52 protein-coding genes, 4 pseudogenes and 1 other annotated feature (2 of these 57 only partly in view) are annotated in these 57,019 nt (G+C 59.2%); of the genes and pseudogenes, 18 read left to right on the top strand and 38 right to left on the bottom strand.

Features of this window, described 5'->3' with window-relative positions:
• The 13 genes from HOY44_RS20820 to HOY44_RS20760 form a co-directional block, all read right to left on the bottom strand.
• A protein-coding gene (locus HOY44_RS20820) for a VOC family protein (protein ID WP_088626321.1) crosses the window boundary here: on the bottom strand, positions 1 to 825 show its 5' portion. It extends 30 nt beyond the left edge of the window; 825 of the gene's 855 nt are visible here — the first part of the coding sequence; its start codon is at positions 823 to 825; its stop codon lies beyond the left edge, outside the window.
• Complete coding sequence (locus HOY44_RS20815; RefSeq protein ID WP_287437538.1) at positions 822 to 1,712, bottom strand: VOC family protein; 891 nt, start codon at positions 1,710 to 1,712, stop codon at positions 822 to 824. Before HOY44_RS20815 ends, HOY44_RS20820 begins: the two co-directional genes overlap by 4 nt.
• Positions 1,709 to 2,527 (bottom strand): ABC transporter ATP-binding protein, encoded by an 819-nt coding sequence (locus HOY44_RS20810; RefSeq protein ID WP_172720981.1) that lies wholly within the window; start codon positions 2,525 to 2,527, stop codon positions 1,709 to 1,711. The genes HOY44_RS20815 and HOY44_RS20810 overlap by 4 nt, the downstream gene beginning before the upstream one ends.
• Positions 2,520 to 3,320 (bottom strand): ABC transporter ATP-binding protein, encoded by an 801-nt coding sequence (locus HOY44_RS20805; protein ID WP_287437534.1) that lies wholly within the window; start codon positions 3,318 to 3,320, stop codon positions 2,520 to 2,522. The genes HOY44_RS20810 and HOY44_RS20805 overlap by 8 nt, the downstream gene beginning before the upstream one ends.
• Positions 3,317 to 4,297: a branched-chain amino acid ABC transporter permease gene (locus HOY44_RS20800; RefSeq protein ID WP_287437532.1), complete on the bottom strand. Its 981-nt coding sequence runs from the start codon at positions 4,295 to 4,297 to the stop codon at positions 3,317 to 3,319. Before HOY44_RS20800 ends, HOY44_RS20805 begins: the two co-directional genes overlap by 4 nt.
• A 67-nt stretch (positions 4,298 to 4,364) precedes the next feature.
• Positions 4,365 to 5,237, bottom strand: a complete 873-nt coding sequence (locus HOY44_RS20795; protein ID WP_287437530.1) for a branched-chain amino acid ABC transporter permease — start codon at positions 5,235 to 5,237, stop codon at positions 4,365 to 4,367.
• A 25-nt stretch (positions 5,238 to 5,262) separates the two neighbouring features.
• On the bottom strand, positions 5,263 to 6,432 hold the full coding sequence (locus HOY44_RS20790) for an ABC transporter substrate-binding protein (RefSeq protein ID WP_287437516.1): 1,170 nt from the start codon (positions 6,430 to 6,432) through the stop codon (positions 5,263 to 5,265).
• A gap of 33 nt (positions 6,433 to 6,465) precedes the next feature.
• Entirely contained in the window at positions 6,466 to 7,161 is a 696-nt protein-coding gene (locus HOY44_RS20785; RefSeq protein WP_287437514.1) for a TetR/AcrR family transcriptional regulator, read from the bottom strand.
• A complete protein-coding gene (locus HOY44_RS20780; RefSeq protein WP_088626329.1) occupies positions 7,151 to 7,477 on the bottom strand; it encodes a non-heme iron oxygenase ferredoxin subunit in 327 nt (108 codons plus the stop codon). The genes HOY44_RS20785 and HOY44_RS20780 overlap by 11 nt, the downstream gene beginning before the upstream one ends.
• Positions 7,474 to 8,241 carry an SDR family NAD(P)-dependent oxidoreductase gene (locus tag HOY44_RS20775; protein ID WP_121067000.1) on the bottom strand — a complete coding sequence of 256 codons (768 nt, stop codon included), beginning with the start codon at positions 8,239 to 8,241 and terminating at the stop codon, positions 7,474 to 7,476. The genes HOY44_RS20780 and HOY44_RS20775 overlap by 4 nt, the downstream gene beginning before the upstream one ends.
• 62 nt (positions 8,242 to 8,303) lie before the next feature.
• Positions 8,304 to 8,819 carry an aromatic-ring-hydroxylating dioxygenase subunit beta gene (locus HOY44_RS20770; RefSeq protein WP_287437510.1) on the bottom strand — a complete coding sequence of 172 codons (516 nt, stop codon included), beginning with the start codon at positions 8,817 to 8,819 and terminating at the stop codon, positions 8,304 to 8,306.
• Positions 8,816 to 10,102 (bottom strand): aromatic ring-hydroxylating oxygenase subunit alpha, encoded by a 1,287-nt coding sequence (locus HOY44_RS20765; protein WP_088626332.1) that lies wholly within the window; start codon positions 10,100 to 10,102, stop codon positions 8,816 to 8,818. Before HOY44_RS20765 ends, HOY44_RS20770 begins: the two co-directional genes overlap by 4 nt.
• A gap of 30 nt (positions 10,103 to 10,132) precedes the next feature.
• Complete coding sequence (locus tag HOY44_RS20760) at positions 10,133 to 11,335, bottom strand: NAD(P)/FAD-dependent oxidoreductase (protein WP_287437506.1); 1,203 nt, start codon at positions 11,333 to 11,335, stop codon at positions 10,133 to 10,135.
• A 168-nt stretch (positions 11,336 to 11,503) separates the two neighbouring features.
• Here HOY44_RS20760 and HOY44_RS20755 point away from each other — a divergent pair, with 168 nt between their 5' ends.
• The 3 genes and pseudogenes from HOY44_RS20755 to HOY44_RS20745 all read left to right on the top strand — a co-directional run.
• Positions 11,504 to 12,022 carry a hypothetical protein gene (locus HOY44_RS20755; RefSeq protein ID WP_133119827.1) on the top strand — a complete coding sequence of 173 codons (519 nt, stop codon included), beginning with the start codon at positions 11,504 to 11,506 and terminating at the stop codon, positions 12,020 to 12,022.
• Positions 12,023 to 12,476: 454 nt separating this feature from the next.
• Positions 12,477 to 12,863, top strand: coding sequence for a hypothetical protein (locus HOY44_RS20750; RefSeq protein ID WP_287437504.1), 387 nt, complete (start codon positions 12,477 to 12,479; stop codon positions 12,861 to 12,863).
• Between the two features lie 244 nt (positions 12,864 to 13,107).
• Positions 13,108 to 13,919: pseudogene (locus tag HOY44_RS20745) on the top strand (IS3 family transposase); the annotation flags it as partial.
• Positions 13,920 to 14,155: 236 nt separating this feature from the next.
• Here HOY44_RS20745 and HOY44_RS20740 read toward each other — a convergent pair.
• Positions 14,156 to 15,412, bottom strand: coding sequence for an IS110 family RNA-guided transposase (locus tag HOY44_RS20740; RefSeq protein WP_287437502.1), 1,257 nt, complete (start codon positions 15,410 to 15,412; stop codon positions 14,156 to 14,158).
• A gap of 137 nt (positions 15,413 to 15,549) precedes the next feature.
• Between HOY44_RS20740 and HOY44_RS20735 the strand changes: the two are divergent.
• Positions 15,550 to 15,765 (top strand): annotated as a pseudogene (locus tag HOY44_RS20735) (integrase core domain-containing protein); the annotation flags it as partial.
• A 42-nt stretch (positions 15,766 to 15,807) separates the two neighbouring features.
• On the opposite strand, the pseudogene HOY44_RS20730 reads toward HOY44_RS20735, so the two are convergent.
• Positions 15,808 to 16,974, bottom strand: a pseudogene (locus HOY44_RS20730) (IS3 family transposase).
• Positions 16,631 to 16,747: a sequence feature (AL1L pseudoknot), on the bottom strand. Its footprint overlaps the pseudogene before it by 117 nt.
• A gap of 114 nt (positions 16,975 to 17,088) precedes the next feature.
• Between HOY44_RS20730 and HOY44_RS20725 the strand changes: the two are divergent.
• Positions 17,089 to 18,396 (top strand): annotated as a pseudogene (locus HOY44_RS20725) (IS4 family transposase); the annotation flags it as partial.
• A gap of 108 nt (positions 18,397 to 18,504) precedes the next feature.
• Positions 18,505 to 19,662 carry an acyl-CoA dehydrogenase family protein gene (locus tag HOY44_RS20720; protein ID WP_287437500.1) on the top strand — a complete coding sequence of 386 codons (1,158 nt, stop codon included), beginning with the start codon at positions 18,505 to 18,507 and terminating at the stop codon, positions 19,660 to 19,662.
• Between the two features lie 21 nt (positions 19,663 to 19,683).
• Here HOY44_RS20720 and HOY44_RS20715 read toward each other — a convergent pair whose 3' ends face one another.
• Positions 19,684 to 20,850 carry a CaiB/BaiF CoA transferase family protein gene (locus tag HOY44_RS20715; RefSeq protein WP_287437498.1) on the bottom strand — a complete coding sequence of 389 codons (1,167 nt, stop codon included), beginning with the start codon at positions 20,848 to 20,850 and terminating at the stop codon, positions 19,684 to 19,686.
• Between the two features lie 33 nt (positions 20,851 to 20,883).
• Entirely contained in the window at positions 20,884 to 22,029 is a 1,146-nt protein-coding gene (locus HOY44_RS20710; protein ID WP_138424285.1) for a CaiB/BaiF CoA transferase family protein, read from the bottom strand.
• Between the two features lie 104 nt (positions 22,030 to 22,133).
• Between HOY44_RS20710 and HOY44_RS20705 the strand changes: the two genes are divergently transcribed.
• The 10 genes from HOY44_RS20705 (at position 22,134) to HOY44_RS20660 (ending at position 31,244) form a co-directional block, all read left to right on the top strand.
• Complete coding sequence (locus tag HOY44_RS20705; protein ID WP_100160982.1) at positions 22,134 to 22,511, top strand: Zn-ribbon domain-containing OB-fold protein; 378 nt, start codon at positions 22,134 to 22,136, stop codon at positions 22,509 to 22,511.
• Between the two features lie 3 nt (positions 22,512 to 22,514).
• Positions 22,515 to 23,666, top strand: a complete 1,152-nt coding sequence (locus HOY44_RS20700) for an acetyl-CoA acetyltransferase (RefSeq protein WP_287437495.1) — start codon at positions 22,515 to 22,517, stop codon at positions 23,664 to 23,666.
• Between the two features lie 23 nt (positions 23,667 to 23,689).
• On the top strand, positions 23,690 to 24,547 hold the full coding sequence (locus HOY44_RS20695; protein ID WP_171043050.1) for a MaoC/PaaZ C-terminal domain-containing protein: 858 nt from the start codon (positions 23,690 to 23,692) through the stop codon (positions 24,545 to 24,547).
• 10 nt (positions 24,548 to 24,557) lie between these two features.
• Positions 24,558 to 25,694, top strand: coding sequence for a CaiB/BaiF CoA transferase family protein (locus HOY44_RS20690; protein ID WP_138424337.1), 1,137 nt, complete (start codon positions 24,558 to 24,560; stop codon positions 25,692 to 25,694).
• A 63-nt stretch (positions 25,695 to 25,757) separates the two neighbouring features.
• Positions 25,758 to 26,477 (top strand): transglutaminase-like domain-containing protein, encoded by a 720-nt coding sequence (locus HOY44_RS20685; RefSeq protein WP_287437490.1) that lies wholly within the window; start codon positions 25,758 to 25,760, stop codon positions 26,475 to 26,477.
• Positions 26,474 to 26,923 (top strand): MaoC family dehydratase, encoded by a 450-nt coding sequence (locus tag HOY44_RS20680; protein WP_138424283.1) that lies wholly within the window; start codon positions 26,474 to 26,476, stop codon positions 26,921 to 26,923. The genes HOY44_RS20685 and HOY44_RS20680 overlap by 4 nt, the downstream gene beginning before the upstream one ends.
• The gene (locus HOY44_RS20675) at positions 26,910 to 28,034 is read left to right on the top strand and encodes an acyl-CoA dehydrogenase family protein (RefSeq protein ID WP_138424282.1); all 1,125 of its coding nucleotides are present in this window, start codon (positions 26,910 to 26,912) and stop codon (positions 28,032 to 28,034) included. The genes HOY44_RS20680 and HOY44_RS20675 overlap by 14 nt, the downstream gene beginning before the upstream one ends.
• Positions 28,031 to 29,182 carry an acyl-CoA dehydrogenase family protein gene (locus HOY44_RS20670; RefSeq protein ID WP_287437487.1) on the top strand — a complete coding sequence of 384 codons (1,152 nt, stop codon included), beginning with the start codon at positions 28,031 to 28,033 and terminating at the stop codon, positions 29,180 to 29,182. Before HOY44_RS20675 ends, HOY44_RS20670 begins: the two co-directional genes overlap by 4 nt.
• Positions 29,183 to 29,210: 28 nt before the next feature.
• Positions 29,211 to 30,020 (top strand): enoyl-CoA hydratase/isomerase family protein, encoded by an 810-nt coding sequence (locus tag HOY44_RS20665; protein WP_028095226.1) that lies wholly within the window; start codon positions 29,211 to 29,213, stop codon positions 30,018 to 30,020.
• A 27-nt stretch (positions 30,021 to 30,047) separates the two neighbouring features.
• Positions 30,048 to 31,244: a phenylacetate--CoA ligase family protein gene (locus HOY44_RS20660; protein ID WP_235889212.1), complete on the top strand. Its 1,197-nt coding sequence runs from the start codon at positions 30,048 to 30,050 to the stop codon at positions 31,242 to 31,244.
• A 225-nt stretch (positions 31,245 to 31,469) separates the two neighbouring features.
• On the opposite strand, the gene HOY44_RS20655 is transcribed toward HOY44_RS20660, so the two are convergent.
• Positions 31,470 to 32,447 carry an FAD-binding oxidoreductase gene (locus HOY44_RS20655; RefSeq protein ID WP_171043049.1) on the bottom strand — a complete coding sequence of 326 codons (978 nt, stop codon included), beginning with the start codon at positions 32,445 to 32,447 and terminating at the stop codon, positions 31,470 to 31,472.
• Between HOY44_RS20655 and HOY44_RS20650 the strand changes: the two genes are divergently transcribed.
• Positions 32,398 to 33,054 (top strand): SDR family NAD(P)-dependent oxidoreductase, encoded by a 657-nt coding sequence (locus HOY44_RS20650; protein WP_287437482.1) that lies wholly within the window; start codon positions 32,398 to 32,400, stop codon positions 33,052 to 33,054. The two genes, HOY44_RS20655 and HOY44_RS20650, sit on opposite strands and share 50 nt — an antisense overlap.
• Before the next feature lie 10 nt (positions 33,055 to 33,064).
• Here HOY44_RS20650 and HOY44_RS20645 read toward each other — a convergent pair whose 3' ends face one another.
• From HOY44_RS20645 to HOY44_RS20635, 3 genes are read right to left on the bottom strand one after another with little or no spacing between them, the layout of a single operon-like run.
• Positions 33,065 to 34,231, bottom strand: a complete 1,167-nt coding sequence (locus HOY44_RS20645; protein ID WP_036051588.1) for an acyl-CoA dehydrogenase family protein — start codon at positions 34,229 to 34,231, stop codon at positions 33,065 to 33,067.
• Positions 34,232 to 34,247: 16 nt separating this feature from the next.
• Complete coding sequence (locus HOY44_RS20640; protein WP_287437475.1) at positions 34,248 to 35,486, bottom strand: thiolase family protein; 1,239 nt, start codon at positions 35,484 to 35,486, stop codon at positions 34,248 to 34,250.
• A gap of 16 nt (positions 35,487 to 35,502) precedes the next feature.
• The gene (locus HOY44_RS20635) at positions 35,503 to 36,291 is read right to left on the bottom strand and encodes an enoyl-CoA hydratase/isomerase family protein (protein WP_028288592.1); all 789 of its coding nucleotides are present in this window, start codon (positions 36,289 to 36,291) and stop codon (positions 35,503 to 35,505) included.
• 41 nt (positions 36,292 to 36,332) lie between these two features.
• On the opposite strand from HOY44_RS20635, the gene HOY44_RS20630 reads away from it, so the two are divergent.
• On the top strand, positions 36,333 to 37,508 hold the full coding sequence (locus HOY44_RS20630) for a CaiB/BaiF CoA transferase family protein (protein ID WP_287437472.1): 1,176 nt from the start codon (positions 36,333 to 36,335) through the stop codon (positions 37,506 to 37,508).
• Positions 37,509 to 37,533: 25 nt separating this feature from the next.
• Here HOY44_RS20630 and HOY44_RS20625 read toward each other — a convergent pair whose 3' ends face one another.
• The 17 genes from HOY44_RS20625 to HOY44_RS20545 all read right to left on the bottom strand — a co-directional run.
• On the bottom strand, positions 37,534 to 38,322 hold the full coding sequence (locus HOY44_RS20625; protein ID WP_138424276.1) for an SDR family NAD(P)-dependent oxidoreductase: 789 nt from the start codon (positions 38,320 to 38,322) through the stop codon (positions 37,534 to 37,536).
• A gap of 12 nt (positions 38,323 to 38,334) precedes the next feature.
• Complete coding sequence (locus tag HOY44_RS20620) at positions 38,335 to 39,126, bottom strand: ABC transporter ATP-binding protein (RefSeq protein ID WP_027264388.1); 792 nt, start codon at positions 39,124 to 39,126, stop codon at positions 38,335 to 38,337.
• 61 nt (positions 39,127 to 39,187) lie between these two features.
• Entirely contained in the window at positions 39,188 to 40,426 is a 1,239-nt protein-coding gene (locus tag HOY44_RS20615; RefSeq protein ID WP_138424275.1) for an ABC transporter substrate-binding protein, read from the bottom strand.
• A gap of 34 nt (positions 40,427 to 40,460) precedes the next feature.
• A complete protein-coding gene (locus HOY44_RS20610) occupies positions 40,461 to 41,513 on the bottom strand; it encodes a branched-chain amino acid ABC transporter permease (RefSeq protein WP_027264390.1) in 1,053 nt (350 codons plus the stop codon).
• Positions 41,514 to 41,516: 3 nt separating this feature from the next.
• Complete coding sequence (locus HOY44_RS20605) at positions 41,517 to 42,401, bottom strand: branched-chain amino acid ABC transporter permease (protein WP_028288586.1); 885 nt, start codon at positions 42,399 to 42,401, stop codon at positions 41,517 to 41,519.
• A 15-nt stretch (positions 42,402 to 42,416) separates the two neighbouring features.
• A complete protein-coding gene (locus HOY44_RS20600; protein WP_235889210.1) occupies positions 42,417 to 44,414 on the bottom strand; it encodes an AMP-binding protein in 1,998 nt (665 codons plus the stop codon).
• A 4-nt stretch (positions 44,415 to 44,418) separates the two neighbouring features.
• Positions 44,419 to 45,198, bottom strand: a complete 780-nt coding sequence (locus tag HOY44_RS20595; RefSeq protein ID WP_028288584.1) for an ABC transporter ATP-binding protein — start codon at positions 45,196 to 45,198, stop codon at positions 44,419 to 44,421.
• Between the two features lie 211 nt (positions 45,199 to 45,409).
• Positions 45,410 to 46,249 (bottom strand): HTD2 family dehydratase, encoded by an 840-nt coding sequence (locus HOY44_RS20590; RefSeq protein WP_100160971.1) that lies wholly within the window; start codon positions 46,247 to 46,249, stop codon positions 45,410 to 45,412.
• A gap of 11 nt (positions 46,250 to 46,260) precedes the next feature.
• Entirely contained in the window at positions 46,261 to 47,424 is a 1,164-nt protein-coding gene (locus HOY44_RS20585) for an acyl-CoA dehydrogenase family protein (protein ID WP_138424273.1), read from the bottom strand.
• 3 nt (positions 47,425 to 47,427) lie between these two features.
• A complete protein-coding gene (locus HOY44_RS20580) occupies positions 47,428 to 48,222 on the bottom strand; it encodes a citryl-CoA lyase (RefSeq protein WP_100160969.1) in 795 nt (264 codons plus the stop codon).
• The gene (locus HOY44_RS20575; protein ID WP_028288580.1) at positions 48,222 to 49,136 is read right to left on the bottom strand and encodes an SDR family NAD(P)-dependent oxidoreductase; all 915 of its coding nucleotides are present in this window, start codon (positions 49,134 to 49,136) and stop codon (positions 48,222 to 48,224) included. The genes HOY44_RS20580 and HOY44_RS20575 overlap by 1 nt, the downstream gene beginning before the upstream one ends.
• A gap of 12 nt (positions 49,137 to 49,148) precedes the next feature.
• Positions 49,149 to 50,108, bottom strand: coding sequence for a hydroxymethylglutaryl-CoA lyase (locus HOY44_RS20570; RefSeq protein WP_027264398.1), 960 nt, complete (start codon positions 50,106 to 50,108; stop codon positions 49,149 to 49,151).
• Between the two features lie 4 nt (positions 50,109 to 50,112).
• Positions 50,113 to 52,119 (bottom strand): acetyl/propionyl/methylcrotonyl-CoA carboxylase subunit alpha, encoded by a 2,007-nt coding sequence (locus tag HOY44_RS20565; RefSeq protein ID WP_287437462.1) that lies wholly within the window; start codon positions 52,117 to 52,119, stop codon positions 50,113 to 50,115.
• Between the two features lie 10 nt (positions 52,120 to 52,129).
• Positions 52,130 to 53,737 carry an acyl-CoA carboxylase subunit beta gene (locus HOY44_RS20560; RefSeq protein ID WP_100160966.1) on the bottom strand — a complete coding sequence of 536 codons (1,608 nt, stop codon included), beginning with the start codon at positions 53,735 to 53,737 and terminating at the stop codon, positions 52,130 to 52,132.
• A complete protein-coding gene (locus tag HOY44_RS20555) occupies positions 53,734 to 55,125 on the bottom strand; it encodes a phenylacetate--CoA ligase family protein (RefSeq protein ID WP_287437457.1) in 1,392 nt (463 codons plus the stop codon). The genes HOY44_RS20560 and HOY44_RS20555 overlap by 4 nt, the downstream gene beginning before the upstream one ends.
• A gap of 27 nt (positions 55,126 to 55,152) precedes the next feature.
• The gene (locus HOY44_RS20550; protein ID WP_027264402.1) at positions 55,153 to 56,313 is read right to left on the bottom strand and encodes an acyl-CoA dehydrogenase family protein; all 1,161 of its coding nucleotides are present in this window, start codon (positions 56,311 to 56,313) and stop codon (positions 55,153 to 55,155) included.
• A 9-nt stretch (positions 56,314 to 56,322) separates the two neighbouring features.
• A protein-coding gene (locus tag HOY44_RS20545) for an enoyl-CoA hydratase/isomerase family protein (protein WP_100160964.1) crosses the window boundary here: on the bottom strand, positions 56,323 to 57,019 show its 3' portion. Its footprint extends 83 nt past the window's final position; only the last 697 of its 780 coding nucleotides appear in the window; its start codon lies beyond the right edge, outside the window — the gene reads right to left on this strand; it ends in the stop codon at positions 56,323 to 56,325.

The following is a 57,019-nucleotide window of genomic DNA, read 5'->3' as shown; positions in this document are numbered from 1 at the left end:
CGCGCCCCACATGCAAAGGCTGAAAGGTTCGAAACCGAACTGGCGTTCCCTATACGTTTCTTCGTCCACCTTGTTGACACCAACAGAGTATTCGAATGTCATCCCGTCAGGGCCCTGGAAATAAACAAACCGGGCACCGGACGTCGGGTGACGTCCCGGACCGAAGGTAATCGGAACGTTATGTTGTTTCAGCAGATTGTACGAACGCATGATGTCATCGGTCGATTCAACCTGGTGGTTGATATGCTGGAGTCCGCCGCGCCCTGCCGGGACAAGAGCGAGCGTATGATGAATCTCATTCACGCGCAAAAGCGGAACGTCTCCGATACGATCACTGACGCGGGCGTTGCAAACCTGGGTCCAGAATGCTTCATCCCGCTTGCAGTCCTGGCTGAAAATGCCGACATGGCTGAAGCCGGAGATTCCGGCGTCCCGGCTCGGAAAATGACGCTTGCCCATAATCTCTGGCTGAACTACCAGCTCGATTTTCAGGCCACTGGGCTCTCGGAAAGCAACGAAATCTCTTACATGACGAGAATCGCATTCGTCGCGGGTGCCCCTATGCAGATCGTGTCCAAGATCTTCGAGAGTCGCAGCCGCGATTTCAAGTGTCTGACTATCGCGGACTTCGAAACCGACGACGTGGTCGTTGGGGTCCCCTTCGTGGTAGTATAGGGTATGTCCCCGTTCATCTGATCTGAGGTGTCGCGAATTGCGGCTGCTTTCGGAAACCTCCAGGCCCAGAATTCTCGTTGCGAAGTCGGTGCTGGTTTGAATATCTTTTGTACCCATCCGAACATAGCATACATCAAGCAGTTCAATCATCTTGTGCCCACCTTTCTGTTATCTTGGGTTTCCCAATCGGCTCCCCAGCGTTCGGGAAGCAGACCATCGGAGTTCCACATGCAAAACGAGTCGCGCGCGTTTCTGAATTGTCGCGCGGTCCAGTCAGGCTCAACAGTTTTCATTCCGGTGCCGTAAGACACGATCAGGTCCTCGGGCCCCTGAAAGTACAGAAAAACTTCGCCACTTGCGGGATCGCGCCCGGGACCATCGAGGATTCGCACCTGTTGATTGGCAAGCAAATACTTGCTGCGCATGATATCGTTCAGGTCGCCTACCTCGAAATTGACGGATAGCAGCCCACTCCGCTGGCTTGGGTAGTAAGCGATGCGGTGGTGTCGTTCATCAAAACCCAGCTGACCGCTTTCTCCGGCAAAGTCCCGCACCCTGGCGCCGAAAACCTCGGTCCAGATCGCCATGTCGCGCTCGGGGTCAGGGCTGCGCAGATCAACCGACGAAATCGCTTTGATGCCGGCATCGCGGGCGGGGAAAAACCGCTGGCTCTTGTTTTCGTGGCGCACAACGATCTCGAACCGGTTGCCGGCGAAATCTTCAAAGGCCACCGCATCGCGGTAGAGCTTTCCGGCACAAACCTCTGCGGACAGCCGCGCGGGCTCAAGTCCGCAGGCGGTGAGCTTCCCTGTGATGTCGTCAAGATCGGTCTGGTAACGGACACTGAGCCCGACAACCGGCTTGCTGGTCGCGCCGGTGGCGTCGCATTCTACTGAATATGATCGCTCGTCGGATCGGAATCGGGCGATGTCGTCACTGCCGTCCGCAGACTGAAGCCCGACCGCGCCTCCAAGGAACCGATGGAAAGCATCCAATTTTTTTGCCGGGTACCGAACAAAACGAAGCTCTTCAATCATACCGGGGTCACCCTTTCTTCCTGCGGTGCGGCCACATCCGCGCCTGCTAGCGTCAGTTGAGTCGTGCCAAGGTAGGCCCGAACCACTTCAGGGTTATCCAGCACCTCATCAGGAGGTCCGTCTCCGATCGACCGACCGTAATCCAACACATGGATACGGTCCGCAATCGCCGCGACCATTTCCATGTCGTGTTCAATCCAGAGCATTGGAATTCCCAGCTGCTTCTTTGCGGCGTCGATATGGTAGGCAAGTTCTTCGCGTTCTTCCTGGGTCAGTCCCGCGGAAGGTTCGTCCATCAAAAGAACTTTCGGTTCGGCCACCAGCGCCCGCCCAAAGCCGATGATCTTCTGAATTCCAAAAGGCAGACCGCCGACAGGCAAATGCGCCAGATGGGTCAGCGACAACATCTCAAGCACGACGTTGACCACAGCGAGATGCTCGGCCTCTTCGCGCCGTGCCGACGGCAGTCGTAACCATTGTTCCGCAAGTGTCGCCTTGAGATGGTTGTGCCGGGCCACAAGCAAGTTCTCACGTACATTCATCCGGGGGATCAGTTCGGCATGTTGAAAGGTGCGCCCGATTCCCATTTCCGCAATGGCACTGGGTTTCTTGCCGATTAGGGACGTGCCGAGAAAGTCGATCTGACCCGAGGGGCGATAGATCCCGCTGATGCAGTTAAAGATACTGGTCTTGCCTGCCCCGTTTGGTCCGATCAGCGCCAGCAATTCACCCGACCGAACACCCAGCGAAACTCGGTTAAGGACGACCAGACCGCCAAAATGAAGTTCTACATCCTTGAGTTCAAGGTCATACATTTGCTCGCTCCTCGCGTCGGCGCCGCGCATTAGCCAGATAGTCGGCGCGGCCCGCGCTTCCGGTCCCAAGGTACAGTTCCAGGATTTTCTGATTGGTCCGCAGGTCTTGGGTTGCACCTTCAAGCTCGACTTTGCCGTTCTCCAGAACGAAGCCGTAGCTAGCCAACGCAAAAGCCACCGCGGCGCTTTGCTCGACCAAGAGTATGGATAGTTCGGTCCGGGCGTGAATGTCGCGCAGCCGCTCGATGATCTCGTCGACGATCACCGGAGCCAGCCCCAGCGACAGCTCGTCGATCAGCAACAGGCTCGGCTTGCAGACAAGCGCGCTGCCAATCGCCAGCATCTGACGCTCACCCCCTGACAGCAAGCCAGCCGGTTTGTTCCTGAGTTTTGCCAATCTGGGAAAATAGACAAAGATTTCGTCTTCGATCTGCCGCCAGTTGCTGCCTTCGGCCCGCGTGGCCGAGACGACTTCCAGGTTCTCGGCAACGGTCAGGTTGGTAAAAACTTTGTCCCGCTCGGGCACCAGAACGATACCCTTGTGGATCGTTTTCGGAAGCTGAAGCCCGGTGATGTCTTCACCGAAATACCGCACGTTGCCGGCGGTCACCCGTGCATTGTCCAACCCGATGAACCCCGAGATCGCCCTGAGCGTGGTCGATTTTCCAGCACCGTTGGCCCCCAAGAGCGCGGCAATCTGACCTTTCTCAACCCGCAGGTTGACACCGTGCAATGCCCGGATCGAACGTTGATAGGTGACTTCAAGGTCCGTGACTTCCAGAATGTCTGTCATTGCGTGTCCTCCCGTTTCGATGGCGATGCGAATTGACTGACAATGCGTTTCCAGATGCCGATCAGGCCGTTGGGTTCGAAGACTAGAAACAGGATCATCAGAAGACCGAAGGCTGCATGCGAGGCCGATGAAACCGTCGTGATGTCGAGTCCTACATGGGGCACCGCTTCCATTAGCCATTCCACGCAATAAGGAACCAGTGTGACGAAAACGGCGCCCAGCAGTGCTCCCGGCAAGCTGCCCATCCCGCCAATGATGATCATCGCGATATACTGGATGCTCAGGAACAAGGTAAAGGCTTCGACCGCCACGAAGTTCTGATAATATGCGAACAATGCGCCCGAGAAAGAGGCGATTCCCGATGTGATGACGAAGGCCAGCAGCTTGTAGTTGGCGACCTGCACACCAAGAGCTTCGGCCGCCGTTTCATTCGCATGAAGGGCTTCCCAAGCGCGGCCCGTTTTGGAATTCAGTAGGTTTCGGCACCCCCAATAGGTACCCGCGGCCAGCGCCAGAAGTACGTAGTACCAAGCATATCCATCATAAATCTCGTACCCGAAGATCACTGGTGGATCGAGATAGATGCCAGTCGAAGCGCCGCTAGCGAATTCGTACTCGCCTCCGAGGTAGATAACGAGAAAATGCAGCGCCAAAGTGCTCATCGCCAAATAGATGCCACGCAGCCGTAAGGACGGCAGGCCGAAGATTAGGCCGATCACCGCGCCCGCCACGACCGAAGCCGGAAGGGTTATCCAGATACCCGCACCCGTTTCCTTGTAAAGGATCCCGGTGGTAAACGCGCCAGCCGCCATCAGGCCGCTGTGACCCAGAGAGATCTGTCCCGCAAAACCGGTCAGAACCATGAGCGCCAGCGCTCCGATGCCCGCGATAAAGATCTGCGACGCGATGTCGAGATGAAAAGGCGTGGCCGAGGTTGGCAAAAGAACAAGCAGAACGATCAAACCGATCCAGGCCACCTGATTCTTGCTTAGTCGCTTTCTACTTTCTGTGGCAGGGGCCGTTTTTCCGATGCCGGTTTCTATATTAGACACGATTGAGTTCCTCCTTGGTGCCATACAGGCCCCAGGGCCGGACGATCAGAATTGCGATCAGTACAAGGAACGGCACGACATCGGACAGAAGCGGATTAACGTAATGGATCAGAAGAACCTCCAGGGCAGCGATGACACCTGCGCCGATCAAGGCACCGGGCAGGCTGTCCAACCCGCCAACAAGTGCCGCCGGAAAGGCTTTGAGCCCGATCACCGCCATGTTCACGTCGATACGGGAATCGAGGGTGACAAGTATTCCCGCCAGCGACCCCGAAAAGGTCGACAGGGTCCAAGCCAAGGCATAGACGGTATGTAGGTTGATCCCGCGTTGCGCCGCCAGCAACGCATTCTGTCCAGAAGCTCGCATCCGCATGCCCCAGCGTGACATGTGAAGAAATGCCAGAAGCCCTAGGTAGACCAGGAACGTGCAAACAACGAGCCACAGCGCGGCGGTGGAAACCCGGACCGAGTCGGTAAGCGCGATCGAGGCATTGTCGAAGCTGATCATTGCCGCAGCGTTCAGTTGTTGTGGTCCCCAGATCAGGACCATTGCGCCGCGCAAAAGAATGCCTAACGCTACGGTTGTCAGAACGGCGGCCAACACCGGTTGTCCCGTCATCTTGCGCATCAACAGCAGGTAGACGGACAACCCGACGACGATCGAAAACATCGCGGTGATGGCAATCGCAGCGAGAGGATCCGAGGCTATACCTGCCGATGTGGCAACCAACAGGTAAGCTCCCAGGATCATGAGTTCGCCATGTGCCAGATTCAGGACACGGCTGACTTTGTACACCAAGACATAGCCGCTCGCGACAAGAGCGTACAACGACGTCAAAACAACGATATTTGCTAGAATTTGCATGATAAGCTCCCGTCGCGCTCAGGCCTCATTCGACCTCGTAGGCCTTCCAGTCCCGTGCGATCTCCATCGCGCCCTTTTCGTCGCTCCAGCGGTAGGCGCGGTAATAGATAGTTTCGCGGAAATGATTGTTGTCGGTCCACTTGATCGGGCCGCCGCGCAATCCCTTCGTATCGATCTCGATGTTGCTCATGACGGCATTGATCGCCTCGGCGCTTGTGTCTTCGCCAAGCTCTTCAAGGACACCTTCGACGACGATTCCACCGACCCATCCGTCAAGAATGGCCTCTGGATTTAGGCTGGAACCGGCTTCCGTCACCGCGTCGACAAGGGTTCGCGTGGCTTCACTATTTTCGAACAGCATCACGTTGCTGCCCACGGCGATTAGGCCCGGATCTTTTATTTTCAACATCTCAAGTTCCGCCTCGGCGAGGTGACCGACGTAGGCGTTCCCTTCCCAACCCTGCTTGCGCAGCGCATCGACGAAACGGATTTGCACAGACCACGGCGCCCAGGAAAGAACGGCCTCGGCTTCGTTTTGAGTAAGTTTCGTCGCGAAGGATGTGTAGTCAGCTGTGCCGGGCGGCGCGATTTCAACGCCGGCCGATTTCATGCCAGCTTCCAAGACCATCCGCTCAGCTTCTTCCATCCCCGCCCGCGAGATTGGAATGCCCATGGCGGAAAACCCGATGGTGATGTCGCCGCTCTCTCGTTCGCGCAGGTAGTCGACCATCGCGATGCTATCATGCACCGCGGAAAAACCGGTCGAACAGTACAAAAGCGGCTTGGCCGGCGGCATCGTCTCAGCGGGGCAGACCGAACCGGCGAACAATACCGGCACTTCTCGGCGAGTTGCCTGGCTTATGATTGGGGCAAAAGTTGCCGATGTGCTGACCGAGATGATCATCTGCACATCATCCTGGGTTAGGAACCTTTTGGCGTTGCTAGCCGCCCTAGATGCATCCCCCTGATCGTCATAAATCACCAGCGACACGGTTCTTCCATTAACGCCACCGGCGTCGTTCAGCCGGTCGATATAGAGCTTCAATCCTTCGGCCGGCGCGGCGTATGTGCCGGCGGCCCCCCCGCTCAAAGCGGCGCTCATCCCAATCACGACCTCGTCGTCCGCAGCCAACGCTGGTCCTGCGGCAAATGTGGCCGCCACGGCCAAATTCTTGGCAATCTGCTTCATTTTCATTTCTTTATCCTCCGGTTTGTGAATAAGCTTTTTTCAGAGCCGTTGCAGCTTTGCCTGATCAACGGGCCAATCGATGTTTTCGCGTTTCAACGCATCGACCATCATGGTTTTCCAGATGGCGGTGACTTCGGCATATTTTTCGGCATTGCTGTCCCAGAGCGTCCGCATTGCGTAACCCCGGACCATATTGAAGGTCATGTAGACCAGGTTCTCGGCTAAAGGCGGCGGCATGTATTTGGACATGACTTTGACCCATGCGGCCTCGATCGGCAGACGCGCTTTCTGCGACGCCTCCAGAATCTCGGTCTTCAGATCGGGATCCGTGTTCGCGGACAGAACAATGTCCAGAACGCTGAAGAAATGCTCCCCCAGAAAGAAGCTTTCTGCATCCCTAAGCATCTCGTCGAAAATTTTGCTCTGGTCGGTCGCTGCTTCAGCGCCCTCGACGCTTTTGTCGACGGCAATTTGGTAGAGGTGCTCGTGAACTGCCAGGATCAAATCCCGTTTGTGACGGTAATGATGCAGCAGTGCGCCCCTCGATACCCCGGCGTTTTGCACCACCGCTTCGGTGCTGAACCCGGAAAACCCACGTTCGCGCAACACTTCGATTGAGGCCGATATGAGGCGTGATCGCATTTCTAGGCTGCGTTCGTCTTGCGACCGTGAGGCATTGACCACATCGGCGTCCGCCTTGTCGCTCTGTTTGTTGGAGGAAATTTTAGTATTCAATGGATACCTTTCCATCCGCGACGAAAACAGCGTAGGTTTTCAACGGAATTTCGCAGGGCATCAGTCCGGGTTCGCCCGTGGTCACGTCGAAGGTTCCGAAGTGCCACGAGCATTCGACAAACTTTCCGCACAATTCGCCTTCTTCGGACAGCGAAGCCTCGCCATGCGAGCATTGGTCCTGAGTGGCAAAGAAGTTGCCATCGACATTGTAGACGGCGATGACGTCTCCATTCGGCAGGGTCTCGGCACGTATTTCGCCTTCCGGCAAATCTTCGGCGGGGAAAAGAGCCAAGATCCTTTTTGTATCTTCACTCATAGCATCGTGCTCCCGCCATTTACCGAAATCACCTGTCCGGTCACGAAACTCGCTTCGTCCGAGGCCAGGTAACTTACCATCGAAGCGACTTCGCTCATTTCCGCCGGTCGCCCCATCGGGATCACACTGAGAAATTTCTCTGCCAATTTAGGATCGCGTTCGGTAATCTCGGCCATTTGCGGTGTGTTGGTCGCGCAAGGGGCCACTGTATTCACGGTAATCCCGTCAAGGGCGTACTCCCGGGCCAATCCGGTGGTCATGCCGTGCATGCCGCCCTTGGCCGCATTATAGGCGGCATGATCCCACAGACCGTTTCGCACGGAATCCGCACCAACGTTCACGATCCGCCCGCCACGCTGTTCGCGCATGACAGGCAACGCGTGCCAGCAGCACCAGACCGCCGTCCAAAGATTTCGGTCAATGGTTTCACGAAGGGTGTCGGGCGTATGTTCGGCAAATGCTCTGATGATCCCGCCACCTGCATTATTGACCAGAATGTCGAGCCGTCCGTATGCGCCAATGGCCGCATCGACAGCCGTCTTCGCAACGGATTCGTCCGCGAGGTTTCCGGGAACGACCACTGGGGGCTTTCCTTGAAAATGTCGCGCTGCCATTTCCTCGGCCGCCACGGTCGCTTCGGTCTCGTCGAAATTGGCGATCACCAGCCGCGCCCCGTCTGCCATCAGACGTTCAGCGATAACCAGACCAATTCCGCGCCCCGCTCCCGTTATCAGGGCAACCTTGCCTGACAGTTTTCCGCTCATAGTCGGTCCCCTCACTCTTCGTCGATCGCGCCCCTGCAAGACCGGGGCGCGATCCGTCCGTGTTACAAAATTATGCTGATCCGGCCCTGATTACGCAGGCCGTTGGTATCAAGAACAACACGCTTGGACCTGATCCGGGTTTTGCCGTCCGAAACCTCCAGACCGTACAGGAGCTTGCCAAAGAAGATGTTGCTGAAGTCATCCTTGGTTCGATAGGTCGAAAAATTACACGCGACTTCAACCTGACCGTCATCTTGCGAAAGGATACGAACATTCGACACCTGATGGCGGGTTTTTGAATGCGGATACTCCGCATGGGCGGTCCGCTTCATCAATCGCTTGACCCGTTCGCCCAACCGGTACCTGTCATCCGCGATGTAAAACAGGTTGTTGTCGGGTGACGCATCGGCGGGAATGTCCGTCGGCGGAATCTGATAGGTCGCATCGTCGGTGAACAGATCCAGCCATTCCGGCAGCCGCCATTCGTCAAGAAGCTCCGCTTCGGCGTATAGAAAATCCTCTACTTCTGACCGCGTGAGCGTCCCGGCGTCAGATCCCTTTTCTGTTGCAGCGATCATGTCCGCTCTCCCCGGATTTGTTCAGGGCCGGTAAGGCGGCGGCTCCATTCACGCCAGAACGCACGCATCTGCTCTTCGTCGTCCATCGCCGGCTGTTCCAAGCCCATGCCCTTTGATATGTCGTTCCACCGCACTTCCTGACTATTACGATAGCCCAGCTGGCAATGTTCCAGAGCCTCTACGTCATCCGGAGTGGCAAAGCCGCCGGGCCCGAGGAACTCCAGAAAGTTCGACAGGCGGAACTTGCGAGCCGCCGCGCTCTCTTCCTGCGGTCCGGCCGCCCAGGCATTGACGTGAAGCAGGTTTGGCGATTGCGGGAAGAAGGTGCGGATCGTCAGCGACATGATGTCGTTTATGATCAGGTTAGGGAAAATCAGCAGGTTGCGGTTCTTGTAAGCGATCCGGTCTGCTTTCTCCTTGCCGTATAGTTTTTCGTTCCGGGCGTTAAGAGCGTCGATCTCTTTCTTCCCTTCATCGCCCCAGAGTGACACCCATTGACCGGCAGGCCGTCCCCAGGGGGCGCTATATTCGATCACGCCGTGGCCATTGCCTAGATCCTTTCCAACACCGCTCAACGCGACATTGGTCAGGCCGCCTTCCATCGACTTGAGGTAGTCCAGATAAGTCGCATGGGTGCTCGTCGCGTGATAGCCGTCGATGCTGTTTTCTACCAGAAGCTTCCAGTTCGCGTTCATCGCGTATTCCTGGGTGCCGCCAATGACCTCCATGCCGTCAACCGACTGATCGAAGATCACATCCAGATATTCCTTGGCATTGCCAAGGTAATCAACAAGCGGGATTGCTTCAGGGTCGTAGCACAAGAAATACAGCCCGCGATAACTTTCCAGCCGGGGCACCTGACGCATGTTGGAATCAGGGTCGTTCTTGAAGTCGTGCCCATAGCTTTCTTCGCCCGGCTGATTTCTCAGCGCGCCGTCCTGGCCGAAGACCCAGCCATGATAGAAACACTGAAAGGACTTGGCGTTGCCTTTGCGTTCACGGCAGACTTGGGAACCCCGGTGGGGACAGGAATTGAACAGCGCCCGGATGTTGCCCTGGCGGTCCTTGTTGAACAGAATGCTGCGGCCGCCGACCACTCGGGTCACAAAGTCACCCGGTTTCTTTAGTTCCGATTCGTGGCCGAGATAAAGCCAGCAAGTGGAAAAGATACGCTCGCGCTCTTTTACGAACACATCCGGGTCAGTAAAGTTGTTTCTGGAAACCTTGAAGAGATGCCGATCGTTGTCGATCATCACCAAGGGATCGTTTCCGTTGGGCTTCATTGCGTCTTATCCTCCTCCGGTTGATGGGTTTCAGGCGGGAATTGCCTGTCTGAGTTTGTAAGCGGGGTCCTCGATGGCGGCCCGCTCCAGCCGGATGCCGTTTCCGACCAGTTTACGTATTGCGGCCATGTCCTTGGGAACATTGATTGTGGTGCCCCCGACGATTTCACCGCCCCGCAAGGCGATGACGGCGAAGCGACCGCTGGCAGGATCACCGCGCAAGACGGTCTCTTCACCGATGCTGTCGCCCGCCACCTGAATGTTCATGCTATACTGATCGGACCAAAACCACGGCGCAGCCTTTGCCGGCTGCGCCGTGCCTGTTATGGACGCCGCGGCGATGGCGGCCTGCTGGTTGGCATTCGCCCAGGTCTCGATCCGCATCCAGCGATTGTGACACCGGCTGAACTGTTCGGTCGCATCCCCGACCGCCAGCACACCGCTGCTTTCGGTGACGGCCCTGTCGTCGACCCGAAGCCCCTGCGCGCCCTCTGGCAAACCGATCATGGCGGCAATCCCGCGCGGCGGCTCCACCCCGATGCCGACTACTACAAGATCGGCGCTTTCCACCGATCCATCGCTCAGCGTGGTGTCGCACCCCGACGCCGAGACCGGCCTTACATCATACCGGAAACGAACGCCGTTCCCGGCGTGTAGCCGTTCCAGATGTTCGGACGCCTCCGCGGGCAGTCCCCGTTCAAATAGACGTGAGCCGGCCTCGACCACAGTCACGTCGCAGGTCCCCGCTGCCGCTGCGGCAACTTCCAGTCCGATGATCCCGCCGCCCACGATCAAGATCTTTCCACCCATAGCCATCCGTTCGCGGATGGCAGCAGCGTCCTCGATCGTGCGCAGGACATGGATCGGCACGGTCAACCCGGCAAGCTGATCACATTGCCGGGCGCTGGTACCCGTCGCCAAAACCAGATGATCATAGGAAAGCTCCTCGCCCCCGGCGAGCGCCACGACCCGAGCGTTGGGATCGGCGTCGACGACGGGGCTGCCCAGCCGCAAATCTATTTCGGCGGCGCTCCAGTCGCTCTGCGCCTTCATGAAACGAGTCGACCAAGCCGGATCTGTCAGCATTTCCTTGGATAGCTGGGGTCGCTCATAGGGCAGATGCGGCTCCGCCCCGACCAGAACGACCGAACCGGAGAATCCCGCCGAACGGAGTTCCAGCGCGACTCGGGCCCCGGCCTGACCGGCGCCAACGACAACGACTCGTTCGGTCATGGGCGGCCAACGAACCTGCAGGCCACGCCCGGAGCATTTCTGTAATTGTCGGTCTGCATTCTCTCCCCCCTTCTCCGGCCACCTCCCGGCCGGTCAACTTTCTTGCCAAGAATTTACAAACAGGTTAGACTGTTTGTCAATGCACGAAAATCAGGGAGGCGCACAGTTATGTCGCAAAAAGCAGAAGATAGTGATAAAATACAGGTTGTTAGCGGGTATCAAAGCTGCAGTCTTGGCATGCTTCCACCGCGGATGCCGGATCGCGCAGATCCGCAGGTTCCCCATGATGCATCCCTCGGCAAAGTCCGCTATGGCCGGATCGGGAGCGTCTATTTCTATGACCAAAATTTCGACGCCGCTGTCGGGATGGTTGAGATTGAACTCAGCATTCAATGCCTTTCCGAGGGGCATTGCCGCGTCGAGGCATTTGGTATCGGCGATGGCTTTCAATCCTGCTCGGCCAATGGTCAGGACGCACCATTGATCATTCAGTTGTGCCGCAGGGACGGAACGGTGGTCGCCGAATCGAAATGGTCTTATTCGCGTATTCTTTGCGGGCATGTCGAGGCGCTGACACACAAAGAAGACATCCTGCTCGCCAGCGAGGAATTCGAATCAATTGAACTGGGAGTGATTCCCTCGACAAAAGGGACTGTATGCACTTGCGCAATGCCGCTCGGCACCTAGGTGTTGGATCCCATCGGGTTGCTCAACGCCGAGCGCGGGGGAAAGGCCTTAAAGGGCCGAGTGTGGCCTTGCGGTGTTGAGCCAGTCAAGACAGTAGTGCAGGTCGGCGTTTCGCGCTGCCGATGTCGAACGGCCTGACCCAAGGGGTTCATCGCAGCATCTGGTGGATCGGATTTAGGATAAATGATTTGGTTCTGCAGTCCAGATTTTGCTGATGTATTCGTAGGGCGGCGTTAGGCATTTCAGCGTCTTGAGGCGGCGCGCGAAGTTGTAAGCGTCCAGGGCGTCACTGAGGTGGCTACGAAGCTGATCGTGGCTCTCGTCATGATACCGTGTGACCGTGGCGTCCAAAATGTGCGGTTCAAACCTTCGACCTGGCCGTTCGTCGGGCAATGGTCCCTCGGAACATTGCCTGACCCTCCTCACTCCACGGGTGGTTGGGTTTCGCTAGTCGATGCTTGATATCATTTGCCTCGCAGATCAGATCAAACCGCATCTTGCGGAACGTCACGCTGTCACGGCTCCGAGCCTGTTCAGCGAACTGGATGCCGTTATCCGTCGGGTTGGTGTGGATCTTGTACGGAACGGATTCGAGAGGGTGTTCAAGAAACTCGCAATCCGACTTGCGATTGACATGCGCGACCAGTTGCGCGAAAGCAAACTTGCTAATTCGGTTAGTGGCCTCAAAGAGATAAAGCTTTCCTTACGCTGTCTTGACTTCGGCGATGTCGATAGGAAAATAGCCAATCGGGTCGCGTTTGAAATTCTGCCGCTTCGGCTCTTCACCTTCGGCCTCTGGCAAACGGGATCTCCCATGCCGCCGCAGACAACGATGCAATGAAGATCGCGTCAGGTGCGGGATTGAGGGCTGCAAACTGGTCGAAAATCCAGGCCACCTCTTGCAATGCCTTACGACTATTTACTCTATCTGAGCAGACGATCCTCACCGGCTTGAAGTTGATCCGCCCCCACTGAAGTGGTCCGCCGTTATGTTTAGGAAAACGGAGGATGGTCTTGACCCCTGAAACTGGTCCGAACTGAGTGCGAAATTTTGGGTACATTTCTGGCAAGAGAGGAGTGTACTGATGCCGAAGAAACGATTCAGCGACGAACAGATTGCCTTTGCCTTGAGGCAGGCGGAAACGGGAACGACGGTCGGCGAGATTTGCCGAAAGATGGGGATTTCGGAAGCGACGTTCTATCGCTGGAAGAAGGTCTATGCCGGGATGGGCGTATCCGAGATCCGGCGACTGAAGCAGCTCGAAGACGAGAACGGGAAGCTGAAACGTCTGGTCGCGTGTCTGACGTTGGACAAGACCATGCTTCAGGATGCACTGCGAAAAAAGTGGTGAAGCCTGTCCGTCGCCGTGCAGTCATCCGGCACTATCAGGATGTGTTTGAGGTGTCGGAACGCCGGACCTGCCGGGCCATGGGCTTCGGACGGGCTTCCCACAGATACCAATCCAGGCGGGATCCTGAAGTAGAACTTCGTATGAGGCTGAAAGAATTGGCTGAGAGCCGGGTGCGGTATGGATATCGCCGTTTGCACATTCTGCTGCAGCGCGAGGGTTGGCACGTGAACCACAAGCGCCTGTACCGGCTATACTGCGAAGAAGGCCTGTCGATAAGGACCCGCAGCCCGAAGCGGCGTCGCGCCTGCCGGTATCGATCCGGTCGATCGGAGGCCGACGGCATGAACGACGTCTGGGCCATGGACTTCATGTCGGACCGCTTGTTCGACAAGAAACCGTTCCGGATCCTGACGATCGTGGACTGCTTCACGAGAGAGGCTCTCGCGACCGCTGCGAGGGCGAACTTCCGCGCCTACCAGGTCATCGACGAACTGGATCGATTGGCGCGGACCAGAGGCAAGCCTCGAAGCATTCGAGTCGACAACGTCCTATATCGGGAAAATTTTGCTGCTTAGGTCAGCAGGTCATGGGGCATCCGGTGTCTCGGATGCCCTGGTATGATTGCCCAAGCGGTCTCCGCCGTCAAGAAGCGGTCTCTCCCATAGCAAACACAGGGTACGCGCGTTGGCGGCCCTCACCGTCCTTAAGACGAGATCCAAAATCCCAAGCGGAAGACCTGAACATTATCTACGAGGTCAGCTAACTGCCTCCACGGCTCTTGTCAGACAAGGGTCCTTCCGCCTGGGCTCACCCCCTCGAAGAAGGGGCGATAGGGTTCGCCGTGTTTGACCACGGCGTTTACGGTGCGCGCCATCTTGGCGGCGATCGCGGTGTAGGCTTTGCGACGCAGATGGGCATTGTGTCGATCCCGCGAGATGTAGCGTTCGAACTTGTCGCGGAAGCTGTTCGTGCGTTTGAGCACAGCAACCTGGCCTGCCATCCAGAGAGTTCTGCGAAGCCGTGCATTGCCATACTTCGAGATGCGGCTCTGACCGCGGAACATGCCGGACTGCGCAGTCGCCAGGTCCATGCCGCAGAACTTCAGGAACTGGCGGTGATGGCGGAAACGGCGCAGATCGCCAGCTTCGGCCAGGATGGTCAGGGCGTTGATCGGGCCGATCCCGGGGATCGTGGTCAGCAACTGGTAGTCGGGATGATCAGAAAGTAGCTCGATGGCCCGCGCCTCGATCTCGTTGCGCTGGCGAACCAGGCTTCGGCCTTCGGCCAGCACAAGGCGAAACATGCGAACGGCGTCGGACTCCGGGTGAACGGGCAGACCCACCGAGCCAACCGCCGTTGCGTAAATATCTGAAAGCAGGCGTTCTTTTGAGACCTTCCGACCGACCACCTGCCACGCATCTGCAACGAAGGCCTCACGGCTCCTGGCCGTGATCATATGCGGCGTCGGGTACTTCTCGAGGAATGCCAAAAACCAGTCAGTACGCGAACTGCGGTGAAAGCGCTCCGCCTCGAGAAAGTACAGCGGCAGGTAATGCGTCAGGATGCGGTGCCAGAGCTCAGTCTTCGAGCGCGAAACGATCTCGTGGGTCTTTGACAGTTCCTGGATGTCCGCTATGCCAGTCACCAGTGGATCGTGGAAAAACTGCACGGCGCCGATCTCCGTCATATGCAGGATGACTTGGGCGTCCTTCGGATCGTTCTTGTCCCAGCTGTTGTGCAGTGCCTCCCGCGTCCGCGCCAGACCTACTGAGGAGACCAGCTTCAGGTCAAAACCGGCCTGGCCGAGGTGGTGCGCAAGTGGCCGATGGTAGTTGCCAGTCGCCTCAAAGCCGATCCTTACCGGCAGGTCGTAGCTGGCAAGAGCGGCGGCCAGTCGCTGGAAATCCTCCAGAGTGTTTGTGATCGTAAGGCGGCGACGGCGCTTCTTACCTGGAATGCCAATCAGCACCTCATGGCGGTATTTGGAAATGTCGATGGCGGCCAACAGGGTCGGCGCGATAAAATGAGTGGCGGTCATAGCCGGTCTCCTCAGCGGTGTGGTTCATGCAAAACCACTGTTGAGACCTGCGACCCGGTTATGGCCACCCGCTGCGCTATCTGAGGGCTGCGCGCGTGGCCATAACCTTAAACAAGCGCTTCTTCCCGAGGTGCTACGGCCCGGAATTTGCCGGTCGGCTGCTCGACCAATGGGCCTACTTGAACAAGGTGGAATTGGACTTCTCCCGGCCCGGAAAACCAACGGACAACGCCTATATCGAAGCATTCAACGGTCGGCTTCGCCAAGAGTGCTTGAACGCATCATGGTTCCTGTCGATGGACGATGCCCGAACCCGGATCAACAACTGGAGAACTGACTACAACGAAACCAGGCGGTGAACCGCCCCGGGTTTCCCGGAGGCTGATTACTCCGTCTCACGCGACGTTATCGAACTCGTTTTGCTGTTCATAGAACTTCTCCTCGGCCTCTGCTGGCGGGATGTTTCCGATGGGTTGCAGCAGGCGTCGGTTGTTGAACCAATCGACCCATTTCAGGGTTTCCCATTCGACGGCATCAGCGCTTTCCACGGTCCCAACCGGTGAATGACTTCCGCCTTGAACAGCCCAATGATCGTCTCGGCCAGGGCGTTGTCATAGCTGTCACCCACACTGCCGACCGAGGGTTCGATCCCGGCTTCAGCCAAGCGCTCGGTATAGCGGATCGACACATACTGGCTACCGCGGTCACTGTGATGGATCAGATCGCCGCTTGGACGCCGCTCGTAAAGCGCCTGCTCCAGTGCATCCAGCACGAACTGGGTTTGCGGGGACCTTGACGCCCGCCAGCCGACGATCCGATTGGCGAAGGTGTCGATCACGAAGGCCACATAGACGAAGCCTTGCCAGGTCGAGACGTAAGTGAAGTCACTGACCCAGAGTGTGTTCGGCGCCGGTGCCCGGAACTGTCGGTTCACCTTGTCGCGCGGGCATGGCAACGCCTTGTCCGGTCGCGTCGTTTTCTGGGCCTTGCCGCGAACAACGCCCTGTATGCCAAGCTGCCGCATCAGCCGTTCTACCGTGCAGCGGGCCACGTCGAAGCCTTCTCGGCGCATCTGAAGCCAGACCTTGCGCACCCCGTAGACCTTGAAGTTCTGATCCCAGACGCGTTGCACCTCTTGCCGTAAGGCGGCATCCCGCTTGGCGCGATCCGACGCCCGATCCGGGTTTCGGGCAATGGCCAGATGCTCGTAGAAGGTCGAGGGGCGATCGGCAGAACACGGCAGATCGGCTCGACCCCATACTCGGCCCGATGATCTTCGATGAAACCGATCATCGTTTCAGTGGGCGGTCGAGCTCCGCCTGGGCAAAATACGCGCTGGCCTTCTTAAGGATTTCGTTGGCCTGCCGAAGCTCCCGAACCTCGCGTTCCAGATCCTTGATCCGGGCCCGCTCCTCAGATGTCACGCCATCCCGGTGACCAGCGTCGGTTTCTTCCTGCTGAACCCAACGCTTCAACGTATCCCGGCCGCAACCGATTTTCGGTGCAATGGCCTTGATCGCCGCCGACTGGCTGTCGTAGCTGCCTTGATTGTCGAATACCATCCGCACGGCCCTTGCTCGTGTCTCAGGTGAATAGCGGTTCGCTCTGTTGTCTTTTCCATGGCTCCAATCCTTCCTTGATCTGGAGCCTCCGGAAAACCCGGAGCGGTTCAGCCAGGGGAATCGCTGCCCACGGCGTTCCAGGACTGGTCGAACACCAAGGCGACTTACCGGTTCTTCTCCAACGGGAGTATCCGCGAAGACAAAATCCTCGAGGGGCATTTCGCCGCCTCCGCCCTGCGCACCCAGGCCACCAACGGTCCCATTCTGGTCCTGCAAGACACTACGGAATTCAACTTCAAACGCGCCGCGCCGGAAAAGATCAGGTTGACCAAGGTGTCGACCGGACGCAAGCTGAAGGAAGGCCGCTACCAGAAGCACGCGATCTGCGGGCTCCTGATGCACGCCAGCCTGGCGATCACGCCGGACGGTTTGCCCCTCGGTATGACAGCCGCCAAGTTTTGGTCGCGCTCCAAGTTCAAGGGGTCCGCGGCGCTCAAGCGTAAGATCAATCCGACCCATGTGCCCATCGAGCAGAAGGAGAGCATGCGCTGGCTCGGCAATCTGCGCCTGTCCACCGAACTGGCAGGCGCGCCGGAACGCTGCGTGCATGTCGGCGACCGCGAGAGCGACATCTACGAACTCTACTGCCTGGCCGAGGAACTCGGGACCAACTTCCTGGTCCGGAGCTGCGTCGACCGCCTGGCGGAGGATGGCGGCACGACCATCGCCAAGGTCATGGCGCAGGTGCAGTCCAGCGGCACCCATGAGGTGCGGTTCCGGGACTTGCAAGGCAATGACCATTGCGCGGTGCTGTCAGTCCGGCATGCCACCATGACCGTCCGGCCGCCTATCGGAAAGCAGCGGAAATTCCGGAATCAGGAGCTCCAGATCATCCATGCCGAGGAACTCGACCCGCCGGAAGGCCGGATGCCCGTCATCTGGAAACTGACCACGAACCTGCCAGTGGCGACCCACGCGGACGCTGTACACAAGCTCGAATGGCACGCACTGCGCTGGAAGATCGAGACCTTCTTCCGGACTCTGAAGACTGGCTGCCGGATCGAGGAACTGTGCCTCGCGACTGCCGAGCGCTTAGCCAACTGCATCGCGTTGTGCTGCGTCGTGGCCTGGCGCGTGTCATGGCTGGCAATGCTCAGCCGAGATGCACCGGCGGCGGACCCTGCCGCCGTTTTCACGGAGGACAAGCTTCACCTGCTCGATCAGGCGACGCCCGACAGGAAGCGCCAGGTACTGCGCGACCTCCAATTCTATGTCAGGGCCGTCGCGCGTCTCGGAGGCGACCTCGACCGCGCTTCCGACGCACCGCCCGGGACGACGGTCATCTGGCGTGGCTTTTCCCGTCTCGCCGACCTCGTCAAAGGCTCCTGGCTCGCAACACCGCCGCCGGACACTTGTGGGTAACCGTAAGAACAACCGGAACCATACGTCAGAAAGGCTTGGGTTCATTGTCAGGAAATTAAACAGTTGTTAGATTTTTTTAATGCAAGGATGACTCGATAGGAATAAAACATGTCTCTGATCAAGAACTCCCCTAGCTGGGTAGTGGATGAACACAAGATGTTCGCGGATAGTACGCGCAGGCTTTTCAATGCAGAGATGGCTCCGAACATTGAGAAATGGGTGGAGCAGGGCATTGTTGACCGCGACTTCTGGAAAACAGTCGGTCAGCAGGGTGTCATGGGTGGCTCGATTGCCGAAGAATATGGTGGGTTCGGTGGCGGCATCGGGTTCGACGCGATTACCGTCTACGAGCAGGGGCGCACCGGTGATACGGGTTGGGGCTATGGGATCCAGTCCATCGTAATCCATTATCTCAACGCATATGGCAGTGAGGAACAGAAGAAAAAGTGGTTGCCGAAACTGGTCAGCGGCGACAGCGTTGCGGCGATTGCCATGACCGAGCCTGGAACGGGCTCTGACCTCCAGAACGTACAAACCTATGCGGAAAAGGATGGCAACCACTACAAGATCAACGGTTCGAAGATCTTTATCACAAACGGGCACACGGCGGATCTCGTTGTGATCGTGGCAAAGACCGACCGCATCGCCGGCGCCAAGGGCGTTTCGTTGATCGTTCTGGAAACCGAGGGCGCCGAGGGCTTTCGCCGGGGACGGAACCTGAAGAAACTGGGTATGAAAGGTTCGGATACTGCTGAGCTGTTCTTCGAGGATGTGCGCGTGCCTACGGCGAACCTGCTTGGTCCGGAAGAGGGGCAGGGGTTCTACCAGCTGATGAAGCAGCTGCCTTGGGAGCGGCTGATGATCGGCATTACCGCGCTCGGTTTTATTGATTTTGCGATCGATGAAACGGTGAAATATGTTCAGGATCGCAAGGCATTTGGAAGCCGGATCATGGACTTCCAGAATACACGCTTCAAACTGGCAGAATGCAAAACCAAGGCCGAATTGCTACGTTCCTTCGTAAATGACGGGCTCGCGCGTCTTGAAGCGGGCGAACTTGATGCGGCCACGGCTTCGATGGCGAAATGGTGGGGCAGCCAGACGCAGAACGAGGTCATGCATGAATGCCTGCAACTGCACGGCGGTTACGGTTTCATGATGGAATACCCCATCGCGCGACTTTATGCCGACAGCAGGGTCCAGATGATCTACGGCGGCACCAACGAGATCATGAAGGAACTGATCGCACGCTCGATGGATGTTTGATCCGTCCGGTGCCGGGCGGGGCTATTCCCTGCCCGGCCCCAGAATTTCGTCGCTGTGTTCCCCAAGTCGCGGGGCCGGGCGATGATCATGTCGCGCAGGGGTCGCCGAAAAGCGAACCGGCGGGCGTGTCGTCCAGATCGCACCTTCGGTCGGGTGATCAATCCGTTGAAAGAACCCGGTTGCGGCAAGATGGGGATCGTTCGGCAAATCTGACAGGTTGCGCACTGGCATGGCGGGTATGTCGGTCTGCTCCATGAGGTCAAGCCACTCATCTGTGGTCCGGGTCAGCGCAATCTGCGCCACCATATCGTATACTGCGCCGATGTTGCGGCTTCGGGCATCCATGTCCGTGACCCAGGCATGGTCGATCATGTCATTGCGCCCAACCGTCTTGAAGAACCGCGCCCATTGTACGTTGGTGTAAGGCAGAATTGTGATGTAGCCATCAGCGGTCTGAACTGGACGCCGGTGCGGAACCAGCATGCGGGCATAGCCGAAATCCTGCGGAAGCTCTTCAAAGGTGGCACCATCCATATGTTCGGCCAACAGGAAGGCGGCCAGCGTCTCAAACATCGGAACCTCGACATGCTGGGCCTCTCCAGTACGTTCGCGGTGGAACAGGGCGCCCATCACGGCATAGGCGGCGGTCACGCCGCCAAGCTTGTCGGCCAGAATTGTCGGGGCATAAGCGGGCGGTGCCTCGGGGTCGCGCAAGGTTGCCAGGCTGGCCAATCCCGACACCGACTGGACGGAATCGTCGAATGCTGGCTTGGCGGCATAGGGCCCGTCCTGTCCGAAACCGGTGGCGGATACCGTGATCAGGTTCGGGTTTTCCTGGCGCAGGGTTTCGGGATCCAAAGACAATCTGGCAAGCGCCGCAGGCCGGATGCTCGAAATCATCACATCGGCATCGATGAGCAGTTTGCGCAACTGATCGAGACCGGTTTGTGTTTTGAGGTCGAGTACGACACTGCGCTTGTTACGGTTGGTCCCCAGAAAAGCGGCCCCCATCAGCTTGTTGCGCGATGGCTGGACCTGGCGAAGAAGATCGCCCTCGGGGCCTTCCACCTTGATCACATCGGCCCCCAGATCGCCCAGCATCTGCGTCGCCAAAGGTCCGAAAACTACAGAAGTCAGATCGACGATCTTCACGCCTTGAAGGATCGCCGGTTTGTTCTCAGCGGTCATTTGATTGTCCACCCTTTTGGTTGTCCACCGTTTTCATGAACGGGGTCCGAATTCGGCGCGAATGGCTTTACCTTGCGCATCGAAGGCAGGGCAGGGGCGCAGTGTCGTTTCGCCGACGCTGCGCCGGATCGGGGGTGTCGGGACGTTGATCTCGCCCGAGGGTGTGCCTATCACGGATCGGTCAAGCTGGGGGTGACCGGACAGGGTCGCCACGTCGTTCACCGCGCCCGAGGCAATGCCCGCAGCGTCAAGCCGCTTCAGTATCTCGGCGCGGTCATGCGAGGCGAACACGGCCTTGATGAGCACTTCGAGCGCGGGTTTGTTGTTGATGCGCGATGTGTTGTCGTGAAAACGGGGGTCGGTTGCCAGAGCCGCGTCGCCCAGTATGTGTTCACAGAACCTTTGCCATTCGCCGCTGTGCTGCACGGTAATGACGACAAGCTGACCGTCCTTGCATTCATAGGCCCCGTACGGGCAGATGACCGTGTGGTTCAGTCCGACACGGGGTGTCGGCTTGCCAAGGTAATCGTGATATAGCAGCGGAACCGACATCCAGTCGGCCATCACATCAAACATTGCCACGGAAACGCCGCTGCCCTTGCCGGTGCGATCTCGCCCGACCAGTGCTTCGCAGATTCCGGCATGGGCTGTCATACCGGTTGCGATATCGCAGACCGACACTCCAACCCGTCCCGGTCCGTCCGCAGTGCCGGTCACTGATGCCAGACCGCTCTCGCATTGCACCAGAAGGTCATAGGCCTTGGCGTTGCGCATCGGGCCGTCTTCGCCATATCCGGTGATGTCGCAGGTCACGAGACGCGGGAACCTCTCTCGCAGACTTGCGGAATCGAGCCCGAGCTTGGCCAGCGCGCCCGGCAGCAGGTTCTGAATAAACACATCCGCGTTTTCCAGCATCCTGAGCAGGATTTCACGGTCTTCGTCGGCTTTAATGTCCAGCGCCACCGATTCCTTTCCCCGGTTCAACCATGTGAAATAGGCGCTTTCGCCGTTGGCGGCGGTATCGTAGGCGCGGGCGAAATCGCCGGCTCCCTTGCGTTCGATCTTAATCACACGCGCGCCGGCATCGGCCAGCCGCGAGGAGCAAAAAGGCGCGGCGACTGCCTGTTCCAACGCAACGACGAGTTTGCCGGAAAGGGGGGCTAAGTCTGAACCTGACATGAGTTTCTCTCAATTGATCCTGAAAGGTTGACTAAATCTAACAATTGTTAGAAACATAATCAATACGATTAGACAAAGACTGGATCGCTTGAAGGAGAACGCCGGTGCAGGACGCCAAACGACCAGACCAGTTTTTCCAACGCGCGCTGGCAGAGGGAGAGATCCTGCTGCCCAAGTGCGATGACTGCGGGGCATATCACTTTTTCCCGAGAGTCCTGTGTCCCCATTGTCATGGCAGCGCGATTTCTTGGAAGAAGGCTAGCGGCAAGGGACGGGTCCACACCACAACAGTTGTGCGCCGAAAGCCCGAACGGGGCGGCGATTACAACGTATGCGTCGTCGAGCTGGACGAGGGTGTCCGGATGATGAGCCGGGTCGAGGGCATTGCCCCAGGTGAGGTCGTCATCGACATGCCTGTAACCGCATTCGTGGGCGAGGCTGAGGGTGTTCCGGCCGTGCTTTTCAAACCGTCGGAGGGATAGGCCATGACCACTGAACTTCGGGGAAAATCCGCCATCGTGGGAACCGGTCATGCCGGTTTCGGAGAAGCCCATGGCCTGACGGCCTATGATGTCATGGCGCAATCCGCGCTTGCGGCGCTTGGCGATGCCGGGCTGAACCTGTCCGACGTCGACGGGCTGTTTTGCACCATGATGGAAGACAGCATGCCGGCGCTTATGGCGGCGGAGTATCTGGGCATCCAGCCCCGTTTCATTGATGGCACAATGTCGGGCGGTTCGTCCTTCGTAAACTACCTGACGTCCGCGACCATGGCCCTTGATGCCGGTCTGTGTGATGTCGCGCTGATTGTTTATGGCTCCAACCAGCGCACCGCATCGGGCAGACTGGTGACCGCTTCACGTCCGCCGGCCTACGAGGCGCCGTATAATCCGCGCTATCCGATCTCGGCCTACGCGATGGCCGCGGCGCGGCACATGCATGAATACGGCACCACCCGCGAACAGCTGGCCGACGTGGCCGTTGCCGCGCGGGCCTGGGCGCAGCGCAACCCCGAAGCGTTCGAGCGCGGCCCGCTGACCCGCGAGGACGTGCTGGGTGCGCGCATGGTGGGCGATCCATTGACCGTGCGCGACTGTTGTCTTGTCACCGACGGTGGCGGCGCGATCGTAATGGTCCACGCGGACCGCGCCCGGGATTTCCCGAAGGCGCCTGTCTATGTGCTGGGCAGTGCTGCGGAAAGCTCGCACCGGCAGATTTCGCAAATGAAGGATTTCACCGTGACCGCCGCCCGCGCCTCGGGCGCGCGCGCTTTTGCGGCGGCCGGCGTGACCCCTGCGGACATCCAGGCGGTCGAGCTTTATGATGCCTTCACCATCAATGCCATCCTGTTTCTTGAAGATCTGGGGTTCTGCGCCAAGGGCGAGGGAGGGGCCTTTGTCGAGGGCGGTCGCATCGCGCCTGGCGGCGTCTTGCCGGTGAACACGAATGGCGGCGGCCTGTCCTGTGTGCACCCCGGGATGTACGGCATCTTCACAGTGATCGAGGCTGCCCGCCAGATCCGTGGCGACGCGCCAGGCATTCAGTTGAAGGATATTGATCTGGCGCTGGCGCATGGCAACGGCGGTGTGCTGTCCAGTCAGGTCACGGCCATACTTGGATCTCAAAACACGCTCTGACGGCAACTAAGGGAGGAAAGCAAATGCCATTGGATTTCGATGCACTGTCGAACTGGGACTTTGAGGAAATCGAACAGACGCTAACCGAGCGGGATACCATCCTGTATGCACTCGGCCTTGGGTTCGGTGAGGATCCGACCGACAAAAAGGAGCTGGCCTATGTCTATGAGGACGGGCTCAAGGCAGTTCCCTCGATGGCGGTTATTTTGGGGTATCCCGGCTTCTGGCTGCGCGATCCCAAGACCGGCGTAAACTGGCAGAAAGTGCTGCACGGCGAACAGTGGCTCGACATCTACAAGCCGCTGCCGACACATGCCCGGCTTGTCGGCCGTAGCAAGATCGATTTCATCGCCGACAAGGGCGAGGGCAAGGGAGCCGTCATTTACCAAAGCCGCGATATTATCGACGCGGACAGCGGCGAAAAACTAGCGCGCGTGGCGATGTCGGCTTTCTGTCGCGGTGATGGGGGGTTTGGCGGTGAAAACCAGGCGGGTCCGGCACCCGCAGTGCTGCCTGATCGGGCGCCTGATCATATATGTGATATCGATACCCTGCCGCGCCAAGCCCTTATTTATCGTCTCAGCGGTGATTTCAATCCGCTTCATGCTGACCCGGATGTTGCCCGTTCTGTCGGGTTCGACCGCCCGATCCTGCATGGTCTGGCGACCTATGGGCTGGCGGCCCGGGCGATTCTCAAGACGTTGCTGGACTATGATTCTGCCCGGCTTGTCGGTCTGGATGTTCGGTTCTCGGCGCCGGTCTATCCCGGCGAAACCGTGCGGTTCGAAATCTGGGAAGAGGACGGCGAGGCCCGGTTTCGAGCGTCTGTTCCGGCACGCGACGTGGTTGTTCTGAACAACGGCGCGGCGCGCTTCGCCTGAGGCAATGAAGATGGCTCAACCTCTCAAGAATATCCTGGTGCTGGATTTCAGCACCCTTCTTCCCGGTCCTATGGCGACGCTCATGCTGTCTGAGACCGGCGCCGAAGTGATCAAGTTCGAACGGCCCGGAGTCGGCGAGGACGCGCGCCACACGGAGCCCAGGATCGACGGAGAGAGCATCGGGTTTGCCGTATTGAACCACGGCAAGCGATCGGTGGCCATCGACCTCAAGTCAAAGGGCGCAGTGGAACGACTGCGCCCCTTGATCGAGAGGGCCGATGTTCTGGTAGAGCAGTTTCGTCCCGGCGTGATGGACCGGCTGGGGCTTGGTTATGAAGCGTTGCGAAAGATCAATCCCGGTCTCATCTATTGTTCGATCACCGGCTATGGCCAGACCGGACCAAAGGCCAGCGCCGCCGGCCACGATCTCAACTACGTCGGTGATGCGGGTATCCTGTCGCTCAGTCGCGGACCGGATGACCAGCCAACAGCCCCGTTCGGGCTGGTCGCCGATATCGGAGGCGGAACCTATCCTGCGGTGATGAATATCCTGCTGGCCCTGATTGCGCGGCAGGCAAGCGGGCAGGGGACGCATCTGGATATCGCAATGGCCGAGGGGGCGTTCGCCTTTGCCTATTGGGCCCATGCCGAAGGTGTGATTGCCGGGCAGAACATCGAAAGCGGTTGCAGCCGTCTGACGGGTGGCCTGGCCCGTTATCGGCTTTATACGGCTGCGGACGGGCGTCAGATCGCCGTCGGCGCGTTGGAAGAAAAGTTCTGGCAGTCGTTCTGCGATGTCATTGGTTTGCCGGTGGCCCTTCGCGATGACTGGTCCGATCCAAATGCCTGTGCCGCAGAGGTTGCACGTCGTCTGAGGGAACACCCCTCGACCCATTGGGAGCCTTTGCTGGCTGCGGCAGATTGCTGCTGTTCGGTCGTGAAGACGCCCGCCGAGGCGGCGCGTGGCCCGCATTTCAAAGCGCGTGACGTGTTCGGGCGGACCGTAAAAATCTCCGGCCGGGACGCGCCCGCTTTGCCGCTGCCAATTGCCCCGGAGTTCCGTTCTTCCGGAAATTCGGTCGGAGTTGCAGCCACTCTGGGCGAAGACAATACGCGTTATGGCTTGGACCAACCAAAGACAGAGTAAATCCCGTTGACGGGCAGGTTTTGAATCGGTATTCTAACATTTGTTAGAAAAAAGGAGGGGCCAATGGACAAGTCTGACGATGACCTGCCGACTGAAGCTGAGCGTTATGTCATGCCATCGCGCTTTGTGGAAAGCGATAGCTTGGAAGTGCAGGGTTTCGTGACATCGGCTTTGCGTGATCTTCCTTTGGGCGCAACCAATCGAGATAAGGCGATCCGCCTGTTCGAAGCGGTGCGCGACGATATTCGCTATGATCCCTATTGTTTTGCGCTGGATGAGGACTCTTACCGTGCCAGCCGTATCGCTGGGGCGGAAGCGGCGTTTTGCGTTCCCAAGGCAATTCTTCTGGCGGCTTGTTTGCGTGCTGTGGGTATCCCCGCCGCTCTGGGGTTCGCGGATGTGCGCAACCACCTGAATACACCCAAGTTGCAGGAGTTGATGGGGACCGATCTCTTTATCTACCACGGCTATGTTCAGTTGTGGTTGGGGAATGAGGCCTACAAGGTGACACCTGCATTCAACATGGAACTGTGTGAAAGATTTGGGGTCAAACCCCTGGTCTTCGACGGCTATAACGACGCGCTCTTTCATGAGTTCGACGAACAGAATCACCGGCACATGGAATATGTGAACGACCGTGGTCTCTATTTCGACGCGCCGATGGGTGAGTTCCTGTTGGCGTTCAAGGAAACCTATCCGAAGCTGGAAGAATTCAACCGCATCCGGATATCCAAGGATGCGAGCGGATATGATGACGGTTTCGCAAAGGAGGGTGCCTCTTGAGGTATCTGGAAGACTTCTCGCCGGGCCAAGTCTATCGCTTTCGCAGCGCTCCGATGAGCGCGGATTCAATAAAGTCGTTTGCCAAGGAATGGGATCCGCAGCGGCTGCACACCGACGAAGACTATGCAACCGCCATACATGGCAGCCTGATCGCCTCGGGCTTTCAGACGATGCTGGAAGTGTTCAGGCCGGTCATGTCTGAAATGATGGTCGATGTCGCCAATATCGGTGGCATGGGCTTTGACAATCTGCGCTGGCTGCGGCCGGTGCGCCCGAACGAACCCCTTGATGTCGAACTGACGGTCAACGCGGTCACGCCGTCAAAAAGCAAGCCCGACAGAGGTGTTTTGCACTATACGCTCAGCGCCAAAAACCCTGCGGGCGAGGTCGTTTTTTCGACCGACACCCCCGTGATGATCCAGCGAAAACAAAATGACACAGACTGATATCCTTTCCAGCGAACAAGAAGACCTTCGCCTGTTGCGCGAGAGCGCGCGCACGTTGTTTGAACGGGCGGGCGGAAGTGACAGAGCCCGAAAACTTCGTGATGCCGGGGGCGGTTTCGATGCGGAGATGGTCCGGGAACTCGCCGAGGCCGGTGTTTTCGGCGTGGCGGTGCCCGAAGATCAGGGCGGGCTTGGCATGGGCCTAGCTGCCGGGGGTGTCATCGCCGAGGAAGTCGGCCGTGTGATTGCCCCGGAACCGGTCGTGTCGACGATCGGTCTGAGCCTCGGCCTTCTGCGCCGCCTTTGTCCGGATCATCCGAAGATGGCACAGCTCATCGGCGGCGAAATTTCATTGGCGGTTGCCTGGCAGGAACGCGGCCCCGACGGGGCGCCTGCCGATGCGACCTGCCGATACGCGGACGGAAAGCTGACCGGTGGCAAGGCCTGGGTCGTCGGTGCGATCGGTTCGCACGGGTTCCTTGTCGTGGCCGAACAGGATGATGGTCCGGTTCTGGTTCTGGCTGAGGCAGACGCGCAGGGGCTTGTCATCGACAAGCGGACGCAGGCGGATGGCAGCTCTCTGGGCGAGCTTTCGTTTTCGGGAACTCCGGCCGCGGAATTGGCCAGCAGCGGTGCGGTTCTCACTGCACTGGCCGAGGCTGTCGCCGATGCAACGGCGCTTGCCGCGGCCGAGCTTGTCGGCCTGAGCGAGCGCGCCTTCGAGATCACGCTCGACTACATCAAGACGCGGGAGCAGTTCGACAAGCCGATCGGATCATTCCAGGTCATCCAGCACCGTGCCGTCGACCTCAACGTGATGTGCGAGGTCGCGCAGGCCGGAGTGCGGGAGGCGCTTGCGCAGATGGACAGCGAAACCGATCCGAAGGTTCGGGCCCCGATTGCCAGCCGCGCCAAAGCGCGCGCCGTCACGGCCGCCAAGAAAATCACCCGCGACGCCATCCAGCTGCACGGGGCCGTCGGGTACACGGATGAGTTCGATATCGGGCTCTACCTGAACCGGGCGCTGGTGCTGTCGGCCTGGTTGGGCGACGATGCCTATCACAGGCGGATATGGTTCGAGGCACGCGAAGCAGAGGGGGCAGCACAATGACCGACTGGAACGCTATGACCGATGCAGAGTTCCGCAAAGAAGTGCGCCAGTTCTTCGAGGCGGAATATCCCGAGGAGCTGCGTCACCTGCCGCACCGACCGAAGTTCGCCGAGATCGAACATTGGCACCGCAAGCTTCACGCCAAGGGCTGGGTCGCGCCAGCCTGGCCCGCTGAATTCGGCGGTATGGGGCTGAACGCCGCCAAGTTGCTGATCTTTTACGAAGAGCAGCAGCGCTGGGGCGTCAATCGCGGCCGCGACATGGGCGTGCAGATGGTCGGGCCGCTGATCATCAAATTCGGCACCCAGGAACAAAAAGATTACTGGCTGCCGCGTATCCTGAGTTGCGAAGATATCTGGTGTCAGGGCTATTCGGAACCCGGCGCCGGGTCCGATCTGGCGAACCTGCGCACACGCGCAGAGATTGACGGCGACGACTTTGTCATCAACGGACAGAAGATCTGGACCACGATGGCGCATGACGCCACGCATATTTTCATGCTGGTGCGCACCGATCCCGATGCGCCGAAGAAACAGCAGGGCATCAGTTTCCTGCTCGCTCCGATGGATCAACCCGGAGTCGAGGTGCGCACCATCATGACCCTGTCGGGCGAGACCGAGTTTTGCGAGGTCTTCTTTGACAATGCACGGACGCCCCGCGAGAACCGCGTGGGCGAGCTGAACAAGGGTTGGACGATGGCCAAGGCTCTCTTGAGCTTCGAACGCATTTTCATCGGTTCGCCAAGTCTGGCCCAGAACGCTCTGGGACAGCTTGAAAGCTTTGCCCGTGGCCGTGGCGCGTTTGACGATCCGGTGTTCCGTGACCGCTTTGCCCAGGCGGCACTGGATGTGGAAGATCATGCCGCGCTTTATGCCCGTTTTGCAGATCAGCTCAAACGTGGCGAGACGCTCGGTGCGGATGTGTCCATGCTGAAGATTTGGGTGACTGAATGCTTCCAGCGCATCACCGAACTGATGATCGAAGCAGCCGGTCCCGATGGCGGCTCCATCGGGCCGCTTCAGGTCGGCAACGTAAGTGTCGATGTTCTGGCGAGTTTCTACAAGGCCAGACCTACCACGATCTACGGTGGATCGAACGAAATCCAAAGAAACATCCTGTCCAAGGCCGTCCTGGGACTGCCTGCCTGACTCAATACCCCACGGAGGAAATAGAACCATGTCGGATCGTTATGCAAAATACGATAAACTAAAATTTGACTACCCGGCGGATCGCGTCCTGCGCATCACGTTCGACCGGCCCGAGACATTCAACTCGGTCGATGCCGAAACCCACACCCAGATGACGGACATGTGGATCGATATCGACCGTGACCCAGACATCAATTCGGTCATCGTGACCGGTGCGGGCAAGGCATTTTCCGCCGGGGGTGATTTCAGCCTGATCGAAAACATGATTGGCAATTCGCACGAGATCATGAAGACGTGGAAAGAAGCCAAGGATCTCGTCTATAACATCATCAACTGCAACAAGCCGATCATTTCCGCGATCAATGGCCCTGCGGCCGGCGCAGGCCTTGTGGTTGCCATCCTGGCCGACATCTCGATCGCCGGAAAGAAGGCCAAGATTGTCGATGGTCATCCCCGCCTTGGTGTTGCCGCCGGTGACGTCGCGGCGATTATCTGGCCGCTGCTGACCTCGATGGCCAAGGCGAAATACTATCTGATGACCTGCAAGCCGGTGTCGGGCGAAGAGGCCGAGCGTATCGGTCTGGTATCAATGTGCGTCGAGGATGACGAGCTGCAGCAGATCGCGCTGGATACAGCCGTCGAACTGGCCAACGGCTCGCAAAGCGCGATTCGCTGGACCAAGTATTCGCTGAACAACTGGCTGCGCCAGGCCGGGCCGATCTTTGATGCGTCGACCGCGCTGGAGATGCTTGGCTTCATGAGCGAGGACGTCAAGGAAGGTGTGTTGTCGCACCGCGAGAAGCGCGCGCCGAACTTCCGTAAGGACTGCCCGCTTTAACACCCGATTGGACGAGGAGGCATGGAAATGTCTGATGATATCTACAAAGATATAGCTCAAGCCTATGCCGCTGCGGCCGAAAAAGCTCCTGGCCTGAAATCGCGATTTACGGCTGCCGGATTCGATCCGGCAGCTGTCACATCGGTGGCGGACCTCTCGCGTCTTCCAGTGATGAAAAAAGAAGAGCTTCTGAAGATCCAGCGCGAGAACCCGCCCTTTGGTGGGTTCCTGGCCTCGGATCTGAAGGATGTCGGGCGGATCTACGTGTCCCCCGGCCCGATTTTCGAACCGGCCCTTTCGGACGGTGGCGGCCACGGCCTTGACCGGCTGTTCAAGGCGGCAGGCGTGGGGCCGGGGGATATCATCCTGAACACCTGGATGTATCATCTGGTGCCCGCGGGTCTTTTGTTCGACGAAGCGGCACAGGCCGCAGGCGCCACGGTGATCCCCGGAGGCGTCGGCAATACGGAGCTTCAGGCACAGATCATCGCCGAAACCGGCGTGACTTCGATCTGCGCTTCGACCGCGTTTTTCCTGACGCTGGCGGACAAGGTGATCGAAACCTATGGCCGCGACGCATGGAAGGTGAAGACAGCCTTCCTCGGCGGTGAGATGGGCGACTGGATGGCCAAGCGCCGCCGGATCGAGGCCGAATACGGCGTGTCCACCTGGGCCGCCTATGCCACCGCCGATCTGGGCCTTGTCGCCTATGAGGGTGGCGGCGAAGGCTACCTGGTTCATCCCGACCGCGTGGTGCAGATCTGCGATCCGGTCAGCGGCGAACAGGTCGCTCATGGCGATCCTGGCGAGGTTGTCGTGACCGCGCGCGATGCCACCTGGCCGATGATCCGGTTCGGCACCGGCGACAGCGCCTTTGCCCTGGAAAGCAACGCGGATGGCACCGTCAGCCGGATTTCAGCATTGCAGGGACGGGTCGGGGCAGCGGTCAAAGTGCGCGAGATTTTCGTTTATCCGCGCGTGGTTGAAGAAGTTGTCATCGGCACGCCGGGCGCAAAGGCCGCGCAGGCCGTGGTAACGCGCGAGAACGATCGCGACATGATCCGCCTCTCGCTTGTGCTGGAAGACGGTGCCGACGCTTCCGCCGCAGAAGCAGCCGCCGCTGATACCTTCAAACTGCATGCACGAATTCGTGCTGACGAGGTGAACATTGTTTCGGAACTACCCGAAAATGCAGAACTGATCGTCAACCAAAAAGACCGCTGAGATCGGGTTCTGTGCGCTTTGCCTGAATCCGACCTTTTAGCCGACACTGGCACGCGGGTTTTCGTGGACCCAAGACTTTCAACTTGGCGAAGGTCTTGGGGATCCCGGCCCCGCGCGCCCGTGGGGTGTCGCGGAAAGCGGCACAGGTCAAACGTGGTCGAAATCGACTGTCAGTTTTTTGGTTTTCGGACGGGCCTGGCAGGTCAGGACAAAGTTCTCCTTCAACTACCGAGGCTCCAAAGCATAGTTCAGCGTCATCTCTGCCTCGCCTTCGATAACTTTGGCGCGGCAGGTGGAACACATTGCGCCCTTGCAGCAATAGGGCAGTTCGATACCTGCTGCGGCGGCGGAGACCACGCTTTCCTGATCAGGTGTCATCACAAAGCTGCGGGCGGTGCCATCAAGGATCGCCGTGACCTGAACTCCTTCTCCAGTGGCGGCTTCCGCCGTAAGCGGCGCAAGCGTGACGGTGGCGGTATTGTCAGCATCGGCGGGAGCGAACAGCTCGTCATGGAAACGGTTCTCTTCAACGCCGAGGTCGCAGAACGCGGTCTTGAGTTCCTGAATCATCTCGGCGGGGCCGCAAAGAAAAGCATCTTCTATTTCTGCCGGAGCGAACAGGGCACCGGAGAACTTGCGCAGCTTTTCCGCATCAAGCCGGCCCGAGAATAGTGGGGAATCGGTGCCTTCGCGCGTCAGTGTATGAAAAAGAGAGAACCGTCCGGGATAGGTATCCTTGAGATCGTTCAATTCGCCGCGGAAGATGATGGAACTTAGCGTTCGACTGCCGTAAAAAAGGATGAAGTTGGCCCCGGCCTCGGTGGCAAGCACCGAGCGGATGATCGAAATGATTGGAGTAGTTCCACTGCCCGGGGCCAGGGCGAGATAGGTGCGTGGTCCGCCTTGTCGTATCTTTGATCCGAATGTGCCTTCGGGCGTCATGACATCAAGTTCGGTGCCCGGTGGCAGTTCGCTATGAACGAAAGAGGAAAACGCTCCGCCTTCCAGCAGCTTGACCAGAACGCGCAACTCGCCAGCGTCTCGGCCGGAGCTGACCGAATAGCATCGCCGCACACCATCGATATCACCGGCACGGCGCAGCGTGACGTACTGGCCCGGGATGAATTGATAGTCGTCCGCCAGATCTTCGGGATTGGGCGAGCATTTCGCCGAACTGCTGGCGGGGCAGGATGTCGACGTCACATTGGCCGCCCGCCGCGTCGCCCGCTTGTCTGAGCTTTCCGCAAAGATGGCGGCGGAAGGGGGGCAGGCCGATGTGATAGAGATGGACGTGGCGGACCCGGAGTCGGTGGAAGCCGCGCTGAAGGGACGGGTCTTTGACACTGTCATCAACAATGCCGGAACGACGGCATCTCTTCCCGCATTGGAACACGGGCCGGCCGAAATCGACGCGATCATAGGCACAAATCTCAAGGGCGCATTTCATGTCGCACGTATCGCCGCCAAAGCGATGATTGATGCCGGACGCGGGGGCTGTATCGTCAATGTCGCCTCGATTCTGGGCACACGGGTGGCCAGCCATGTGTCCGCCTATGCCGCGTCCAAGGAAGGGCTGATTCAACTGACCCGGTCTCTGGCGCTTGAATGGGCGCGGCATGGCATCCGGGTGAATGCCATCTGCCCCGGTTATATCGAAACCGACCTGAACCGTGAGTTTTTTGCCACTGACGCGGGACAGGCATTGATCAAACGCGTCCCGCAGCGCCGGTTGGGGCATGATCCGTTGGCCGCCCCCCCGGACCGGGGGCCTACGATAAGGCGACCGGGAATCCCCGGCCGCAATTCTTAGAGTCACGATTTCAGAACGCGTTAAGCCCGGTCAGGTTGCGCCCGATGACCAGTTTTTGGATTTCGGTGGTGCCATCGGGAATCGGCATGACCTTTGCATTGCGGAAGTGCCGTTCAACGGGGAACTCTTTGGTGATGCCGTTGCCGCCGTGGATCTGCACCGCTTTGCCGGCGATTTCGACGGCCATTTCGGTTGCATACCATTTCGCCATCGAGGTCTGGGTGTCACAGCGCACGCCCAGGTCCAGAAGTTGCAGCCCGCGCTGGCACAACAGGCGCGCGGCATCCAGGTGCGTGGCCATGTCGGCCAGGTAGCCTTGAATCAACTGGTGCCCGCCGATCGGCTTACCATGTTGTTGGCGATCCTGCGCATATTTGACGGCACATTCCAACGCCGCCTGCGCTATGCCAATGCTCGTCAGGCCGACAAACACGCGAGCGCTCTCAAACAGTTTCAATGTCTGGAACAGGCCGCCGCCTGCATTACCCAGAACATGGTCAGCGCTGGTTTCGGCACGGTCGAAAAACAATTCGCAGGTCGATGCACCGACAAGCCCCAGCTTGCGCAATTCGCGGCTCTCGTAGTTGCCGGTATCGCGGTCGACGATGACCATGGAAATACCGTCGTCCAGATTGCAGACAACGATGGCGAAATCCGACTGGGCCCCATTGGAAATCCAGAGCTTCTGGCCAGTGACGAAAATCTTATCGCCCTCGCGGTCCGCACGTGTCTTGACCTCGCGTACGTTCGAACCGACCTCTGGTTCGGAAATACAGGTGGCACAGATCCGTTCGCTGCGCAGGAGCGGCTTCAGATAGGCCTCTTTCTGCGCCACATTTCCCAAGAGGTTGACCGCGAACACGGCATGACCCTGAATCAGCACCGCGATTGCCAGATCGGCCCATATCCGGGCCAGTTCCTCGTATAGGATGCCATAGGTCATGCGGTCGATTCCGGCACCGCCGTCCTCTTCGGGGATCAGGCCGCTGATCAGCCCGAATTCCTCGACCTTGGCGAACAGGGACTTCAGGGTTTTCGCATCGGGGGGGTGGCCGAGGTTCTCGTATTTCTCGGCCAGCGGCGCGAACTCTGCCTCGGCCATCTTGCGGAAGTTTTCCAGCAACATGCGTTGCTCATCTGTATAGATTGCCTGAGCGGCGGCGATCACGTTTTCCATGGTTCGTGTCCTTGTTTCAACGGCCCAGAATGGTGACGCAGGCGGCCGCTTCTTCTACCCCGTGCAACCCCCCGCCGTTTTCGGCGATGGCGTTCTTTGCCCCTTCGACCTGACGCGCGCCAGCTTCGCCGCGCAGTTGCGTGACCAGTTCGAAAACCTGCCCTATCCCTGTGGCACCGACCGGGTGGCCCTTGGATTCCAACCCGCCCGAGGGGTTCACCGGAATGCGTCCACCGATCTTTGTCTCGCCGCGCAGACTGGCGGGACCGCCCTCGCCGAATTCGACAAATCCGAGGTTCTCGATCTGGATCACTTCGCCCACGGCCGTGGCGTCATGCACTTCGGCCACCGATATATCCTCGGGGCCGATCCCGGCCTGTTCATAGGCCTCAAGCGCGGCAAGCCGGGTCAGGTGGTTCTTGTAATCTTCCGGCGGACGATCGGTGCCCGAGCGCAGGATCGCGGCCTTGACCTTGATCGCGCGCGCGGGATCTAGGCCCAGACGTTTTATCCCCTCGCCGGTGCATAAAACGGCCGCAGCGGCCCCGTCCGAGATCGGGGCGCACATCGGCAGGGTCAGCGGATAGGTGATCGGCGGCGCGGCCAATACCCGATCGACGCTCATGGCTTCTCGGTATTGCGCCAGTGGATTATGCACGGAATGCGCATGGTTCTTGGCGGCGACGGCGGCGAACTGTTCCTGAGTTGTGCCAAAGGTCTTCATGTGCAGCCGGGCGAAGCCTGCGTAGACATCCATGAACACGCTGTAGGGCTTGGGCGATTTCGATCCTTCGGGTTCCTCGACCCCTGCACCCAGATCGGCCAGCCGTTGCGCGACCTCTTCGCTGTTGCTGACGTCCCAGCCGCTGTCGAAGGCCGAAAACATCAACGCACGGTCGTCAGAATACATCTTTTCGGCGCCCACGGCGAGACAGCAGTCGCCATTGCCGGCCTTGAGGAAATCGACTGCCAGTTTGAACCCGGTCGAGGCGCTGGCGCAGGCGTTTTCGACATTCACCACCGGAATGCCCTGAATGCCCATTTCACGCAGCGCGATTTCGCCGCGGATCATGTGCTGGCCCTCCATGTGGCCCTGCACCGCGTTCGAGAAGAATGCGCCGTCGATACGATCTGCCGTCACTCGGGCATCGGAAAGCGCGGCGGCGACGGCCTCGCCGGTCATGTCCTTGATGGTTTTGTCCCGGAACTTTCCGAACGGCGTCATCCCGACGCCAACGATGTAAATGTCCTGCATCGTTTGTCCTCCTGACCTAGTATCCGCGAAACTGCGGTTTTCGTTTTTCATTGAACGCCGACAGACCCTCGTGCATGTCCCAGGATCGCATGTGCGCGCGCAGGTTCAGCATCTCTTCGGAAAGCGCGGCGGTTTCGTCCACGTCCAGCGACCGATTGGCAACCGTCTTCATGCGGCGTAAGACCGCCGGGCTTTTTTCTGCCAGCCTGTCGGTAAAGGCCTGCACCGCTTGTCGCAGGTCTTCGTCCGCGATGACCTTGTTCACCAGTCCCCAGTCCATCATGTCCCGTGCCGAAACGTTCTCGCCCGAGAACAGCAGGTATTTCGCGCGGTTCAGGCCAATCCTACGCGGCAGGATCGCCGCACCGCCGGCCCCGGGAAAGACGCCAAAGTTGGAATGTGCGTCGCCCAGTTGCGCGCTTTCGGCGGCAAAGACCAGATCGCAGGCCATCACCATTTCCAAACCGCCCGCCATCGCCAGCCCGTTCACTGCGGCGATCACCGGTTTCGGGCCATGTCGCATCAGCCCAAACGTGTGATCGACAAGATCCAGAAGATCCGGCTCGCCTGGTGCATGTTTGGCGCCAGCAACTTCTTTCAGATCGGCACCGGCGCAGAATGCCCGGCCAGAGCCGGTCAGGACAATTGTACGCACCCCATCGTCGGCCAGCGCCGATTCCAGTGCTGCCGCCATCTCGCGCAGCATCTGCGTTGACATTGCGTTGAGCTGTTCGGTGCGCTGGAAGGTAATCCATTCAGTTTTTGCGACCCGCTCAACGAATAGCGTCTGCTTTGCTTCACTCATGCTAAGCCCCTGATAATTATACGTATTATTGGTTTTTCGCCTTGTCTTTTGCGGCGATTTGCGCTGCACTCGGGCGGACCCGCACGTGGAAAACAAAAGAGCTGGAGATTGATATGAGCACTGCACCCCTGGCCGGCCTGAAAATTCTCAGCCTTGCCGAACAGTTTCCCGGTCCCTATGCCACAATGCTGTTGTCCGACATGGGAGCCGAGGTGATCATGATCGAACGACCGGGTGTCGGCGATCCGGCCCGGCAATTTCCGCCCTTGTTCCGGGCACTGAACCGAGGCAAGCGCAGCGTTGCGTTGGATCTGAAATCGGCCGAGGGGCTGGCACGGTTTCGCGAACTGGCCAAGGAATCGGATGTCATCGTCGAAGGGTTCCGCCCTGGCAAGCTTGCGGCCTTGGGTGCCGGTTTCGAGGACATGCGTAGTGTCAACTCGCGGCTGGTTTATGTATCGATTTCGGGTTACGGGCAGGACGGCCCCTATCGTGACAGGGCTGGCCATGACCTGAGCTATGAAGGGGTTGGCGGTTTGCTGGCCGATCAGGCCGATGCAAAGCAGCCCGGCCCTGTGCCGCCGATCCCCCTTGCGGATGTTGGCGCGGCGTTGTTCGCGGCGATCGCAATCCTGTCGGCGGTGGTGTCGAGCCAGCGCACAGGGCAGGGGCGTTACGTGGACGTGTCCATGTCGGATGCGGTGGTTTCGATGTTGACCGCATTCCTCGTTCCCGCCGCCAATGGAACACCGCTGGGCGAATTTATCGCCGAGCCGGGCTATGGCGTGTTCACCTGCAAAGACGGCACGCTCTTGACCTTGTCCATCGCGCATGAGGACTGGTTCTGGAAACCGTTCTGCGATGTGATCAACAGGGCGGATCTTGCGCCGTTGACAGGCCGCGACCGTGTCGCCCGCAAGGCCGCGCTGCGCGAAGAAATCGCGGCGATTTTGGTCAACAAGACGCGCGCCGAATGGGGCGACCTTCTGGATAAGGCGGGGGTGCCATGGGGTCCGGTCAATTCCCTGGTCGAAACGTTGGACGACCCCCATGTGCGTGCGCGCCAGCTGCTGCGCAAGATTACGCATGACGGCGGCAAGGCCGAGACTTTTATTGTCCAGCCGTTGAAATTCGATGGTTTCGAAACCGCGATACCGGATCTGCCCCCCGAGCTCGGGGCAGATAATGACAGCGTTTTTTCGGACAGCTCCAACTAGACGCGGCAGCCGTCCGATGGCGGCTCTAGCAGGCAAAAGAATACCCGCCATTCACCGGATAAGTTTGACCGGTGATCCAGCTGGCAGCATCCGAGCAGAGGAACAGGATCATTCCGGCGGGGTCTTCCGGCTCGCCCAGACGGCGGATCACGTATTGCGACAATGCCCGCTTCTCGGTCTCTGCATCCGGGATCAGGTCGGCGACAGCCGGAGTTCTTGTGCCCCCCAAGGCGACGCAATTCGCGGTGATCCCGAACCGACCACCGGCTTTTGCAATTGCCCGCATGAAGCCGGCCGCGCCGGCCTTGGCGCCGGAGTAGACCGCCAGATGCGGTTCACCAACACGGCCGGCGTCGGAAATGACGGTCACAATGCGCCCATAGCCACTGTTAACCATCAACGGCATGGCGTGACGGGTGCAGTTCAACACGCCGTCGAAATTGGTGGCCATCCAGCGGCGCCATTCATCGGGATCGGATTCCCAAAAAGGGACCAGATCGTCGAGCCGCGATGTCGGCCCGGCGTTGCCCGCATTGTTGACCAGGATATCCACGCCGCCAAATGTGGTCTGCGTTTCGGCAAACGCCGCGCCAACCGCGTCGAAATCCGAGACGTCGAAGGCGAGCGGCAGAGCCTTTGCACCCGCTGCCTCCACTTCCGCGGCAACGCTTTCGGCCCGTTCGGCGTGAAAATCGTTGACAACGATGGCACCGGCTCCGTGTTCCGCCAGATAAATCGCGACTTGCCGACCAACGCCTTGCCCCGCTCCGGTTACAAATGCGGTACGACCTTTGATGGAAAGCAGGTTACTCATCTTCGCTCCTTTCTATCCCAGCCATCTCTTCCGGCGGCGATAGTGTTTGATATCTCGATAGCTTTTGCGCTCGCCCGATGCGGTTACGCCGAGATAGAATTCCTTGATGTCCTCGTTGTCAGCGAGCTTGTCGGCAGGGCCGTCCATCACGATCCGGCCGTTCTCCATCACATAGGCATAGTCGGCGATCGATAGCGCCGCGGCGCTGTTTTGTTCGACCAGGAAGAAGGTCGTGCCTTCTGACTTGAGCTGCTTGAGCACTTCATAAACATCCCGGACCATCATCGGGGCCAATCCCAACGACGGTTCGTCGATCGCGATGATCTTGGGGCTGGCCATCATGGCCCGGCCGATCAGCAGCAGTTGTTGTTCGCCACCAGACATGAAGCCAGAGGTGCGGTTGCGCAGGTCCGCAAGCCGGGGCATCAAGGTGTAAACATGGTCCAGGCGCTTTTTCAGCTCGGCGGAGTTGGGCACCATGTGCCCGCCGACGATCAGGTTTTGCTCTGACGTCAGATGCCGCAAAACGCGCCGCCCTTCCATCACATGGATGAGACCGTTCTTCACGACTTCCGAGGCTTCCATGTTCTGAATGGGAGTTCCGTCCAGAACGATGGACCCCGCCGAAACGGTTCCATCCTCGGATTTGAGCGTTCCCGAGATGGCTTTAAGCGTCGTGCTTTTTCCTGCGCCATTGCCACCGAGCAGAGCAACACATTGTCCCGCACGGACTGTCATGGACACGCCTTTGAGCGCCAGGATGACGTCGGAATATGTCACCTCTACGTTGTTGAGTTCCAGCATGGTCATATTGCCCGGGGCTAAGGATCAGAACGGGCGCCGCGACTGCGGCGCCCGGATTAATTCACCATTTCTCAACTTGCGGAACGTCGACACCCGTTGCCGCGATGGTGATTTTCCCATCTTTGACGGTGCCCACATTCACTTTGAGGCCTTCCAATGGGAACGGTGCTTCTGGCGTAAAGGACAAGGTCGGCAGGAACCCATGGGTTTCTTCGGTGGTGATCGGTTTGGCAAAAAGCGCCTCACGTACCATCTCTCCGGTCAGGCCCTCGGCGCCGTTCGCCTCGATCGCGTGATCGATCACGGTCACGGTATAGAGACCCTGAGATACGCCCATTGCGGTCACGACGTTCCAAGGTGCTTCGAGTCCGTAATCGGCAACCAATGTCTCGTAGAATTGTCGCGCGGGAGTGTCCTCATCGGCCGCAATCACCATGCCGTAGGCTTCAAAGTCCCCCTCCATTTGTTCAAGCCCGCCAAGCGCGCCACCCGAGGCTGGAAGCCCGTTATGCGAACTCATCATGATCGGGATGTTCGCCCCGTTGGCCTGCAGCCCACGTTTCGCGGCAACCACGATAGAGGTGTTCGTTTGGATTACCAGCACCTCGGCCCCGGCTCGTACAACGCGGCGCATTTGCCCCGTCAGATCGGTGGGTTGAACTTCGGTATAGATGACCTCGACGAGGTCGATCTCCTCGGGGTGCTCTTCGGCATAGAGTTCAATGCCCTTTGCCATGTCGACATAGGCAGGCGATGCTTCTGAGGCGAGGATCGCAACCTTGAGCGGTTCGTCTCCGCCGCGCTGTTCACGCATCCAGTTCAGAAAGCCGACACTTTCGTGCGAATAGGTCGGGCGTGGGTTGAAAATCCAGGCATCCGGTTGCCAGGCAAAACCGTAGGCCGCTGTGGCCATGAACATCGGGATTTTGTCTTCCGGCAGGCGTTCGGAAAGGGCCGCGACGTCGGGCCCGCCGAGGCCGACAACCGCAATCGGGTCCAGTTCCGATTTGATCCCGGGCCAGAGACTTGCCACCTGTGCCGCGTCATAGCGGGTTTCGTAGTTTTTGTAGTTCAGCGTGACGCCAAGTTCCTTGCCGCGGGTTTCATTCCACCAGGTGAACACAGCTTCGCGTCCGCCTGCCAGGATGGGCATGATGTCAGCATAAGGGCCGGAAAAGTCCGACAGCAGGGCCAGATTATAGGTCTCTTCGGCCTGCGCCTTCAAAGGCATGGTCGCCGCGGCCGCCAAGGCAGCCGCAGCCAGAAAGCCGCGAAGACCTCGATTCGATTGGTAAGTCATATTCTTCCTCCCAGGTTTAGAGCCGCTCTATTTCTCAGTAAGGAAACGGCCAGATACGGTATGACGACTTCAGGATGTTCCAGCGGTGCATCAGCCCCTTGGGTTCGAGGATCATAAACAATGCGATCACGCCGCCAAGAACGACATTCATGCCAGCGAACACGATGTCACCGCCAAGGAATGATACCGAGTCGGCGATATTGGGGCCGACCGTCGCGATAATTTCCTGGATGATGCGGATAATGAAGACGCCGATCAGGGCCCCCACGATTGAACCCATCCCGCCGACGATGATCATCGCGACGAAGAAGATAGAGTGAAACAGGGTGAACTGGTCTACCCCCACGAAGCGGATCAGATAGGCCCAAAGCGCCCCGCCGACGCCCGCATAGAAAGCGCCGATCAGGAAGGCATTTGCCTTTGTGGCCGCGACATTGATCCCCATTATACCCGCGGCCACGTCATCATCCCTGACCGCCACGAAGGCACGGCCGAAGCGTGACCGAACGATCCCGAACGCGCCCGCCACCATGATCGCGGTGACCGCGAAATTCAGATAGAACTGCGAAGATTCGCTGACAAATCGCAGCCCGAAAAGCTCGGCCGGGGGCACGGTGATACCGTTCGATCCACCCAGCCAGGTAGACGGCAGGTTCAATACGGCAAAGTGGAACAGGAACTGAGCTGCAATCGTGGTCAGTGCCAGATAGAACCCCTTGATCCGCGCCGCGGTCAAGCCAAAGAGAAAGCCGAACAGCGCAGCCGAGAGCCCGGCCAGAGGAATGGTCAGCAGAAACGTAAGGCCGGTCTTCGAGGCCAGTATCGAGGCCGTATAGGCGCCGACCCCCATGAACGCCGCCTGACCCAGGTTGATCTGGCCCGCATAGCCGGTGCAGATCTGAAGCCCGACGGCGATGACGGCGCTGATCATCATCATATTCAGGATAGCGATGATACGGCTGCTCACCAGGTAAGGCGCCAACAGCAGTAGAGCCATGAATACGACGAGGGCCAGAAACTGCCAGCGCGTTCGGATCAAACGTCTGTCACTGCGATAGCTTGTCGGGAATACGCCAGAAGGATCCATGGATTACACCCGTTCGATTGTGCGCCAGCCGAACAGGCCGGTCGGCCGGATCAGCAGAATGGCAAGCATTATGATATATGGAACGACACTGCCGAGCGAGCCACCGATCAACGGATCAAGGTAGTTGGTGGTCAAGCTCTGCGCGATGCCGATGATTATTCCTGCCAGGATAAGCCCGCCGATGGATTCCAGCCCGGCAAAGAGCGCCACTGGCAGGGCCGCGAACCCGATATCCGAGGCCAGGAAGGTCAGCGATTTGCCGCTGAGAAAGATCATCGCACCAATTGTGGACAGGATTGCCCCGAGAACCCAGGCAACGGCAATCGAGCCTTTCACCGAAATGCCCATCGAGGAGGCCACGACGTGGTCCTCCGCCACAGCGGTCATACGGAGGCCGGACCGGGTCCGGTTGAAGAACCACGACAGGCCGACGGCCGCGACAATGGTGATGATCCCACCTATCAGGAGGTTCATCGGGATCAACATATCGCCGAGGAACAAGGGTTTCAGCGGAAAAATGATCGGGAAGGGTCTTACCGCGGGACCGAACACAAGCAGCACCAAACCGCGCAGCAGGATCAAAAGGCCGACGGTGACCATGACCATCGAGAAAACCGATTCACCGATCAGCTTTGTCAGGAAAATCCGTTCGATTGCGTACCCGACCAGCCCGGCCAGAACCAGCGAAAGGGGTATCGACAACCAAAGGCTAAGCCCCGCTTGCATCGTTGTGAACCAGACGATGAACCCGCCGATGATCACCAGTTCGCCCTGCGCGAAGTTGAACACCTTGCTGGCGCGGTAAATCACAACAAAGCCCATGGCCACCAGCGAATACAGAAGGCCGATCAAAGCCCCGGTAATGATGTCATTGATGAAATAGACCATTGTCGCCGACCTCCTTTAAGATTTGGACTGCCGCTTGGCAGCCTTCGATGCGTTTTCAACATCCGACACGCGAACCGTGGTCTTGAGAACGCCTTGACGGCCGTCCTGATAGGTCACAGCGATTTCGAGATCTGTCTCGTCATCGCCAGCATAGATCGCCTCGACGAGCTTGGCATACCGTTCCTCCAGAAAGGCCCGGCGAAGCTTTCGGCTGCGGGTCAACTCGCCTTCATCCGGGTCGAGTTCCTTGGGAAAATTCGCAAAACGTGCCACGCGCGAGCCTTCGGGCAGGAGCGCATTGATGCGCGCCACTTCGCCTTTGATAAGGTCCAGAACTTCGGGTTTCTGCGAGAGATCGGTGTAGGTCGAAAAGCTGATCTTGTTCTCTTCCGCCCAACGCCCGAGAACTTCCATATCGATATTGATAAGCGCGCTGACGAAGCTCCGGGTTTCGTCGCCTAAGGTCATGAGATCCTTGATGAAGGGGCTATACCGCAACCGCGTTTCGATGAATTGCGGCGGATAGCTGTGCCCATTTGCCAGGCGGCGCATATCCTTGACACGGTCAAAGAACAAAAGCTCGCCGTCGTCGGTCATCGACACCGCGTCACCGGTCTTGTACCAACCGTTTTCGGTCAATTCCTCTGCGGTCTTTTCGGGCTTGCCGTGATAGCCACCGAAGCCCGATCCGCCACGCACCTGAAGCTCCCCTTCGTCCGAGACCCTGTATTCCAGCGGTTCGCCGTAGCTCGTGTTGCTTTGCATCCAGCTGCCGCTGGTTTCCAGCTGATAGCTTTCGCCGACATGCGCGGTCAGAAGGCCGATTTCGGTCGCGCCATACACGTTGCGCAGCTTAACCCCCATCGCGTGGAACATACGAAAGACGTCAGGTGCCATCAGGGCGCCGCCGCTCATTGCGTTTTTGGCCTTACCAAGGCCAAGATTGTCGCGCAGGTGATGCAGCACCAGAGCTTCGGCAAAGGGAAGCTGCAGGCGTGCGGCAAGGCTGGGGCTACGCCCCTCCAGCCGTTCCACATAAACGTCGTGGCCGACCTTCATGCCCCAGTTGTACATCGCATTGCGGATTTTACCCGCCCCCAGCATCCGGGCCTGAACGATGGAGGCGAGATTTTCCCACTGGCGCGGGCTGAACACCAGTGCGTCGACCGCCAGTTCGCGAATGTTGGTCAGTACGTCTTCAGGGCCTTCGGGGAAGTTGACGACCATGGGCGCGATCAAACCGATCGACAGGCCGAAAATCTGTTCCGTGACCCAGGCCGGCGAAATGTAGGTCAGGTATTCGGTGCCCGGCGCGATTTCGATTGCCCCCATCACCCGCGAGCAATTGTCGAACAGGTAGCGATGGCTGATGACAACGCCCTTGGGTTTTCCCGTGGTACCCGAGGTATAGGACAGCAAGGCGGTATCGTCCGCCCGTCCACGTTTTACGTGTTCTTCAAATCTGGCGGGTTCCTTGGCGTGGATCTGACGCCCTGCCGCGCTCACACTTTCAAACGAATGCAACAGGGGATGATCATAGCCCCACAGACCGGAATCGTCCCAGTAAACGACCGCCAGGGCGCCCGAGTACTTGCCCGCAATCTCGATGCATTTATCGACCTGCTCCTGATCCTGCGCCAGAAAAATCCGCGTTTGCGAGTCTTCGGCCAGATACAGAATCTCTTCAGCGTTTTGATCCGGATAGACAGACAGGACTTTGCCGCCTAACGACTGGACGGCGTATTCAGCCCAGAAATGTTCGGGTTCGTTTTCGCCGATCATCATGACCGATTCGCCAGCCGACAAGCCCAGGTTCTCCAACCCGAGAGCCAGGGCACGAACCCTGTCAAGAACATCGGCCCAGGTGAATTCACGCCAGATGCCCAGGCGCTTGTGCCTTTCGGCGAGGTTGGTCGGTGTGGATGTCGCTCGCGCGAGCAAAACCTGCGGCAGGGTTTCGCTATGTGTCACTGCCGGGTCCGAAAAGACCATTGCTGTCCGTTGTTTGACCATGCCGCTACCCCAGATATGCCTTGATCACAGCCGGGTCCTTCTGGATTTCTTCCGGGGTGCCTTCGGCGATGACCCGCCCGAAATCCAGCACCACGATCCGGTCGGCAAGGTCCATCACGACGCCCATGTCGTGCTCCACCAGAACTACCGGAATCTTGCGCGCCTCGCGCACATCAAGAATGAAGCGCGCCAAGTCTTCTTTTTCCTCCGAGTTCATGCCGGCCATCGGTTCATCCATCAGCAGGATCGACGGTTCCTGCGCCAATGCACGGCCCAGATCGACACGCTTGCGCAACCCATACCCCAACGTGCCCACGGGCCGGTTGCGGATTGCCTCGATCTCGAGAAAATCGATGATCTCCTCTGCGGCTTCACGATGTTCCGATTCCTCGCGCATCACGGGACCGAACTGGAAAAAGGCCTGGACTACATTCGATTTCATCAGCATGTGGCGGCCGATCATAATGTTTTCCACCACCGTCTGCCCGGCAAAAAGATGGGTGCCCTGAAACGTCCGCGCCAGACCGCGCCGGGCGATCTGGTCAACACGCAGGCCGGTCACGTCCTGCCCGGACAATTCGACACGGCCCTTCTGCGGACGGTAGAAGCCCGCAGTCACGTTCAGAAGTGATGTTTTTCCGGCTCCGTTCGGTCCGATAATTGCAAGCAATTCATCGTCGGCCACAGAAATGCTCACATCGTCGAGCGCCGTCACACCGCCAAATTTCAAAGTTGCACCACGCACCGCAAGCGGTGAGGATACGTGCCCGTTATTCGTGGTCATGTTGCGGCCCGTGCTTTTGCCCCACACCTCATGGAGGCGCGCATAGCCTGACCGCACGGTTTTTCGTTGGTTACGAGTTTTCCTCGCATTGTTCCTCCTCCCACCTCTAAATTCAGAGGTTTGCCTGGTTTATTTACCAAGTCTCTCCGCGAAGCCTAACAGATGTTAGAAAAATTGGTCAACAACTGAATTCGCTACCGAAGAAGACCGATCAGACGGCCGCGTACTCTGCGGAAAAGCTTCGAAGACCTTTTTGATCCTGACACCAGACTGTCCCGGAGGTGCCGGTCCCTTCATTGTGCAGTTGCAATTCGCAGGGCAGGGTGAGTGGCGCGAGGCCACGGAACGAAAACCGGTGGGGCGATGTTTTCAACGCACCCGCCGCCAGATTCAGAAGCAGCGTGGCCTGCAATGGGCCATGCACAACAAGTCCGGAATAGGCTTCGGTTTCGGTGGCGTAGACGTAATCATAGTGAATGCGATGGGCATTGAACGTCAGCGCCGAATAGCGAAACAGAAGAACAGGATCCGGTGTCAGCGTCGATCTAAGCGTGTTGGGGTCACCCGCGTCAGCTGCGCTCTCGCCCGTGCGGGGGGTGGAAATCTCACGATAAACGATCGTTTGCTGCTCCCGGATACAAAGCCGGTTGCCACTCAGATACTCATGTTCGACGGTCACAAAGACCAATGGTCCACTACGGCCCTGCTTGGCCACAATATTCCTGATCGAAGAGCGTCGGGTGATGGTTTCGCCGATTTTCAGCGGCGCGATATGCGTAACATCGCCGCCGGCCCACATCCGGGCGGGCAGCGGAACAGGGGGCAGAAATCCACCCCTCGCGGCATGGCCGTCTTCTGACAGGGCGGTCGCTGGCACGGTATCAAGGGCAAGGCACCAATGAATTCCCAGCGGGACATCGCCCGCTCCGTCCCAAAGATGCGGACCGAGCGTGGCGCGGAATTTGTCGATCAGCCCGTGCGTCAGAACATCTTCCTTGGTCTCGGTGCGTCCCAGCCAGGGCGCCAGCGCGTCAAGGTCGATCTCACCCATAATCCTAGCCTTCAGAACGATCTTGGCATGCCGAGGATATGTTCTCCGACATATGACAGGATCAGGTTGGTCGAGATCGGGGCGACCTGATAGAGGCGCGCCTCGCGAAACTTGCGCTCAACATCGTACTCCCGTGCGAAACCGAAGCCGCCGTGGGTCTGGATGCAGGCATTGGCCGCTTCCCAGCTGGCTTCCGAAGCCAGCAGCTTGGCCATGTTCGCCTGTGCACCACAATCCAGTCCGGCATCGAACCGCCTGCAGGCTTCAAAGCGCATCAGATTGGCGGCCTCGATGTTCACATAGGACCTGGCGATAGGGAATTGCACACCTTGGTTCTGGCCGATGGGACGGTCAAAGACCACGCGGTCGCCGGCATAGGCGCGGGCCTTGTCAACGAACCAGTATCCATCACCGATGCATTCCGCCGCGATCAGGGTCCGCTCCGCGTTCAGACCGTCTAGGATATGATAGAAGCCACGCCCCTCGGTGCCAATCAGGTTCTCGGCGGGGATTTCGAGGTTGTCGAAGAACACTTCATTGGTTTCGTGGCCGGGCATGTTGGCGATGGGGCGGACCTCCATGCCATTGCCGATGGCCTCTTTAAGATCGACCATGAAGATCGACAGTCCCTGGGATTTCTTCTTGACCTCTTTCAGCGGCGTGGTGCGCGCCAGCAGGATCATCAGGTCAGAATGCTGGATACGGCTGATCCAGACCTTCTGGCCATTGATCTCATACCGGTCACCCTTCTTGACCGCGGTGGTCTTCAGTTTGGTGGTGTCGGTCCCGGTTGTCGGTTCGGTCACGGCCATGGATTGCAGGCGCAACGCGCCGCTGGCGATGCCGGGCAGGTATGTCTGCTTTTGCTCATCCGAACCATGTCGCAGAAGCGTGCCCATGTTATACATCTGCCCGTGGCAATGGCCCGCGTTTCCGCCGCAGCGGTTCACCTCCTCCATGATGATCGAGGCTTCCGTCAGGCCCAGACCCGAGCCGCCGTATTCCTCGGGGATCATTGCGGCAAGCCAGCCCTCGCGGGTCAGCGCATCGACGAATTCCTCGGGGTAGGTTTCGTCGTCGCCGAACTTGCGATGATACTCTGGCGGAAACTGCGCGCAAATTGCGCGCAAGGCATCGCGCAGATCGGTGTGAGTGTCTGGGGCTGACGTCTGCATCGTTCAAGCCGCTCCCGGGCCGGAGGTTTCGAGGATTTCCTCTTCGGCGCGCTGCCACAATTCATAGGAGATCGGGTTTTCGCTCTCTTCGAGGATATGACCGACCAGGCCGATGGCGCGCGCCATGACGCCAAAGCCCCGCACGATCTTCCAGGGAAAGCCGAATTCACAGCAGATCGCTCCGATCGCACCAGTGGCGTTAATCGGCAGCATCTTACCCGATTTTTCTTCGGCAACGGCCTGAATTTTCTGGATCAACTCGATGTATTCACCGGACTTGCCGTTCTCGGCAGCGATCTGGAACAGGCGCGGGGTGCGCGGATCGACCGGTTTGTGCACCGGATGTCCGAGCCCCGGCACGATCATCTTGCGGGCGCGGAATTTTTCTACCGTCTCGACGGCCAGCGCATCCAGATCGACACCGGTGCCCAACTTGTCCTGTGGCAGTGCCTCGTAAAGCATTTTCGAGGCACCTTCCATAGAACCGACAAAGACGGTGCCCAGCCCACACAAGCCAGCCGCCACAGCCGCCTGAAGCGATTCCGGCGCCCCCATATAGGTCATCCGCGCCGCCAGGGCCGAGGGCGTGATACCATGTTCGACCAGGGTAATGACGATGGCGTTGAACACCCGGCTTTCCTCGGGTGTGGCCTTGCGGCCCGTCAGTTGCAGGAACGCCAGATCGCCGAGGTTCATGTGGCCCAGGATCTCGTTGGGCAGGTCGAGGCCACGCACGCTGATCTTGTCAGGGGTGCTCCAGGCAATGCTGGAGCTGATTTTTTCTTTGCGTTTTCCCATTAGACCGGATCCCATGAAAAGACATCCGCCGAAACTTCGAGCGGGGTGAACTGCGATTTGAGCGCGGGAATGGCGCGATCGGCGATTTCATCGGCGGTCCAGCCATCACCGGAATGAACCGACCGCACCGGGCGGGGCTGGTTGAACAGGAAGATCTCGTTCTTGCGAACCGCAAAGATCTGTCCTGACACGTCAGCCGCGCGGTCGCTCATCAGGAAACAGGCCATCGGTGCAACCTTGGCCGGTGTCATCTCCTTGATCTTTTCGACCCGTGCCACCTGTTCCGGGGTGTCTGTCTTGATCGACGAGATCATCCGGCTCCAGGCGAAGGGCGCGATGCAGTTTGACCGCACGTTCCAGCGCTTGAGATCAAGCGCAACAGATTTTGAGAAGGCCGCGATGCCCAGCTTCGCGGCAGAGTAGTTCGCCTGGGCAAAATTGCCGATCAGCCCCGAGGTCGAGGTCATGTGCACGAGCGCGCCGCTTTCCTGTTCGCGGAAATAGTCGGCGGCCGCGCGGCTGGTATTGAAGGCACCATAAAGATGGACCTTCACCACCGCGTCGAAATCCTCATAGGTCATCTTGTGGAAGTAACCGTCGCGCAGAATGCCGGCGTTGTTTACCACCGCGTCGATGCGACCGAATTCCTTGACCCCGGCTTCGATCATCGCGCGCGCGGCATCGGGATCGGTGACAGAGCCGCCATCGGCAATGGCATCGCCCCCAGCGGCCCTGATCTCTTCGACGACCTTCTGCGCCGCAGTTTCTGTCTGACCGGTGCCTTTCAGGGATGCGCCCAGATCATTGACCACCACGGCGGCGCCTTCGGTAGCTGCCATCAAGGCGATATCACGCCCGATCCCACCGCCAGCCCCGGTGACCAGAACGACCTTTCCGTCAAGTGCTTTTGTCATCTTCTTGCTCCCTCAGCGTGACTTGCGGTATTTGTCCAACCCGCCGGTGTGCATGACCCGGCCCATGAGCGGCACACCGATGATCTCTTCTGCTTTGACCGCCGCTGCGATCAGCTTGTCCAGATCAATGCCGGTTTCGATGCCGAGCTCGTGACACAGGAACACTGCATCCTCGGTGCAGACATTTCCTGCGGCGCGCGCGTGGCCGTGGCCCGCGAAAGGACAGCCGCCAAGACCGGCGACGGAGCTTTCGAACATGTCCACGCCCATCGACAGGGCCGCATAAACGTTGGCGATCCCCAGCCCACGTGTGTCATGGATGTGCATACCGATGCGCGCCTCGGGCGCCAATTCGCGCAGGGCGCCGATCATCCGTTTGACCGCCTCGGGGTTTCCCCAACCCATGGTGTCGGCGACCACGAGGATCGGCACGGGGATGTTCTCTTCTTCGCATAGCTGAAGGATAAAGCGGAAATCGTCCAAGATGCGTTCTTGGGGGATGGGGCCCTCGAGGTTGCAGCCGAAAGCGGTCATCACATAGGCCGCGTCGACGGTATATCCCTCTTCCTTGTAAAGACGGACCCAGTCACGTTGTTTTTCCCGCATCTCGGCCGAGGAACAATTGTTGTTCGATTGGGCGAATGCTTCGGAAGGATAGAACAGCAGACGCGGGTCGATATCGACCTCATGCGCGGTCAGGGCCTTGCGAAACCCTTTGTCGTTCAGCCACAGCGATGTGTAGTTCACGCCCGGTTTGCGCTTGATACGCTGGAACAACTCGCCGGTGTCCGCCATCTGAGGAACGTATTTCGGGCTGACAAAGCTGCCGACCTGAATGCGTTTCAAGCCGGTTTCGCTGAGCATGTCGATCAGTTCGATCCGCTCTTCGATCGGGTAAATCTTCTTTTCGATCTGAAAACCCTCACGCGGGCCTTCTTCACGAAATTCTACGAATTTGGGAAAGTCGCTCATTTCATCACTCCTCGGATGGCAGGATCTCGGCGATGACCTGGCCGCGATCGACCATGTCCCCATTCGAGACGGATATATTGCTGGCGATCCCGGCCGCGGCCGCCCGGATCGAGATTTCGAGTTTCATGGATTCCATGACCGCGACCACGTCGCCTTCGGCCACGCTCTGACCATCGGAGACCTTGATTTCGACAATCATGCCGGTCAGCGGAGAGGTCACGGCGCGATCCGCCGCGGCATCGCCGCCGGCAAAGGCAAGGGGCGCGGCGGGCCGAAAGACCAGGCGGCCTTCGGGCGTATCCAGTTCGATCACGCCCGCGTGCAGGCGCGCGTCGATCAGATGGACGGTGTCGCCTTCGCCGACACGCCAACGGCCCGGGGTCAGTTCACGTGCCGACAGTATCAGCGCCTCGCCTTTCTCCGAATGGATGGTGTACTTGGCACCCGGTTTGACAGGACTGACGCGCAGTTCTTCGGATACCTCGTCAGAATCGGTAAGCGTCACGCGCTGCCCCGCTTCAATCGCATCGCCGCCCAGTCCAAGCCGCCAGCCGGTAAAGGCATCACGGTTGGTCCAGGGATTGGCGTCTGTGTCGCTGCGCGACTGGGTCACGAAGAGAATGGCAGCGGTCGCCTTCCACAGATCTGGGCGGGTCAGGCCGGGTGCCTGTGTCAGCTCATCCAGCCTGCCGTCGATCCAGCGGGTATGCACCTGCATCCGTTCGAATTCATGGTTTCGCGCCAGCGCCGTTAGAAAGGCGCGATTGGTCTCGACACCTTCGACCGCGACATGATCAAGCGCCGTGGCCAGACGTGCCAATGCGGTTTCCCGGTCGGGCGCGTGCACGATCAGCTTGGCGATCATCGGGTCGTAGTAGGGCGTGACGGCATCGCCTTCTTCGACGCCGCTGTCGATGCGCAGGCCCGATGGCAGGCTGAGCGTGGAGAGCGTGCCCGTCGACGGGGCGAATTGCATCGCCGGATCTTCGGCGTAAAGCCGCGCCTCGACCGCGTGGCCGTTGATCGTCAGATCGTCCTGCACCAGTCCAAGGCCCGCGCCTTCGGCAATCCGCAGGTGAAGCGCGACAAGGTCCAGCCCGGTGATCGCTTCGGTGACGGGATGTTCCACCTGAATGCGCGGGTTCACCTCAAGGAAGAAATACTCGCCACCCGCGACCAGAAATTCGACCGTGCCCAGCCCGCGATAGTCCAGCGTTTCGCCCAAGCGCACCGCGTCGCGTGCGATGTCGTCCAGAAGCGTTCGGGGCAGACCCCAGGCCGGGGCTTCCTCGATGACCTTCTGGTGGCGGCGCTGAAGCGTGCAATCGCGTTCGAACAGATGCACCACATGGCCCTTGCCGTCACCTGCGATCTGCACTTCAACATGGCGCGCCTCGGGCAGGAAACGCTCCAACAGCAGCCCTTCGGAGCCGAAGGTGGATTTTGCTTCGCGCAGCGCGCCTTCGATGTCCTCGACCAGCGTGGTCTCGTCAGTGACGAGCCGTTGTCCGCGCCCACCACCGCCGCCGACCGCCTTGAGCAGCACCGGCAGGCCCATTTGGCGCACCTCCTCGGCAATCTGCTCGGGTTCGGACCGCGCACCTTCGGCGCCCGAAATCACCGGGACGCTGGCCGCCACGGCGGCCTCTTTGGCGCTGGCCTTGTCGCCGAAACGTTCAAGCGTTTCCGGCGTCGGCCCCATGAAGATCATGCCGGCGGCTTCGACCGAACGAGCAAAATCGGGGTTTTCGGCCAGAAAGCCATAACCGGGATGGATCGCATCCGCGCCCACTGATTGCGCAGCGGCAATCACCGCGTCGATTTTCAGATAGCTCTCGGATGCAGGTCCGGCGCCGATACAGACAGATTTGCCAATCTCGCGGACATGCAGGGCATTGGCGTCGGCCTGCGAATGCACGCCGACAGGAATGATACCGCTTGCCCGCGCAGTGCGCGCGATCCGGCAGGCAATTTCGCCGCGGTTGGCGATCAGAAGCGTCTTGATTTTCACGGTTCGCTCCTCACATCCTGAACACGCCGAAGTTGGTTTCGACCTTGGGTCTGCGCGATGTTACATCCAGCATCAGCGCCATGACGTCACGGGTCTCACAGGGCTCGATCACGCTGTCGATCCAAAGGTTGGAAGCAAAATTATAGGCCCCCTGAAAATCTTCGTATTCCTTGCGGATCGGTGCCTTGAAGGCTTCCTCCTCCTCGGGGGTCCAGCTTTTGCCTTCGCGTTCGTTGATCTGCGCGCGGACCTGAGCCAGCACGCTGGCGGCCTGTTCCGGCCCCATGATTGCCGACCGTCCCGTCGGCCAGGCGAACATTGCGTCCGGCTGGAACGGGCGGCCCAGCATCGCCAGGTATCCCGCGCCGTAAGAGCCACCGGTGATGATTGTGAATTTCGGCACCCGGGCCGAAGACATGGCCGTGATCATTTTAGCACCGGCCTTGGCAATGCCCATCTGCTCGACCTCGCGGCCCACCATGAAGCCGTTCACATCGGCCAGGAACAGCAGCGGAATATCACGCTGGACGCAGAGATTGATGAAATGCGTCGCCTTCAGCGCGGCTTCGACGAAAAGCACGCCTGTATTGGCGATGATCCCGACCTCGTGGCCGTGGATGCGCCCCCAGCCGGTCATGATCGTGTCGCCATAAAGCGGCTTGAATTCGTGAAAATCGCTCTCATCGACCAACCGAGCCACGATTTCGCGGTTGTCGGTCGGCACCTTGGGGTCGCGGCTGATGAGTCCATAAATCTCTTCGACCGGGTAGGCGGGCGCACGGGGCGCTTCGGGCGTCTTGCGGGGTTGGGGTTTTTCGCCAAGATGGCTGACAATTTCGCGCGTGATGGCCAGAGCGTGGGCGTCATCTTCGGCCAAATGGTCTGTCACACCGGAGACGGACGAATGCATCTTGCCGCCACCCAGTTCTTCGGCTTCGACCTTTTCGCCGGTTGCGGCAAAGGTCAATTCCGGTCCGCCCAGATACATAAAGCCCTGACCGCGCACGATCACCACTTCGTCACAGAGCGCGGGGATATAGGCACCACCCGCGGTGCAGGGCCCCATGACCACGGCGATTTGCGGCACACCATCGCCAGACATGCCGATCTGTTGGTGAAAGATGGAGCCGAACTGGCCTTCGTCGGGGAAAAGGTTGGCCTGGTCGGGCAGGAAGGCACCGCCGGAGTCCACGAGGGTGATGACGGGCAGGCGGTTTTTCCAGGCAATTTTCTGTGCCCGGACGTGTTTGCGGCAGGTGATCCCGAAATAGGTGCCGCCCTTTACGGTGGCATCATTGGCGATGATCATGCACTGACGGCCTTCGATCACGCCAATACCGGTAATGATGCCGGCGCCGGGTGGAACTCCCTTGTGCATGTTCAATCCGGCCAACTCGCCGAGTTCCAGAAATGGTGTGCCCGGGTCGATCAGCCGTTCGATCCGTTCGCGCGGCAGGATTTTGCCTTTGTCCACATGACGTTTGCGCGCCATTTCGGGGCCGCCGACGCGCTGTGAGAGCCGGAGGGCATGTAGTTCATCGACCTTTTCGCGGTAAGACACGTCGTTGGCGCGGAAGTCGTCCGATCCGCTGTCGAGAAGGGATTTCATTCTAGTCATGGCAGGTCTGGATATTTCCTGAGAACGAAGGCGACCTTAGCGGCGCCAGGTTTTTCGAAAGTGTCGGCCGCAACCAGGTGAACGTCGGCCTTGAAGACCAAGGAGTCGCGAAGCCGCTGCTCAATTTTCTTTTTGAGGGTGACGTCATCGGCCGGATCGCGATCGGGGCCCCGTTCGACAATCACCGTCAGCGCGCCCTGCGTGGTATGGCCCTCGAAATCGGCCACGATGCGCATGACGCCGTTGGTGTCCGGCACCATTTCGGTAATGATGCTGTTGATCGCCGACGGGAAGACATTGGCCCCGCGCACGATCAGCATGTCGTCGGTGCGGCCGGTGCAGCGGATCTTCGGTCCGGTGCGGCCGCAGGAGCATTCGGTATCGATGACCTCGATATAATCACCTGACCGGAACCGCACCAGAGGGCTCGCCTGCCGGCCGATGGCGGTATAGATCATCTCGCCTTCGGCACCTTTTTCCCAAGGTATGATTGCGCCGCTTTCGGGGTCGAGCAATTCGGTGATGATATAATCCATGTTGACCATATGCATCCCCGTCTGGGCGTCGCATTCGGCCCAATAGGTCACGCCCAAGTCGGTGCCGCCCAGCATTTCAGAGCATTTTGCACCCCATGCCTCTTCGATCTTTGCGCGAATTGCAGGGATGCCACCGCCGGGCTCTCCGCCGACGACCACTTGTTCCACGCCCAATTCACTGGCCTTGCATCCCAGCACTTCTGGTGCCTTTTCAGCCAGGTGCAGAACGAAATTCGGAGCGCCGACGATACAACGCGGGCGCGTATCGGCGCAGGCGCGCAGCAGCCGCTCGACACCGCCGTCCGCTCCCACTGGCACATCGATCGTGCCCATGTACTGCAGGCCCTGCATCACCGGAATGCCGCCGACAAAGCCCTTGGCCAGCGAAAATGCATGCAGCACCATGTCGCCGGGGCGCACGCCATTGGCAAAGAAACAACGCGCTGTCATCTCGTGCCACATCTCGGCGTCGGCTTCGGTGAGGGCAACATATGAGGGGCTGCCGGTCGTGCCCGACGAGGCCTGCATCTGGACGATGTCGGCCATCGGCGCGGCGCGGTGCTTGCCGAACGGCGGCGCGGCGGACAGGCTTTCGCGGATCTCGGTCTTGTAAGTGTAGGGTAGCTTCTGCAGGTCTTCGATGGTGCGTATATCGTCGAATTCCATACCGGCCTCGGCGAACTTTTCCTGATAAAAGGTCGAGTTTGCCTTGAGGTAGGCCATCTGATCACGCAGCCGCTCTTCCTGAATACGGCGCACCTCGTCGAGCGGCGTGCCCTCGATCGCGTGCCAGAAGCGATCATTTACCTTGTCGGCGGCATCCTCCCGCCGGAAGCGCATTCCAAATTGCATGTCGTTCTCCGTTCCAAGCCGTGGCGATCAATAGGATCGTGGCAGGCCCATGACCTTTTCGCCGATAAAGCTCAGGCACAGTTCGCGGTTCACCGGCGCTGTGCGCAGCAGGCGGACCAGCGGGTACATTTCGTAAAGTCCCGTATCCTCGGTAAAGCCCGATCCACCATGCGCCTGAAGCGCCGCGTCGACCGCTTCGATCCCGGCTTCGGCGGCGGCATATTTCGCCATGTTCGACGACGCACCGGCAGGCAGCTTGTTGTCGAACTCCCATGCCGCGCGCCGGGTCATCAGACTGGCCATCTCGACCGCTGTGTGCGCCTTGGCCATCGGATGCTGCACGCCCTGGTGCGCACCGATGGGTTGGCCGAACACATTGCGCTCGGAGGCATAGGCCACGCCCTTGTTCAGGGCGAACCGGCCGATGCCGCAGCACAAGGCGGCCAGGATAATACGCTCGGGGTTGAGGCTGTCGAACAGGATCGAGAACCCTTCGTCCACCTCGCCGACCACATCCTCGGGGCCGAGATCCACATCGTCGAAGAACAGTGTCCACTGCTCCTCGGGCAGGGGGATCGAGATCTTCACCCGCTGCTTGTCGACGCCTTTTTTCTTCAGATCCACGGCGAACAGGGTAAAGCCGTCGGTCTTGCGGCTGACCTCGGTATGCGGTTTGGTCCGCGCCACCACGAGGCAGTAGTCGGCCACTTCGGCCCCGGTGATGAAGGTCTTTTCGCCCGACAGGCTGAACCGGTTGCCTCGACGCTTGGCCAGCGTAGTGGCCTTCATCGTGTTCGACCCGGCCCCCGGTTCGGTGATCGCGAAACAGAACTGGATATCACCTCGGCAGGCAGCCGGCAGCAGTTCTTTCTTGTGGAACTCGCTCCCGTGGCTGGCGATATGGGCCAGCGACATGGTCGGCCCGACCACCATCATCAAAAGCGGAATGCCGTGATTGGCGGTGCCCTCCATGAACAGGGCCATTTCGGTCATACCAAGGCCCGCGCCGCCATATTCCTCGGGCACCATGATGCCGAGGAAGCCGTCATCGGCGATCTGGCGGAACATTTCGTGCGGAAACTCGTGCTTGCGTGCGTGTCTCAGCCAGTAATCGTTGTCGAACTTCTGCGCCAGCTGGCCGCCATAGTCGTAAATCTGGCGTTGTTCGTCGTTCAAAATGAAATCCATGTTTCGTCCTCAAGCCTTGAATTCGGGGGCGCGCCGGTTCTCGAATGCATCGAGGCCCTCCGCCACGTCATCGCTGGGCAGTGCGCGCACGGCGGCATCGCGCTCAAGCCGCATCTGCTGGTCGATACCAAGGTCCGCGCCTTCGCGCGCCAACCGCTTCATCTCGGCGATGCCGGGACGTGAACGGGTGGCGATTTTCTCGCAGTATTCCAGCGCAGACTTGTGCAGGTCCGCATCCGGCACGATGTAGTTGACCAGGCCGGACTCTTTGGCCTCGTCCGACTTGAGCCAGCGGGCCGAGAACATCAGGTCGAGCGCCCTGCGCTGCCCCATCAACCGCGTCAGCCGCTGCGAGCCACCCCAACCGGGAATCAGCCCGAATTGCGCATGCTGATCGCCAAACTGGGCGCTTTCGGCCGCAAAGCACACGTCGCAGGCCAGCATCAGTTCGATCCCGCCGGCCAGACACAACCCCTGCACTGCGACTACGACAGGGAGGGAGGAGGTTTCGAGCGCACGCAGGTTTTTCATGCCAAAGGCGATGAAATGGTCCAGCGCGGCGGGATCGTTCAATTTACCTTTCACTTCCACCAGATCGGCGCCGGTGCAAAAGTTCTTGCCTTGCGCCCGGATCAGGATCGCCCGAATATCCGGGTTCGCCTCGAATTCCGACCGCGCAGCAGAAATGCGCTCATGCACGTCAAGT

Source organism: Maritimibacter sp. (assembly GCF_016774595.1).
Taxonomy (GTDB): domain Bacteria; phylum Pseudomonadota; class Alphaproteobacteria; order Rhodobacterales; family Rhodobacteraceae; genus Maritimibacter; species Maritimibacter alkaliphilus.
The sequence above is the reverse complement of the archived record's forward strand: the minus strand, read 5'-3'. Positions and strand labels throughout refer to the sequence as shown.

Bases quoted from the DNA above. Each gene is read 5' to 3' on its own strand.
- HOY44_RS20755 (WP_133119827.1), top strand. From the start codon at position 11,504: ATGTCGCAAAAAGCAGAAGATAGTGATAAAATACAGGTTGTTAGCGGG.
- HOY44_RS20625 (WP_138424276.1), bottom strand. From the start codon at position 38,322: ATGAGTAACCTGCTTTCCATCAAAGGTCGTACCGCATTTGTAACCGGA.
- HOY44_RS20765 (WP_088626332.1), bottom strand. From the start codon at position 10,102: ATGAAGCCCAACGGAAACGATCCCTTGGTGATGATCGACAACGATCGG.
- HOY44_RS20645 (WP_036051588.1), bottom strand. From the start codon at position 34,231: ATGGAAAACGTGATCGCCGCCGCTCAGGCAATCTATACAGATGAGCAA.
- HOY44_RS20740 (WP_287437502.1), bottom strand. From the start codon at position 15,412: ATGACCGCCACTCATTTTATCGCGCCGACCCTGTTGGCCGCCATCGAC.
- HOY44_RS20570 (WP_027264398.1), bottom strand. From the start codon at position 50,108: ATGAGCGACTTTCCCAAATTCGTAGAATTTCGTGAAGAAGGCCCGCGT.
- HOY44_RS20660 (WP_235889212.1), top strand. From the start codon at position 30,048: ATGTCTGATGATATCTACAAAGATATAGCTCAAGCCTATGCCGCTGCG.
- HOY44_RS20795 (WP_287437530.1), bottom strand. From the start codon at position 5,237: ATGCAAATTCTAGCAAATATCGTTGTTTTGACGTCGTTGTACGCTCTT.
- HOY44_RS20760 (WP_287437506.1), bottom strand. From the start codon at position 11,335: ATGACCGAACGAGTCGTTGTCGTTGGCGCCGGTCAGGCCGGGGCCCGA.
- HOY44_RS20695 (WP_171043050.1), top strand. From the start codon at position 23,690: ATGCCATTGGATTTCGATGCACTGTCGAACTGGGACTTTGAGGAAATC.
- HOY44_RS20775 (WP_121067000.1), bottom strand. From the start codon at position 8,241: ATGAGCGGAAAACTGTCAGGCAAGGTTGCCCTGATAACGGGAGCGGGG.
- HOY44_RS20670 (WP_287437487.1), top strand. From the start codon at position 28,031: ATGACCGACTGGAACGCTATGACCGATGCAGAGTTCCGCAAAGAAGTG.
- HOY44_RS20770 (WP_287437510.1), bottom strand. From the start codon at position 8,819: ATGATCGCTGCAACAGAAAAGGGATCTGACGCCGGGACGCTCACGCGG.
- HOY44_RS20620 (WP_027264388.1), bottom strand. From the start codon at position 39,126: ATGCTGGAACTCAACAACGTAGAGGTGACATATTCCGACGTCATCCTG.
- HOY44_RS20710 (WP_138424285.1), bottom strand. From the start codon at position 22,029: ATGTCAGGTTCAGACTTAGCCCCCCTTTCCGGCAAACTCGTCGTTGCG.
- HOY44_RS20640 (WP_287437475.1), bottom strand. From the start codon at position 35,486: ATGCAGGACATTTACATCGTTGGCGTCGGGATGACGCCGTTCGGAAAG.
- HOY44_RS20590 (WP_100160971.1), bottom strand. From the start codon at position 46,249: ATGGGTGAGATCGACCTTGACGCGCTGGCGCCCTGGCTGGGACGCACC.
- HOY44_RS20580 (WP_100160969.1), bottom strand. From the start codon at position 48,222: ATGGGAAAACGCAAAGAAAAAATCAGCTCCAGCATTGCCTGGAGCACC.
- HOY44_RS20610 (WP_027264390.1), bottom strand. From the start codon at position 41,513: ATGGATCCTTCTGGCGTATTCCCGACAAGCTATCGCAGTGACAGACGT.
- HOY44_RS20780 (WP_088626329.1), bottom strand. From the start codon at position 7,477: ATGAGTGAAGATACAAAAAGGATCTTGGCTCTTTTCCCCGCCGAAGAT.
- HOY44_RS20685 (WP_287437490.1), top strand. From the start codon at position 25,758: ATGGACAAGTCTGACGATGACCTGCCGACTGAAGCTGAGCGTTATGTC.
- HOY44_RS20815 (WP_287437538.1), bottom strand. From the start codon at position 1,712: ATGATTGAAGAGCTTCGTTTTGTTCGGTACCCGGCAAAAAAATTGGAT.
- HOY44_RS20560 (WP_100160966.1), bottom strand. From the start codon at position 53,737: ATGACTAGAATGAAATCCCTTCTCGACAGCGGATCGGACGACTTCCGC.
- HOY44_RS20720 (WP_287437500.1), top strand. From the start codon at position 18,505: ATGTCTCTGATCAAGAACTCCCCTAGCTGGGTAGTGGATGAACACAAG.
- HOY44_RS20700 (WP_287437495.1), top strand. From the start codon at position 22,515: ATGACCACTGAACTTCGGGGAAAATCCGCCATCGTGGGAACCGGTCAT.
- HOY44_RS20575 (WP_028288580.1), bottom strand. From the start codon at position 49,136: ATGACAAAAGCACTTGACGGAAAGGTCGTTCTGGTCACCGGGGCTGGC.
- HOY44_RS20605 (WP_028288586.1), bottom strand. From the start codon at position 42,401: ATGGTCTATTTCATCAATGACATCATTACCGGGGCTTTGATCGGCCTT.
- HOY44_RS20635 (WP_028288592.1), bottom strand. From the start codon at position 36,291: ATGAGTGAAGCAAAGCAGACGCTATTCGTTGAGCGGGTCGCAAAAACT.
- HOY44_RS20810 (WP_172720981.1), bottom strand. From the start codon at position 2,527: ATGTATGACCTTGAACTCAAGGATGTAGAACTTCATTTTGGCGGTCTG.
- HOY44_RS20665 (WP_028095226.1), top strand. From the start codon at position 29,211: ATGTCGGATCGTTATGCAAAATACGATAAACTAAAATTTGACTACCCG.
- HOY44_RS20790 (WP_287437516.1), bottom strand. From the start codon at position 6,432: ATGAAAATGAAGCAGATTGCCAAGAATTTGGCCGTGGCGGCCACATTT.
- HOY44_RS20690 (WP_138424337.1), top strand. From the start codon at position 24,558: ATGGCTCAACCTCTCAAGAATATCCTGGTGCTGGATTTCAGCACCCTT.
- HOY44_RS20585 (WP_138424273.1), bottom strand. From the start codon at position 47,424: ATGCAGACGTCAGCCCCAGACACTCACACCGATCTGCGCGATGCCTTG.
- HOY44_RS20600 (WP_235889210.1), bottom strand. From the start codon at position 44,414: ATGGTCAAACAACGGACAGCAATGGTCTTTTCGGACCCGGCAGTGACA.
- HOY44_RS20595 (WP_028288584.1), bottom strand. From the start codon at position 45,198: ATGACCACGAATAACGGGCACGTATCCTCACCGCTTGCGGTGCGTGGT.
- HOY44_RS20555 (WP_287437457.1), bottom strand. From the start codon at position 55,125: ATGCAATTTGGAATGCGCTTCCGGCGGGAGGATGCCGCCGACAAGGTA.
- HOY44_RS20715 (WP_287437498.1), bottom strand. From the start codon at position 20,850: ATGACCGCTGAGAACAAACCGGCGATCCTTCAAGGCGTGAAGATCGTC.
- HOY44_RS20550 (WP_027264402.1), bottom strand. From the start codon at position 56,313: ATGGATTTCATTTTGAACGACGAACAACGCCAGATTTACGACTATGGC.
- HOY44_RS20805 (WP_287437534.1), bottom strand. From the start codon at position 3,320: ATGACAGACATTCTGGAAGTCACGGACCTTGAAGTCACCTATCAACGT.
- HOY44_RS20675 (WP_138424282.1), top strand. From the start codon at position 26,910: ATGACACAGACTGATATCCTTTCCAGCGAACAAGAAGACCTTCGCCTG.
- HOY44_RS20750 (WP_287437504.1), top strand. From the start codon at position 12,477: ATGCTTGATATCATTTGCCTCGCAGATCAGATCAAACCGCATCTTGCG.
- HOY44_RS20615 (WP_138424275.1), bottom strand. From the start codon at position 40,426: ATGACTTACCAATCGAATCGAGGTCTTCGCGGCTTTCTGGCTGCGGCT.